Origin of the sequence: Marimonas arenosa (genome assembly GCF_030848945.1) — a bacterium.
GTDB lineage: Bacteria > Pseudomonadota > Alphaproteobacteria > Rhodobacterales > Rhodobacteraceae > Marimonas > Marimonas arenosa.
Map to the genome: position 1 here is coordinate 731998 of NZ_JANHAX010000002.1, position 55754 is coordinate 787751.

56 protein-coding genes, 1 tRNA gene and 1 pseudogene (2 of these 58 only partly in view) are annotated in these 55754 nt (G+C 64.1%); 41 read left to right on the forward strand and 17 right to left on the reverse strand.

What is annotated here, in order from left to right:
* Positions 1-55 carry the 5' portion of a manganese-dependent inorganic pyrophosphatase gene (locus tag NO357_RS09790; RefSeq protein WP_306735464.1) on the reverse strand. It extends 866 nt beyond the left edge of the window, so 55 of the gene's 921 nt are visible here — the first part of the coding sequence; its start codon is at positions 53-55; its stop codon lies off the left edge, out of view.
* A gap of 318 nt (positions 56-373) precedes the next feature.
* Between NO357_RS09790 and NO357_RS09795 the strand changes: the two genes are divergently transcribed.
* From NO357_RS09795 to NO357_RS09805, 3 genes are all read left to right on the forward strand, one after another.
* Complete coding sequence (locus NO357_RS09795) at positions 374-1039, forward strand: DUF2161 domain-containing phosphodiesterase (RefSeq protein ID WP_306735465.1); 666 nt, start codon at positions 374-376, stop codon at positions 1037-1039.
* 82 nt (positions 1040-1121) lie between these two features.
* Positions 1122-1595: a DUF411 domain-containing protein gene (locus NO357_RS09800; RefSeq protein WP_376744364.1), complete on the forward strand. Its 474-nt coding sequence runs from the start codon at positions 1122-1124 to the stop codon at positions 1593-1595.
* A gap of 192 nt (positions 1596-1787) precedes the next feature.
* Positions 1788-3065: a flavin-dependent oxidoreductase gene (locus NO357_RS09805; protein WP_306735466.1), complete on the forward strand. Its 1278-nt coding sequence runs from the start codon at positions 1788-1790 to the stop codon at positions 3063-3065.
* A 157-nt stretch (positions 3066-3222) separates the two neighbouring features.
* Here NO357_RS09805 and NO357_RS09810 read toward each other — a convergent pair whose 3' ends face one another.
* A complete protein-coding gene (locus NO357_RS09810) occupies positions 3223-4104 on the reverse strand; it encodes an alpha/beta fold hydrolase (RefSeq protein ID WP_306735467.1) in 882 nt (293 codons plus the stop codon).
* The gene (locus NO357_RS09815; protein ID WP_306735468.1) at positions 4104-5096 is read right to left on the reverse strand and encodes a TraB/GumN family protein; all 993 of its coding nucleotides are present in this window, start codon (positions 5094-5096) and stop codon (positions 4104-4106) included. Before NO357_RS09815 ends, NO357_RS09810 begins: the two co-directional genes overlap by 1 nt.
* 76 nt (positions 5097-5172) lie before the next feature.
* On the opposite strand from NO357_RS09815, the pseudogene NO357_RS09820 reads away from it, so the two are divergent.
* A pseudogene (locus tag NO357_RS09820) lies at positions 5173-5411 on the forward strand (6,7-dimethyl-8-ribityllumazine synthase); the annotation flags it as partial.
* A gap of 48 nt (positions 5412-5459) precedes the next feature.
* On the opposite strand, the gene NO357_RS09825 reads toward NO357_RS09820, so the two are convergent.
* Positions 5460-6251, reverse strand: a complete 792-nt coding sequence (locus tag NO357_RS09825) for an ankyrin repeat domain-containing protein (protein ID WP_306735556.1) — start codon at positions 6249-6251, stop codon at positions 5460-5462.
* A gap of 257 nt (positions 6252-6508) precedes the next feature.
* Here NO357_RS09825 and NO357_RS09830 point away from each other — a divergent pair, with 257 nt between their 5' ends.
* Together NO357_RS09830 and groL are read left to right on the forward strand one after the other, a co-directional pair.
* Positions 6509-6796, forward strand: coding sequence for a co-chaperone GroES (locus tag NO357_RS09830; protein WP_306735469.1), 288 nt, complete (start codon positions 6509-6511; stop codon positions 6794-6796).
* A 76-nt stretch (positions 6797-6872) separates the two neighbouring features.
* Positions 6873-8516, forward strand: a complete 1644-nt coding sequence (gene groL, locus NO357_RS09835) for a chaperonin GroEL (RefSeq protein WP_306735470.1) — start codon at positions 6873-6875, stop codon at positions 8514-8516.
* Positions 8517-8585: 69 nt separating this feature from the next.
* Here the strand turns inward: groL and NO357_RS09840 are convergent, their stop codons facing one another.
* Complete coding sequence (locus NO357_RS09840; protein ID WP_306735471.1) at positions 8586-8846, reverse strand: hypothetical protein; 261 nt, start codon at positions 8844-8846, stop codon at positions 8586-8588.
* A gap of 164 nt (positions 8847-9010) precedes the next feature.
* Between NO357_RS09840 and NO357_RS09845 the strand changes: the two genes are divergently transcribed.
* The 6 genes from NO357_RS09845 to NO357_RS09870 all read left to right on the forward strand — a co-directional run bounded on the left by NO357_RS09845 (position 9011) and on the right by NO357_RS09870 (position 12804).
* Positions 9011-9748 (forward strand): winged helix-turn-helix transcriptional regulator, encoded by a 738-nt coding sequence (locus tag NO357_RS09845; RefSeq protein ID WP_306735472.1) that lies wholly within the window; start codon positions 9011-9013, stop codon positions 9746-9748.
* A 1-nt stretch (position 9749) separates the two neighbouring features.
* On the forward strand, positions 9750-10319 hold the full coding sequence (locus tag NO357_RS09850; protein WP_306735473.1) for a GNAT family N-acetyltransferase: 570 nt from the start codon (positions 9750-9752) through the stop codon (positions 10317-10319).
* Positions 10320-10398: 79 nt separating this feature from the next.
* Positions 10399-10983, forward strand: a complete 585-nt coding sequence (locus NO357_RS09855) for a VOC family protein (RefSeq protein ID WP_306735474.1) — start codon at positions 10399-10401, stop codon at positions 10981-10983.
* Complete coding sequence (locus NO357_RS09860; RefSeq protein ID WP_306735475.1) at positions 10980-11801, forward strand: DMT family transporter; 822 nt, start codon at positions 10980-10982, stop codon at positions 11799-11801. The genes NO357_RS09855 and NO357_RS09860 overlap by 4 nt, the downstream gene beginning before the upstream one ends.
* Before the next feature lie 99 nt (positions 11802-11900).
* Positions 11901-12290 carry a VOC family protein gene (locus NO357_RS09865; protein WP_306735476.1) on the forward strand — a complete coding sequence of 130 codons (390 nt, stop codon included), beginning with the start codon at positions 11901-11903 and terminating at the stop codon, positions 12288-12290.
* 118 nt (positions 12291-12408) lie between these two features.
* Complete coding sequence (locus NO357_RS09870) at positions 12409-12804, forward strand: hypothetical protein (protein ID WP_306735477.1); 396 nt, start codon at positions 12409-12411, stop codon at positions 12802-12804.
* A 12-nt stretch (positions 12805-12816) separates the two neighbouring features.
* Here NO357_RS09870 and NO357_RS09875 read toward each other — a convergent pair whose 3' ends face one another.
* Positions 12817-13269 carry an NUDIX domain-containing protein gene (locus NO357_RS09875; protein WP_306735478.1) on the reverse strand — a complete coding sequence of 151 codons (453 nt, stop codon included), beginning with the start codon at positions 13267-13269 and terminating at the stop codon, positions 12817-12819.
* Positions 13270-13311: 42 nt separating this feature from the next.
* Here NO357_RS09875 and NO357_RS09880 point away from each other — a divergent pair, with 42 nt between their 5' ends.
* Genes NO357_RS09880 through NO357_RS09890 form a run of 3 tightly spaced genes read left to right on the forward strand, consistent with a single transcriptional unit; the run spans position 13312 to position 15603 of the window.
* The gene (locus NO357_RS09880; protein WP_306735479.1) at positions 13312-14031 is read left to right on the forward strand and encodes an alpha/beta hydrolase; all 720 of its coding nucleotides are present in this window, start codon (positions 13312-13314) and stop codon (positions 14029-14031) included.
* Complete coding sequence (locus tag NO357_RS09885) at positions 14028-15176, forward strand: alpha-D-ribose 1-methylphosphonate 5-triphosphate diphosphatase (RefSeq protein ID WP_306735480.1); 1149 nt, start codon at positions 14028-14030, stop codon at positions 15174-15176. The genes NO357_RS09880 and NO357_RS09885 overlap by 4 nt, the downstream gene beginning before the upstream one ends.
* 40 nt (positions 15177-15216) lie before the next feature.
* Positions 15217-15603: an ectoine synthase gene (locus NO357_RS09890; protein WP_306735481.1), complete on the forward strand. Its 387-nt coding sequence runs from the start codon at positions 15217-15219 to the stop codon at positions 15601-15603.
* A gap of 133 nt (positions 15604-15736) precedes the next feature.
* Here the strand turns inward: NO357_RS09890 and NO357_RS09895 are convergent, their stop codons facing one another.
* The 3 genes from NO357_RS09895 to putA all read right to left on the reverse strand — a co-directional run bounded on the left by NO357_RS09895 (position 15737) and on the right by putA (position 20537).
* Complete coding sequence (locus NO357_RS09895) at positions 15737-16093, reverse strand: GFA family protein (protein ID WP_376744365.1); 357 nt, start codon at positions 16091-16093, stop codon at positions 15737-15739.
* Positions 16094-16098: 5 nt separating this feature from the next.
* Complete coding sequence (locus NO357_RS09900) at positions 16099-16845, reverse strand: rhomboid family intramembrane serine protease (RefSeq protein ID WP_306735483.1); 747 nt, start codon at positions 16843-16845, stop codon at positions 16099-16101.
* Between the two features lie 257 nt (positions 16846-17102).
* On the reverse strand, positions 17103-20537 hold the full coding sequence (gene putA / locus NO357_RS09905; RefSeq protein ID WP_306735484.1) for a bifunctional proline dehydrogenase/L-glutamate gamma-semialdehyde dehydrogenase PutA: 3435 nt from the start codon (positions 20535-20537) through the stop codon (positions 17103-17105).
* A gap of 80 nt (positions 20538-20617) precedes the next feature.
* Here putA and NO357_RS09910 point away from each other — a divergent pair, with 80 nt between their 5' ends.
* Together NO357_RS09910 and NO357_RS09915 are read left to right on the forward strand one after the other, a co-directional pair.
* The gene (locus NO357_RS09910) at positions 20618-21109 is read left to right on the forward strand and encodes an Lrp/AsnC family transcriptional regulator (RefSeq protein ID WP_306735485.1); all 492 of its coding nucleotides are present in this window, start codon (positions 20618-20620) and stop codon (positions 21107-21109) included.
* Positions 21110-21141: 32 nt separating this feature from the next.
* Complete coding sequence (locus NO357_RS09915; RefSeq protein WP_306735486.1) at positions 21142-21702, forward strand: tetratricopeptide repeat protein; 561 nt, start codon at positions 21142-21144, stop codon at positions 21700-21702.
* 12 nt (positions 21703-21714) lie between these two features.
* Here NO357_RS09915 and NO357_RS09920 read toward each other — a convergent pair whose 3' ends face one another.
* A complete protein-coding gene (locus NO357_RS09920) occupies positions 21715-22251 on the reverse strand; it encodes a hypothetical protein (protein ID WP_306735487.1) in 537 nt (178 codons plus the stop codon).
* Positions 22252-22381: 130 nt separating this feature from the next.
* Between NO357_RS09920 and NO357_RS09925 the strand changes: the two genes are divergently transcribed.
* Positions 22382-22467, forward strand: a tRNA-Leu gene (locus NO357_RS09925).
* 134 nt (positions 22468-22601) lie between these two features.
* Here the strand turns inward: NO357_RS09925 and NO357_RS09930 are convergent.
* Positions 22602-23462 (reverse strand): LysR family transcriptional regulator, encoded by an 861-nt coding sequence (locus tag NO357_RS09930; protein ID WP_306735488.1) that lies wholly within the window; start codon positions 23460-23462, stop codon positions 22602-22604.
* Between the two features lie 101 nt (positions 23463-23563).
* On the opposite strand from NO357_RS09930, the gene NO357_RS09935 reads away from it, so the two are divergent.
* From NO357_RS09935 to NO357_RS09960, 6 genes are all read left to right on the forward strand, one after another.
* A complete protein-coding gene (locus tag NO357_RS09935; RefSeq protein WP_306735490.1) occupies positions 23564-24745 on the forward strand; it encodes a CaiB/BaiF CoA transferase family protein in 1182 nt (393 codons plus the stop codon).
* A 3-nt stretch (positions 24746-24748) separates the two neighbouring features.
* Entirely contained in the window at positions 24749-25945 is a 1197-nt protein-coding gene (acdA, locus tag NO357_RS09940) for a 3-sulfinopropanoyl-CoA desulfinase (protein WP_306735491.1), read from the forward strand.
* Positions 25945-27546: a thiamine pyrophosphate-binding protein gene (locus tag NO357_RS09945; RefSeq protein WP_306735493.1), complete on the forward strand. Its 1602-nt coding sequence runs from the start codon at positions 25945-25947 to the stop codon at positions 27544-27546. The genes acdA and NO357_RS09945 overlap by 1 nt, the downstream gene beginning before the upstream one ends.
* Before the next feature lie 185 nt (positions 27547-27731).
* On the forward strand, positions 27732-28697 hold the full coding sequence (locus tag NO357_RS09950) for a TAXI family TRAP transporter solute-binding subunit (RefSeq protein ID WP_306735494.1): 966 nt from the start codon (positions 27732-27734) through the stop codon (positions 28695-28697).
* A gap of 118 nt (positions 28698-28815) precedes the next feature.
* A complete protein-coding gene (locus NO357_RS09955; RefSeq protein WP_306735495.1) occupies positions 28816-31443 on the forward strand; it encodes a TRAP transporter permease in 2628 nt (875 codons plus the stop codon).
* 12 nt (positions 31444-31455) lie between these two features.
* Positions 31456-31878 (forward strand): universal stress protein, encoded by a 423-nt coding sequence (locus NO357_RS09960; RefSeq protein WP_306735496.1) that lies wholly within the window; start codon positions 31456-31458, stop codon positions 31876-31878.
* Between the two features lie 48 nt (positions 31879-31926).
* Here the strand turns inward: NO357_RS09960 and NO357_RS09965 are convergent, their stop codons facing one another.
* Positions 31927-32814, reverse strand: a complete 888-nt coding sequence (locus NO357_RS09965) for a MurR/RpiR family transcriptional regulator (protein ID WP_306735497.1) — start codon at positions 32812-32814, stop codon at positions 31927-31929.
* 120 nt (positions 32815-32934) lie between these two features.
* On the opposite strand from NO357_RS09965, the gene NO357_RS09970 reads away from it, so the two are divergent.
* Positions 32935-33699 carry a beta-keto acid cleavage family enzyme gene (locus NO357_RS09970; protein ID WP_306735498.1) on the forward strand — a complete coding sequence of 255 codons (765 nt, stop codon included), beginning with the start codon at positions 32935-32937 and terminating at the stop codon, positions 33697-33699.
* Between the two features lie 5 nt (positions 33700-33704).
* Positions 33705-35027, forward strand: a complete 1323-nt coding sequence (locus tag NO357_RS09975; protein ID WP_306735499.1) for an aspartate aminotransferase family protein — start codon at positions 33705-33707, stop codon at positions 35025-35027.
* A 92-nt stretch (positions 35028-35119) separates the two neighbouring features.
* On the opposite strand, the gene NO357_RS09980 is transcribed toward NO357_RS09975, so the two are convergent.
* The gene (locus NO357_RS09980) at positions 35120-36058 is read right to left on the reverse strand and encodes a LysR family transcriptional regulator (RefSeq protein WP_306735500.1); all 939 of its coding nucleotides are present in this window, start codon (positions 36056-36058) and stop codon (positions 35120-35122) included.
* Between the two features lie 220 nt (positions 36059-36278).
* On the opposite strand from NO357_RS09980, the gene NO357_RS09985 reads away from it, so the two are divergent.
* The 4 genes from NO357_RS09985 to NO357_RS10000 all read left to right on the forward strand — a co-directional run bounded on the left by NO357_RS09985 (position 36279) and on the right by NO357_RS10000 (position 41405).
* On the forward strand, positions 36279-37697 hold the full coding sequence (locus NO357_RS09985) for a form I ribulose bisphosphate carboxylase large subunit (RefSeq protein ID WP_306735501.1): 1419 nt from the start codon (positions 36279-36281) through the stop codon (positions 37695-37697).
* A 73-nt stretch (positions 37698-37770) separates the two neighbouring features.
* Complete coding sequence (locus NO357_RS09990) at positions 37771-38127, forward strand: ribulose bisphosphate carboxylase small subunit (RefSeq protein WP_306735503.1); 357 nt, start codon at positions 37771-37773, stop codon at positions 38125-38127.
* A 109-nt stretch (positions 38128-38236) separates the two neighbouring features.
* Complete coding sequence (locus NO357_RS09995; RefSeq protein WP_306735504.1) at positions 38237-39049, forward strand: CbbQ/NirQ/NorQ/GpvN family protein; 813 nt, start codon at positions 38237-38239, stop codon at positions 39047-39049.
* Positions 39050-39065: 16 nt separating this feature from the next.
* A complete protein-coding gene (locus NO357_RS10000; RefSeq protein WP_306735505.1) occupies positions 39066-41405 on the forward strand; it encodes a nitric oxide reductase activation protein NorD in 2340 nt (779 codons plus the stop codon).
* A 243-nt stretch (positions 41406-41648) separates the two neighbouring features.
* Here the strand turns inward: NO357_RS10000 and NO357_RS10005 are convergent, their stop codons facing one another.
* Entirely contained in the window at positions 41649-42329 is a 681-nt protein-coding gene (locus tag NO357_RS10005) for a THxN family PEP-CTERM protein (RefSeq protein ID WP_306735506.1), read from the reverse strand.
* A 518-nt stretch (positions 42330-42847) separates the two neighbouring features.
* Here NO357_RS10005 and NO357_RS10010 point away from each other — a divergent pair.
* Complete coding sequence (locus tag NO357_RS10010; protein ID WP_306735507.1) at positions 42848-43159, forward strand: hypothetical protein; 312 nt, start codon at positions 42848-42850, stop codon at positions 43157-43159.
* A 96-nt stretch (positions 43160-43255) separates the two neighbouring features.
* Entirely contained in the window at positions 43256-43666 is a 411-nt protein-coding gene (locus NO357_RS10015; RefSeq protein WP_306735508.1) for a hypothetical protein, read from the forward strand.
* Positions 43667-43702: 36 nt separating this feature from the next.
* Here the strand turns inward: NO357_RS10015 and NO357_RS10020 are convergent, their stop codons facing one another.
* On the reverse strand, positions 43703-44173 hold the full coding sequence (locus NO357_RS10020) for a MarR family winged helix-turn-helix transcriptional regulator (RefSeq protein ID WP_306735509.1): 471 nt from the start codon (positions 44171-44173) through the stop codon (positions 43703-43705).
* Between the two features lie 123 nt (positions 44174-44296).
* Between NO357_RS10020 and NO357_RS10025 the strand changes: the two genes are divergently transcribed.
* The 9 genes from NO357_RS10025 (at position 44297) to NO357_RS10065 (ending at position 54403) form a co-directional block, all read left to right on the forward strand.
* On the forward strand, positions 44297-45334 hold the full coding sequence (locus NO357_RS10025) for a cupin domain-containing protein (protein ID WP_306735510.1): 1038 nt from the start codon (positions 44297-44299) through the stop codon (positions 45332-45334).
* A complete protein-coding gene (locus NO357_RS10030) occupies positions 45331-46026 on the forward strand; it encodes a fumarylacetoacetate hydrolase family protein (protein ID WP_306735511.1) in 696 nt (231 codons plus the stop codon). The genes NO357_RS10025 and NO357_RS10030 overlap by 4 nt, the downstream gene beginning before the upstream one ends.
* Positions 46027-46309: 283 nt before the next feature.
* Positions 46310-48235 carry an FAD-dependent monooxygenase gene (locus NO357_RS10035; protein ID WP_306735512.1) on the forward strand — a complete coding sequence of 642 codons (1926 nt, stop codon included), beginning with the start codon at positions 46310-46312 and terminating at the stop codon, positions 48233-48235.
* 168 nt (positions 48236-48403) lie between these two features.
* A complete protein-coding gene (locus tag NO357_RS10040) occupies positions 48404-49174 on the forward strand; it encodes a crotonase/enoyl-CoA hydratase family protein (RefSeq protein WP_306735513.1) in 771 nt (256 codons plus the stop codon).
* 2 nt (positions 49175-49176) lie between these two features.
* Entirely contained in the window at positions 49177-49656 is a 480-nt protein-coding gene (locus tag NO357_RS10045) for a MarR family winged helix-turn-helix transcriptional regulator (protein WP_306735514.1), read from the forward strand.
* A complete protein-coding gene (locus tag NO357_RS10050; RefSeq protein ID WP_306735515.1) occupies positions 49653-51470 on the forward strand; it encodes a feruloyl-CoA synthase in 1818 nt (605 codons plus the stop codon). The genes NO357_RS10045 and NO357_RS10050 overlap by 4 nt, the downstream gene beginning before the upstream one ends.
* Positions 51471-51482: 12 nt before the next feature.
* Complete coding sequence (locus tag NO357_RS10055) at positions 51483-52358, forward strand: amidohydrolase family protein (RefSeq protein ID WP_306735516.1); 876 nt, start codon at positions 51483-51485, stop codon at positions 52356-52358.
* Positions 52355-52816 (forward strand): DUF3237 domain-containing protein, encoded by a 462-nt coding sequence (locus tag NO357_RS10060; protein ID WP_306735517.1) that lies wholly within the window; start codon positions 52355-52357, stop codon positions 52814-52816. The genes NO357_RS10055 and NO357_RS10060 overlap by 4 nt, the downstream gene beginning before the upstream one ends.
* A 3-nt stretch (positions 52817-52819) precedes the next feature.
* A complete protein-coding gene (locus NO357_RS10065; protein WP_306735518.1) occupies positions 52820-54403 on the forward strand; it encodes an acyl-CoA dehydrogenase family protein in 1584 nt (527 codons plus the stop codon).
* Positions 54404-54409: 6 nt separating this feature from the next.
* On the opposite strand, the gene NO357_RS10070 is transcribed toward NO357_RS10065, so the two are convergent.
* On the reverse strand, positions 54410-55204 hold the full coding sequence (locus NO357_RS10070) for an iron chelate uptake ABC transporter family permease subunit (RefSeq protein ID WP_306735519.1): 795 nt from the start codon (positions 55202-55204) through the stop codon (positions 54410-54412).
* Positions 55201-55754: the 3' portion of a zinc ABC transporter ATP-binding protein ZnuC gene (gene znuC, locus NO357_RS10075; RefSeq protein WP_306735520.1), read on the reverse strand. 202 nt of this gene lie beyond the right edge of the window; 554 of the gene's 756 nt are visible here — the last part of the coding sequence; its start codon lies off the right edge, out of view; its stop codon occupies positions 55201-55203. Before znuC ends, NO357_RS10070 begins: the two co-directional genes overlap by 4 nt.

Genomic DNA, 55754 nt, shown 5'->3' on the forward strand with positions numbered 1-55754 from the left:
GCGAGCCTGTGGAATCGGTGTCGGGTGATTTGTGGCCGAAAACGAGCGTGGTCATGGGGCAAATTCCTTCGCAATCAGAGCGTTTCGCGGCGCCTTATAAGGGCGCGGGCGCGGCTTGTCACGGGGGCGAAACGACGAACTTGCCGCGCCGCAGCAACGGGCGCGGTGATCGGCTGGAAAGGTAAATGAATGGCAGCGTGCGCCATCAGACGGGCGTCTGGCAGCCTGGCTGGCAACCTGTCTGGCAGGCAGGCTGGCCATATGTCGGTTAACCGGCGCCGCGCTGCAGCGTTAACGCGGCGTACGCAGGGGGGCGGCGATCCGGGCGGCAGAGTGGATTCCCAAGCCGTGGCGCGCGCGGTAGAGTGGCCGCATGACCCGCCGCTTGTCCGAGACCGATCTCTACGCTCCCGTGAAAGCCTATCTCGAGGCGCGGGGCTATGTCGTCAAAGGCGAAGTCGGCGCCGCCGACGTGGTGGCGCGGCGCGGCGACGAAGAGCCACTGATCGTCGAGTTGAAGACCGGGTTTTCGCTGACTCTGCTGCAACAGGCCGTGGCGCGGCAGGCGGTCAGTGATACGGTTTATGTCGCTGTACCGCGCTGGACGGGCAAAGTGGGCTGGCGCAGTTTCAAAGGCAATGTCGGTTTGTGCAAGCGACTTGGCGTCGGGGTGTTGTCGGTGCGGCTGAAGGACGGGCTTGTGCAGACGCATTGCGACCCGGTGCCGTTTCGGCCGCGCAAGTCGAAGCCGCGCAAGGCTGCGCTGCTGAAGGAGTTCACGGCGCGGGAGGGCGATCCGAACCCGGGCGGCATGGCGCGCGAAACCATTGTGACGGCCTATCGCCAGGGGGCGGTGAAATGCGCCCGCTACCTGGCGGAAAACGGCCCCAGCAAGGGGGCGGTCGTGGCGCGCGCCACGGGGGTGGTTCGGGCGACGACGGTGATGCGGGACAATCATTACGGCTGGTTCGAGAAGGTTGAGACCGGGATTTACCGACTGAGCCAATCGGGCCTTGCCGAGAACGTGATCGAAGCTTGACCGGGCGTGTCCACGGAACTGTGGCCGGTGACCGGGGATTTCGGTTAACCTGGTTCAGACGCATAGCAAGGGGAGACAAATCATGCGGCAATCGATGAACCGGCGCGACGTGCTGCGTGCGGCAATGGCCGTGACGGTTGCCGGAGCCGTGCCTGCCCGGGCGCAGGAGAAGCCGGCGATCCATATCGTGAAAGATCCGAATTGCGGCTGCTGTACGGCCTGGGCGCAGATCCTCAATGACGACGGGTTCGCGGTGACTTTCGAACACAGTTCGGAGCCGGCCTTGACCCGGTTCAAGCAGCGGGTAGGACTTCCAAAGAACATGGCGTCCTGCCATACTGCCATCGTTGAGGGGTATGCCATCGAAGGACATGTGCCAGCGGCTGAAATAAGGCGGCTTCTGGCGGAACGGCCCGATGCCGTCGGTCTGTCGGTTCCGGGCATGCCCTATGGCTCGCCCGGGATGGGGCCGGAAAGCGATCGCGATGCCTATTCGGTCTATCTCGTCCGCCGCGACGGATCCGTTGAGGTATTTTCCCACTATCCGGCGGGGTAGACTGGCCTAAACCAAGCGAAAATTCCGCAGTGGCGAGGTCAGGTCCGGGTGCAGACAGGCGCCTGTGTGTTAAGCCTTTGCCATTCATGAAGACAATGGCCGGCAGCGGTTCGGAAGGGTGTTGCGGGACGCGGGAAAGTGTTAGACCGCCCGCGCGTAAACCACGCTGTAGCAACGAAGGAACACGGGGCGATGAACGACAAGCGGGTGATGATTGCGGGTGGCGGGATCGCGGGGCTGTCGCTGGCGCTGACGCTGGCCGAAATCGGTGTGCCTTGCACCGTCTTTGAAGCGGTGCGCGAACTCAAGCCACTGGGGGTAGGCATCAACCTGCAGCCCAATGCGGTGCGCGAACTCTACGACATGGGTATCGGACCCGAAGATCTGGACCGGGTCGGGCTGCCGGCGCTGGAATGGGCGCTGGTGGGGCTGAACGGCAATGACATCTACGCCGAGCCGCGCGGGCTTGAGGCGGGCTATGACTGGCCGCAATACGCGGTGCATCGCGGCAAGTTCCACATGTTGCTCCACGACAAACTGGTGGAGCGCGCCGGGGCCGGGAGCGTTGTGACGGGCGCGCGGGTGGCGGCCTATGAGCAGAGTGCGGAGGGCGTGACCGCGGTGGTCGAAATGGCCGATGGCAGTGAGCGGCGCGAGCGCGGCGCGCTGCTGATCGGCGCCGATGGCATTCATTCGGCGATCCGGGCGCAGATCCATCCCGACCAGCCGCCGATTCACTGGGGCGGGGCGGTGATGTGGCGCGGCACGACGCGGGCAAAACCGATCCGCACCGGGTCGTCCTTCGTCGGGTTGGGGACGCACCGGCAGCGGATGGTGATCTATCCGATCAGCCATGTCGGCGAGGATGGGCTGGCCGATATCAACTGGATCGCCGAGGTGACCTATGATGATCCGGAGGCGCGCGACTCGGGCTGGTTCCGCCCGGTGGAGATCGACGCATTCGTGCATCATTTCGAGGGCTGGTCCTGGGACTGGCTGGATGTACCCGAGCTGATCCGGGGGGCGGATATCGCCTATGAAAACCCGATGATCGATCGTGATCCGGTGCCGACCTGGCGCGATGGCGCCGTGGCGCTGATGGGGGACGCGGCGCACGCGATGTACCCCACCGGGTCGAACGGGGCGAGCCAGGCGATTGTCGATGCCCGCGTCATGGGGGCGAAGATGCTGGAGCACGGGGTGTGCCGTGACGCGCTTGCCGCTTACGACGAAGCACTGTGCGGGCCGGTGTCGGAACTGATCCTGCGCAACCGGGGAGCGGGGCCCTTCGGTCTTTTGAATCTGGTCGACCAGCGTTGCGGCGGGGAGTTCGACGATATCGACGCGGTGATCCCGGCGGAGGAACGTGCAGCGTTCATGGCCGGTTACAAGACAGCGGCGGGGTTTGCCATCGAGAAGCTGAATGCCGCGCCGCGGACGATTGCGGAACGAGCGAGAGTCGGCGGTTGACGGGTCGGGTGAGTGCCAGGCGATGTCCGCTGCTGGCCAGGCGGGGATGTTGACGCTGTCGGGAGTTCCCGGCCCGGCTTGGGTCGTGAATGGCAGGTTCAGGCCAGAACGGGATATGCCCCGATCCGTCGCTCCGTGCCAACGCCCTATCCGGGGGCTATCGGTGCCGGCGGGTAAAATCGGCCACCAGTGACACGATTTGCGGCGCCAGAAGCGGGGTGATGATGTGCCCCATGCCCTTGATCGCGTGATATTCCGCCCCGGGGATGTGGTGGGCAATCTCTTCGCCCAGTTCCACCGGGATCAGCGTATCATCGACGCCGTGGATGACGCAGCAGGGCGTGGTCACCTGTTGCAGCAGCGGCCGGCGGTCGGGGGCGGCCATAGTGGCGAGAAGCTGGCGGTTGATGCCTTCGGCGTCGTGCCCGCGATCCCAGGCGCGGGCCGCCTCGGCGCGGATCTCGTTCTCGGCCATGGGAAAGCCGGGCGAGCCGAAGCTGGCATGGCCCGCGACCCAGTTGTCCTGGGCCTCTTCGCGAGTCTCCGGGCGGGCCAGCAGTCGTGGTAGGATCTCGGCGCGGTGACCGCGTTCCAGGATCGGGCGGCAGGCGGTCATCACGATGGTGTCGGTCAGCAGCCGGTCGGGATAGGACATGGCGAGGATCTGGGCGATGGCGCCGCCCATCGAGATGCCGAAGACATGCGCACGGGCGATGCCGAGCGCGTCCATCAGCCCGATCACATCACGCGCCATGTCGTCGAGCGTGTAGGCGGGCGCGATCTCGTCTCCGGCGGCGACATGGGCGGTGATCTCGTCCGGATCGCCGGGCACGCCGGGTGCCGGGCAGCGGCTTGACAGCCCGACATCGCGGTTGTCGAAAATGATGCAGCGGAAGCCGGCGCGGACGAAGCCCTGCACGAAATTCTCGGGCCAGTGGACGAGCTGGGTGCCGAGCCCGCGGATCAGGATCATGGCCGGGTCGGTGTTCTGCCCGTGATCCTCGACTTCAAGCGAAATACCGTTGGCCGCGATCTGCATCAGTCTGCCTTTGCGTCGAGAGTCAGGGGGGCGATGGTGTAACCGCGCTGTTCAAGCCGGCGCAACAGTCCGATTTCGCCGGGCAGGTGGCCGGCGCCGACGGCGACGAAGACCTTCTTGCCGGTGGCGTTGGCCTCGAGCTCCTCGACCCAGGCGCGGTTTCGTTTTGTCAGCAGCACGTCCTCGAATTTCGCGAAGTCCGCCTCGGCGGTGGGGCCGCCATACTGGATCGACAACGACCGGCCGAATTCCCACAGCAGCGAGACGCGGCCCGCGAGGTAGAGTTGCAGCATGGTCTCCTGCAGGTCGTCGGGGTCGATCGGCAGGTCGAGCGAAAGCTTGATCATCGCGATCTGCTCGGCCTCGCTGAAACTGTCGAGCACGTGCACGGTGGTCATCACGTCCTCGATCGAGCGGCCGGGCTGGCCGGTCTCGTGCAGGGCGCGCGACAGGCGTTCGTCGATGCCCTTTTCGCCCGATGTCTGGGCCTTGATCTGGCAGGGGCTGAGGCCCAGCATCATCGAGACGAAGATCGGCTTGAACTTGGCGGCCATGAAAGACGGGATGCCGCGTTCGGCCATGGCGGCGCGCAGGCGCTGCCAGTCGTCCTCGTCCAAGAGTTCGGGCAGCGTCGGGCCGTCGGTGATGAACATGATCGAGGCGTCGGTGGTGGCGCGGCGCTCGAAGGCCTGCAGGTCGGGATAGCTCATCTCGAAATAGCTGAGCTCGGCGGCCTGCGCATGAGGCAGCAGCGCGTCGAGCTGGTCGGCGGTGGCCTGGTGCGCGATGTGATAGGTGCCGAACAGGGTGAATTCGGTGTCGCCCCTGGTGGCGCGCCAGAACAGGCCCTCGGGGTAGGGCGCGATGCCGGCGCGGGCCTCGAGTTTGAGCCGCTCTTCGGTGGGCATCTGCGGCAGCAGGTCGGTGCCCGAGCAGTCGAAGGCATGAAGCGGCGTGGCGAGGAGGAAGAGGAAGGTGAGGAGAAATCGCAAAGGGCCTGGTCCGGTTCTTGTCAAAGCTTGTTCGCGCAGGCTAGCGCGTTCGGGACGGGGATAGAACGGGTATTTCGCTTGCGAAGCTTTCTTGGTCGATGGCGGGATGTACCTGAGTTCGTGGCCTAGGTCATAGTCGACGGGCTGATGCGCGCGGGGCTGGACACGGGCGTGCCGGCGCTGTCGGTGTCGCTGACGCCGCACCAGTACCAGGAGACTGCGCATCACGATGCGATCTTCGAGGCGCATTTCGTTGAAAAAGGGCGCGAGGCGGCGCGGGCGGCGCTGGGGGTTTTGAAGGCGAGGGAAGGGTTGTGGCATAGAGGCCCGAACCCCAGGCGGAGAAGAAGCCGCCCGGGGAGGTCAGTTTGGCCGCGAAAACCGGTTCAGAACAGCCACTGTTTCATCATGGCCTTCGGCAAAATCCATGCAACTGGCCCCGGAGAAGCATCCGCGCCCTGTGTCACCGGCGCGGATGTTGATATCGGCGCCGGCAAGCAGGAGCGCCTCTGTGGCCACCGGGTTCCATTCGGAAACAGCGTAGATCAGCGGGGTCCACTGAAGCTGCCCGGTGATTTGGTTGATATCCGCGCCGCCGTCAGCGCAGCGGCGAATGACCCGGGCCAGTTTGGCCGGGTCGATACCATCGAGCCGGGCAAAGCCGAGGCCGTGGAGGACGTTGGAGTCCGCCAGGCCTTTGCGCGGGTCGGCCCCTGCATCAAGGAGGAAGTCGACAAGTTCGATTGAAAAGCCGAACATGCAGGACATCGCGTGATAGAGCGCTGTTGCGTCGAATTCACCAAATCGTTGGTTGATGTCCCACGTTTTCAAGGCGTCTCGCACGGATGCAAGATTGCCGCCCTCAATCGCGTCTTCGATCGCGTCAAAAATCTCTGGCTGTGGTTCGACCGTTTCCGCAGGAGGTTGTGTGACTGACATCGCGAACTCTGGATCCGAAAGCATCTCTTTCATCATGTCCATGCCATTTGCGATATCCAGCAGGTTTTCGTTGTTCGGAGAGCCTTGAAGCGCGGTTTTGACATCTTGGTGCAGTTGCTCGAATGCAGGGGAAATGCGCGCGACGCCATCGTTCCGGATCTCGACCCTGTTATCAATCAATGCGGCAAACCTGCGTGCCAAGTCCGAAAAATCCATATTGTGGAGCCTCACAATGCTATCTTGGTCGTGTCATATCGCGTTAGTCAGGCGGAAATTGGGCGCAGTATAGCCATTCGTGGCCAGCGGCGCGTGGGTCCATAGAAATTTCGATGTCTGCCCGCTTGACTCGCCCAACCCATCTCCTTAACTACCCACCGTTAGCACTCGGGGAGCATGAGTGCTAACGGCCGCACCGTGCCAGAAGGGCGGGGCGGTTCTGGGAGAAAACTGAGATCATTCAGAGGAGCCAAAAGATGGCATTTACTCCGCTTCATGACCGCGTGGTGGTTCGCCGCGTCGAAGGCGAAGAGAAGACCGCGGGCGGGCTGATCATTCCCGACAGCGCCAAGGAAAAGCCGGCGGAAGGCGAAGTTGTGTCCGTGGGCGCAGGCGCACGCGACGACGACGGCGACCGCATCCCGATGGACGTGAAGGCCGGCGACCGCGTGCTGTTCGGCAAATGGTCGGGGACCGAGGTGCAGATCGGTGGCGAAGAGCTGCTGATCATGAAGGAATCCGACATCATGGGGATCATCGGCTGATCGGCCGGACCCCGTGACGTGAAGCGGTGGGGGTCCCCCACCCGACGAGACACCAAGACATTAAGGAGCGAACCCGATGTCTGCAAAAGACGTGAAGTTTGATACCGACGCCCGCAACAAGATGCTGAAGGGCGTGAACATCCTGGCCGACGCCGTGAAGGTGACGCTGGGCCCGAAAGGCCGCAACGTGGTTCTGGACAAGTCGTTCGGCGCACCGCGGATCACCAAGGACGGTGTGACCGTGGCCAAGGAAATCGAGCTGGAAGACAAGTTCGAGAACATGGGCGCGCAGATGGTGAAGGAAGTGGCTTCCCGCACCAATGACGAGGCCGGCGACGGCACCACCACCGCAACCGTTCTGGCCCAGGCGATCGTACGCGAAGGCATGAAGGCCGTAGCTGCCGGTATGAACCCGATGGACCTCAAGCGCGGCATCGACCTGGCCACCGCCAAGGTTGTCGACGCGATCAAGGCTGCTGCCCGCGAAGTCAAGGACAGCGACGAGGTTGCGCAGGTCGGCACCATTTCGGCCAACGGCGAGGCAGAGATCGGCCGCCAGATTGCCGACGCGATGCAGAAGGTCGGCAACGAGGGCGTGATCACCGTCGAGGAGAACAAGGGCCTGGAGACCGAAACCGAGGTCGTCGAAGGCATGCAGTTCGACCGCGGCTACCTGTCGCCCTATTTCGTCACCAACCCCGACAAGATGATCGCCGAGCTGGAAGACTGCATGATCCTGCTGCACGAGAAGAAGCTGGCGTCGCTGCAGGCGATGGTGCCGCTGCTCGAAAGCGTGATCCAGTCGCAGAAGCCGCTTCTGATCATCGCCGAGGACGTGGAAGGCGAAGCGCTGGCCACGCTGGTGGTGAACAAGCTGCGCGGCGGGCTGAAGATCGCCGCCGTCAAGGCACCGGGCTTCGGCGACCGCCGCAAGGCCATGCTGCAGGACATCGCGATCCTGACCGGTGGTCAGGTGATCAGCGAAGACCTGGGCATGAAGCTTGAAAACGTGACCATGGACATGCTGGGCACCGCCAAGAAGATCCAGATCACCAAAGACGAGACCACCATCGTCGACGGCGCCGGCGAGAAGGCCGAGATCGAAGCCCGCGTGGCCCAGATCCGCACCCAGATCGAGGAAACCACCAGCGATTACGACCGCGAGAAGCTGCAGGAGCGGGTTGCCAAACTCGCCGGCGGTGTCGCCGTGATCCGCGTCGGCGGCATGACCGAGGTCGAGGTGAAAGAGCGCAAGGACCGTGTCGATGACGCGCTGAACGCCACCCGCGCCGCGGTGCAGGAAGGCGTGATCGTCGGCGGTGGCGTGGCGCTGGTGCAGGCGGCCAAGTCGCTTGACGGCATGACCGGCGCCAATCCCGACCAGGAAGCCGGGATCGCCATCGTGCGCCGCGCCCTGGAAGCACCGCTGCGCCAGATCGCCGAAAACGCCGGCGTCGACGGCGCCGTGGTGGCCGGCAAGGTCCGCGAATCGACCGACCTGGCCTTCGGCTTCAACGCCCAGACCGAGGAATATGGCGACATGTTCAAGTTCGGCGTGATCGACCCGGCCAAGGTGACCCGCACCGCGCTGGAAGATGCGGCCTCGGTCGCCGGCCTGCTGATCACCACCGAAGCGATGGTGGCCGACAAGCCGCAGAAGGAAGGCGCAGCCGCCGGCGGCGGCATGCCCGACATGGGCGGCATGGGCGGTATGATGTAAGCTGTCTTTGCTAGGCAAAGGAAAAGGGGCCGCGATGTGCGGCCCCTTTTTTTGTTGTGCTTCGGCCGATCAGAAATTGCCTGCGCTGGCGCCGGATTTGATGACCAAGTGAACCGCGGCATCCTGGCCCGGCGAGAGGCTGGCAGGTGTGCCGGGGCCGGCAATACGGTCGAGGCGGCGGGTGCGGTGGGGTGCCGTGCTTTCAAGAACCAGGTAGCGCGTCCCCAGATACAGACCGGCGAGGATGTCGCCGAGAACCTTGCGCAGCTTGGACGCGGCGTTTTCGGGCCGGGTGTATTGAGTGGGGATGTTTGCGGTAAAGAGAGCCATGTTTGTACCTTTTCGTGGCGTGCTGATCGCGTTTTCGATTTGCCAAGCGTGCCGCAAAGGTTCGTTTTGCGGGTAGTGCAGGATGTGAACTGCTTCCGCTACACAAAGTGGACTGGATTGGCCCGGCGACCAGCGGCTAGTCTGATCCCGGAAGGAGGCCCGCGATGCAAAAAAGTCCCTATGGCATGATTTGTCCGATCACCCATGCCTGTCAGGTTCTGGAGCCGAAATGGACGATTCCGATCCTGACCGAACTTTGGGCAGGCTCTACCAAGTTCAATGAGCTGCGCCGGGGGATCGGGAACATTTCGCCGACGCTGTTGACGCGGCGGCTGAAAGAGCTTGAGGCTTTTGGGCTGATCGAACGGATCGAAGACCCGGCGACGGGGGCGGTGGATTATGTCAGAACGCAATCGGCCATCGACCTTGAGCCGGCACTCAACGCCCTGGCGATGTGGGCGCAGAAACATGTCGAGGCCGAGGCGGCGTTGTGCGACTTGGATGTTTCGGGCCTGATGTGGCAGATGCGGAAGCGGATCGCGGCGGACGAGCTGCCGAAGCGGCGGGTCGTCATCCAGTTCAGGTTTGCCGATGAAGGCTTGGACTATGACACCTACTGGGCGCTGTGCCAGCCTGGAGCCGAGGTCGAAATATGCACGGCGATTCCCGGCTTCGATGTCGATCTGTATGTCGAGACGGACTCGATTTCGCTGGCGGCCGTTCTGACCGGGCGGTCCTCGGCCGCGCGCGAGATCGATGCGGGAGCGCTGTATCTGAGCGGTGAAGCGCTCCTGATACGAACGGTTGACCGGTGGCTGAAGAAATTTCCCTATCATCCGGACGGCGGCCCGGCGCAATTGGCCCGAGAGCGGAGAGCGGACCGTCGTTCCGTGGCGTGCTGAGATGCAGCCGGAGGCGACGGAGCGGGTCGAGCCGCAGGATCATGACGAGATCGACACGCTGCTGAGAGCGGCTTTTCCGACCGACGAAGAGGCGCGGCTGGTGCACAAGCTTCGCGCCGATGGCGACATGTGGCTGGAGATGAAGAAATCCGTCGGCGGGCGGATTGCAGGGTATTACGCGATCAGCCGGATGCGGGCGCCCGAGGGGTGGGGCTGCCTCGCGCCGGTGGCGGTGCTGCCGGCGTTTCAGGGCGGAAAGCTGGTCGAGCAAAACCCTAACTGGGAGGCGGCGGCGGGGGACGAGGAGTGCCTGCGCGGGCCGCTGCGGATAGGGTCGCGGATGATGCGCGAGCTGGCTGCCTGGCACGCCATGCCGGGGATGGCCGCGTATTTGCCGGAGACGATCGTGGTGCTGGGCGAGCCGTCATTCTACGAGCGCGCCGGGTTCAGCCGGGCCCGGGCGGCGCGACTGACATCGCCCTATCCGATAGACTTCACGTTGATCCTGCGGCGCGGGACCGACGTGCCGGAGGGTGAACTGGTCTATCCTGCGGCCTTTTCTGCGCTGTGACGCGCAGCGGGTTTGCGCCGGCGTGGGAAGACAGGCCGCAGGCGCGCATCTATTTTGCTGTTCAAAGGAGACCCGAGACATGCGCAAACTTCAGGTTCAGGGCGTGCATCACATCACGCTGACCGGCGCCGACCGGCAGACCAGCATCGATTTCTGGGAAGGCGTGCTGGGCATGCCTTTCGTGTTCGATCAACCCAATCTTGATGACCCGGATGAGGGGCATCTCTATTTCGATCCCGGCGACGGGCGGCTGATCACCGTGTTTACCAATGAAAACCGCAAAGGTGACAACCGGCGCACCCCGACCGAGCCGGGCTGCGTGCACCATCTGGCGTTCAATGTCAGCCGTGCGGTGTTTTCGCAGTGTATCGAGCGGCTGGAGGAGCGCGGTATCGGCCATTCCGGCGTGCGCGACCGCGGCTTCATGGATTCGATCTATTTCAAGGACCCGTTGGGGCTGCTCATTGAACTGGCGACCTACAAGTTCGAACCGCCGGAAGGCTTCACCCACGCCCAAGTGATGCTTGAGGCCCACAAGATCAGGGTCGAACGGGGCGACTACAACATCCAGGAGATCCATCTGGCCGATGCCATCGAGGCGATGGTGGTGCGGCGCAACGGCTCGCTTTCCGAGGAACGGGGGGCTAAGAACCCCTATAGATGAGACTGTTTGCCCTGACCGCGCTGACTCTGGTGGCCTTTGCCGCGAATTCGCTTCTGAACCGGCTGGCGCTTGAGGGCGGTGCGGCCGGGCCGGCGAGTTTCGCCGCTGTCCGGCTGATCGCGGGCGCGGTCATGTTGTCGTTGCTGGTGATGTGGCGCAACGGCCGACCGGCCTGGCGGACCGGCCGCCTCGGCCCGGTGGCGCTCGCCCTCTACATGCTAGGCTTTTCCTTCGCCTATGTCAGCCTGCCGGCCGGGGTCGGCGCGCTGATCCTGTTCGGCGGCGTGCAGGTCACGATGTTCGCCGGCGCCCTGATCGGCGGCGACCGGGTGCCGCTCGGTCGCTGGCTGGGGGCGGGGCTGAGCTTTGCCGGTCTGTGCTCTTTGATGTGGCCCGCGGGTCATGCGGCGCCCGATGCGGCGGGCACGGCGCTGATGGTCGTGGCGGCGCTGGGCTGGGGTATCTATTCGCTGATCGGCCGCGGCGCCCGGGACCCGCTCGGCGCGACAGCGGCGAATTTCATCTGGGCCGTACCGGCGGGGGTACTGATCTGGCTGGTCCTGCCGGACGCGATGAGCCGGGAAGGCCTCGGTCTGGCGGTGCTCTCGGGGGCAGTGACCTCGGGGTTGGGTTATGCGTTGTGGTATCACGTGTTGCCCGGGCTCGGGGCCACACGCGCGGCGGTGGCGCAGTCGACGGTGCCGGTCCTCGCCGTTGCCGGCGGGGTGCTGCTGCTGGGCGAGGCACTGACGCTGCGGGTGGTGCTGGCCTCGGTTCTGGTGCTGGGCGGCGTGGTCTGGTCGGTGCGGGCGCGTTGACGGCGGATTCGAGCCGGGATCGGGCCGGTCGCGGCAGTCTTGTATCGCCGGGCGCGGCTGTGTCGTAACTTCGGCTTATCGGCGGCAAGGGAGGGCGCGATGAGCGACAATCCGGTGGTGCATTTCGAGATGCCCTATGACGACAGCGGTCGGATGCGGGAGTTCTACGAGACGGCGTTCGGCTGGACGACGATCCCGCTGGGGCCGGAGATGGGAGACTATGTGGTCGCGCAAGCGGCCGAGACCGACACGGAAAACATGGTCACCCAGAAAGGCGCGATCAACGGCGGCTTCGCGCCGCGGTCGGTGGACAATGACCGCACCAACCTGGTGATCGCGGTGGCGGACATCGCCAGGGCGATGGCGGATGTGGAGGCCGCCGGCGGCACGGTTCTGGGGGCGCCGGTCGAGATTGCGGGGGTGGGCCTGTATGTCCATTTCACCGACACCGAGGGCAACCGGCTGAGCCTGCTGGAACCGACGCAGTGAGGGCGGTGCCGGTGTTCGCGGCAAGCCGGCGCAAATCCGCGAAAGCGTCCGGTCTTTGCCAGAAAACCGACGCATTGCCTTCCTAGGTCTGATGCCGGGGCGCTGATCAGTGAAGAGCATGGAACATACCAGTTTTCGGGAACGTCTGGCGAAGATCGAAGAGCAAGCGGGGCGCGATCTGGTCGAACGCAGTTTTGACGTCAAGGCCGAGCGCCAGGCGCCGCACGAGCGCAAGCCGGTCCGGTCCGGTCGCGCGCAAGACGAATATGATGATGGCGCGGCGGTTTTCTGGACCTTCTACGGGATGGGTGCCATTTTGATGAGTACGGCCTATGTCCTCCAACCCGAGCGCGCTCCGACGATCCTGGTGATCGGCTTGCCGGTATTCGGCATCGTCGGCATCGTGAAGGTCACAGCCACCATCCGCCGGCGCGGGTTTTCGCTGGGCCGCGATGGCGACGGTTTCTTGAACGTGATCGAAACGGTTTCGGACATGTTCAAGATGGTCAAGTGACCCGTTGCGCCGTCAGGCCTTGACCAGCCGTTCCAGCGGGTCGTAGGCGCAGGCGGCCTGATCCCAGGCGGCGGCCGGCAGGCTGTCGGGTTTGAAGCGGATCCCGGCCATCTCGGCGCGGGTGAACCAGCGCCGGCGGTGGACGATGCCTTCGGGATCGGTCCAGCTATCCGAAAGCGCGCCGTTGGTCACGTTGCAGCGGAAGAACACCTCGATCTGGTGGAAGCCGGTGTCAGGGTTGTGGAACTCGTTGATCAGGGCGGGCGCGCCGACGGCAATGGTGAGGCCGGTTTCCTCGTGCACCTCGCGGGCGAGGTTGTCGGGCAGGGACTGGTGTTTTTCGACGCCGCCCCCCGGGGCACACCAGAGCGTCGCTTCGGGGCCAGGGAAGGCGTTGACCAACAGGAGCCGGTTGTCGTGCAAAATGAGCGCGCGGGTGGCGAGGCGGAGGGGGCGTGACGTCATGCGGTCTTTCATAGGCGTTTATTTCGGCCTATCTCAAGCGCCATGAGATGGTTGGCCCTCCTCCTGATGCTCCTGCCCGCCGCGTTGCGGGCCGATTGCGTCGTGCTGCTGCACGGGCTGGCGCGGACCGAGATCTCGTTCCTGGTGCTGGAGGAGGTGCTGGAGGCCGAAGGATATCAGGTGGTGCGGCCGGGCTATCCCTCGACCGAGGAGCCGATCCTGTCGCTGGTGGTCAAGACCCTGCCGCGGGCGGTGGACAGCTGCGTGGCCGGCAAGGTGCATTTCGTGACCCATTCGATGGGCGGCATCCTGGTGCGGACCTGGCTGGAAACCTATCGCCCGCCCAATCTGGGCCGGGTGGTGATGCTGGCGCCGCCCAACCACGGCTCGGAACTGGTCGACCGGTTTGGCGACTGGGAGGTGTTCGGCTGGTTCAACGGCCCGGCGGGTTTGCAGCTGGGCACCGGGCCGGACGCCCTGCCGCAGCATCTCGGGCCGGTGAAATTCGAGCTGGGGGTGATCGCCGGCAACCGCTCGCTGAGCCCGGCCTATTCGGTGATCCTCCCGGGACCGGATGATGGCAAGGTGTCGGTCGCCTCGACCAAGGTCGAGGGGATGAAGGACCACCTGGTGCTGCCGGTCACCCACACCTTTATGATGAACAACCCGCTGGTGATCGCGCAGGTGCTGACGTTTCTGAAGACCGGTCGGTTCGACCACGATCTGAAGATGGGGGATCTGGTCTGGGGGGGTGACCAGTGAGCCTGGCGCTGACGCTGGAGGGGGCTGAAATCCTGGCGCCGGCAGGTCTGGCGCCGGGGCGCCTGGGATTTGCCGAGGGGGTGATCGCCGATGGTCCGGTCGGGCGGGCGGTGGACCTGTCCGGTTACATCGTTCTGCCGGGGATCGTCGACATCCACGGTGACGGGTTCGAGCGCCATCTCGCGCCGCGCCGTGGCGCGATGAAGGACATGGCGGGCGGGCTGGTGGCCTGCGAGGCGGAGTTGGCGGCCAACGGCGTCACGACGGCGGTGCTGGCGCAGTTCTGGAGCTGGGAAGGCGGGATGCGCAGCCCCGCGTTCGCCCGCGCTATGCTGGAGGCGCTGGCTGAAGCGCGGCCCCGGGTGGTGACTGATCTGCACGCGCAGCTGCGGTTCGAGACACATATGCTGCAAGACTACGACGCTTTTGAAGACGCGGTGGCGGAGTTCGGGGTGGGCTACGTGGTGTTCAACGACCACTTGCCGCATGACCGGCTGGCCAAGGGGCAACGGCCGAAGCGGCTCAACGGCACGGCGCTGAAATCGGGGCGGTCACCCGAGGTGTTGCTGGCGCTGATGCAGGCGCTGCACGCGCGTTCGGGCGACGTGCCGGCGGCGGTGGCGGGGCTGGCGGCGCGGCTGGGCCGGCGCGGGGTGCGGCTGGGCAGCCATGACGATCGGACCACGGCGACGCGCGTTGGCTGGCGCGGGCGTGGAGTGACGATTGCCGAGTTTCCCGAGACGGCGGAGGCGGCCGAGGCGGCGCGCGCCGGCGGTGATGGGATCGTTCTGGGCGCGCCCAACGTGATGCGCGGTGGGTCGCATAACGGCAATGCCTCGGCGCTCGACCTGATCGCGATGGGGCTCTGCGATGCGCTGGCCTCGGATTACCACTACCCGTCGCTGTGGCGGGCGGCGCTGTTCCTGGAGGAGGCGGGGGCTTGTGACCTTGCTTCGGCCTGGGCGCTGGTGTCGGAGGGGCCGGCGCGGCTTCTGGGGCTGGAGGACCGCGGGCGGCTGGCGCCGGGACAACGGGCGGATCTCGTGGTGCTGGATGCGGCCACGCGCAGGATCGCCGCGACGATGAGCGGCGGGCGTGTGAGCTACCTGTCGGGCGATCTGGCGGAGCGGTTTCTTTCGGCTTAACCTGCGCCTGTCAGGGGCACAGCAGTGAAGGGCGCGCGTCATGATCGTAAAACAACTCGATGACCTGCTGGGGACCGAGGCGGAGGTGCGGGGCGCGGCGTTCGAGAGCCGCCGCATCCTGCTGGCCGCCGACGGGCTGGGGTATTCGTTGCATGATACGGTGGTGAAACCCGGCAGCGTGCAGGAGCTGGAGTACCGCAACCATGTCGAAAGCAATTACTGTATTGCCGGCTCGGGCACGGTGGAGAACGTGGCGACGGGCGAGGTGTTCGACCTGCGGCCCGGCACGCTCTACACGCTCGACCGGCACGAGCGGCACATCATCCGGGCGGGCGACGAGGGGCTGCGTTTCGTCTGCATCTTCACACCCGCGCTGACGGGCCGCGAGGTGCATGACGAGAACGGCAGCTACGGGCTGCCGGACTGAGGCTGCGCCGGCCGGAGGCAGTCCCGACCCTTTCTCCCAACGCCGAGGACGGGCGTTGCACCTGGACGGACCGGGACGGGGTCGAGGGGCGAGGCAGAGGTTTCCCGCCGTCGGAGCCGGGAGGCGGGGTGATTCAGCGATCCGAGGGGTGGTTGACGCCGTCATGCCACGGCAGGGGTTCGTAATCTGCCGGGTTGACGCCCTCGAGCGCGCCGAGGTTGACGCCATAGAAATTCGGGTCGGACCGGCGGCGGTGATGGGTGTAGATGCCGCAGGTCTTGCAGAAGTAATGCTGCGCCGTGTGGGTGCCCCAGCTGTAGAGCGTAAGGTTGTCTTTGCCCCGCAACACCTCCAGCGCGTCGAGCGGCACCGTGACCGTCGCGGCGGCGCGGCGGCGGCAGAACGAACAGTCGCAATGCCGGGCCTGGCTCAGCGGGATCGAGGGGGTGACGCGGAGTTCGACCGCGCCGCAATGGCAGGTGAGTTTCATGGCGGTCATCTCCGGCGGCGTCTGTGGATGGTGGGAATGCGGGAGGGATCGTATTTGGCTTCCGGGTGCGGCGGATGGAACTCGTTTTCCTGCCAGTAGCTCTTGCCACCGCGGCGCAGCAGGACCGGCAGGGCAAACACGATCCCCACCAAGAAGCCACCGGCATGAGCCCAGTAGGCCACTCCGCCCATATTGGCATCCGCTGAAAGCCCGCCGAAAAATTGCAGCGCGAACCAGACGGCGAGCATGATCCAGGCCGGGATGGTGAAGATGCGGAAGAAGATGATGATGATCAGCAGGATATCGATCTTGGCCTTCGGGAAAAGCAACAGGTAGCCGCCCATCACCCCGGCGATCGCGCCGGACGCCCCGACGGTGGGCACCAGCGAGCCGGGCGAGAGCATCACGTGCACCAGCCCGGCCCCGATGCCGGCGGCGAGGTAGAACAGCAGGAAGCCGAGATGTCCCATCGCGTCTTCGAGGTTGTCGCCAAATATCCACAGGAACAGCATGTTGCCGGCGATGTGCAGAAAGCCGGCGTGCAGGAACATCGAGGTCAGCAGCGTCTCGTAGCCGTCGCCCTGTTCGATCCGGGCCGGCAGGATGCCCCATTCCCAGAAGAAAATGTTGAGGGCGCGGGGGTCGCCGAACAGGTTCACGTAGGACAGGAAGGCGATCACGTTGAGCGCGATCAGCGCGTAGGTGACATAGGGCGTGCGCCCCGAGGGGTTGTGATCGCGGATCGGGAACATGGCGCGAGGCTAGCGACTTTCAAAGGGCGGGGGAAGTCGGAAAGGGCGGGATCACGCCCCCCGGAGACGGCGCCCGCCCACCCTCCCCGCCGCCTCCGGGGGGCGTGGCGCCGACGACCGGGAGCCGGTCGCCGGCGGTTGACGGTGAGGTTGCATATTTCCAGAACGATGACGCCGCGAGCGGGGTCGATGTTCACCCGGCCGGTGCAGGATTGCAGAGGCAAGGTGCCCTGACTATGCCGGAAGCTGTGCGCTCGTCAGGCCGCGCCGCCGAGCAGGGCGGTGTTGCCGCCCGAAGCGGTGGTGTCGACGCAAACATGGCGCTCGTGCATCGTGTGGCCGATATCCGGCGTACCGGTGATCAGCGGCAGGATCGGTCCGGACCGGGTGGCAAGCGCCCGGGCAATGGCCTGTGCCTGGTCGGGCGGTCCCCAGTACAGCACACCGGAGAAGCCCGTGAGCGTGGCCAACGCGTCGGGCGGTAGGGCGCCGGTGGCAGTGACCGCGCTGCCACCCAGGGCCCGCACCAGGCGGGCCTGTTCGGCGGCTGCATCCCTGCCGGGGCCGAGGCAGATCAGCGGCGGCCTTGGAAACGTGGTGAGCCTGTTCGATTCCCCGGTCGGACCGGGCAGCACCTGGGTGTGGCCGCCGCCGGCGGTGGCTGTGCCGGCGATCCGCTGCTGCATCTCGTCGGCCGGCATCGGCACCGACCAATCGGTCGCTGCTGCGCGGGCCGGGTTGGCGGCAAACCGCGCCAGGTAATGCGGCCCGCCGGCCTTGGGACCGGTGCCCGAGAGACCTTCGCCACCGAACGGTTGCGAGCCCACGATGGCGCCGATCTGGTTGCGGTTGACATAGATGTTGCCGGCATGGACCGCATCCGAGACATGCTGGACGCGGTCGTCGATCCGGGTTTGCAGGCCGAAGGTGAGGCCGTAGCCGGTGGCGTTGATGGCAGCGATCACGTCGTCGAGGTCGTCGGCCCGGAAAGTGGCGAGATGCAGGACCGGGCCGAAAATTTCGCGCTCGAGTGCCGCGATACCGGTCACCTTGATGAGTGTGGGGGCGATGAAATTGCCGGCATTGGGGGTGCGCAACTCGTGCAGCAAGTTGCCGTCGGCGCGCGCAGCGGCGATATGGGCGGCGATACCGTCGCGCGCCTCGGCGTCGATCACCGGGCCGACGTCGGTCGAGAGCTGCCAGGGATCGCCGATGGCCAGTTCCGACATCGCGCCCGTGAGCATCTCGGTGAAGGGACCCGCGATATCCTCCTGCACGTAGAGGCAGCGCAGCGCCGAGCAGCGCTGGCCGGCGGACTGAAAGGCGCCTTCGACGATCGCCTGCACCGCCTGTTCGGGCAGCGCGGTCGAGTCGACGATCATCGCGTTGAGCCCGCCGGTTTCGGCGATCAGCGGCGCGCCTGGGGCGAGATTCTCGGCCATGGCGCGGCGGATGATCTGGGCGGTCTCGGTCGAACCGGTGAAGGCGACGCCATCGACGCGCGGGTCGGAGGTGAGTGCGGCACCGACCGCGCCCGCGCCGGGCAGCAGTTGCAAGGCGCTGCGAGGAACCCCGGCCTCGTGCAGCAATTCGATGGCGCGGTGGGCGATCAGCGGCGTCTGCTCGGCCGGTTTGGCCAGCACGGCGTTGCCGGCGGCAAGGGCGGCGGCGATCTGGCCGGTGAAGATGGCAAGCGGAAAGTTCCAGGGGCTGATGCAGGTGAAGGTGCCTGCGGGCGGGTCTTCCGGGGCATTGGCGGCGTAGTAGCGCAGGAAATCCACCGCTTCGCGAAGCTCGGCCACGGCGTCGGGTAGGGTTTTACCGGCCTCGCGGGCGAGCAGCGCGAAGATTTCGCCGAAGTTTTCCTCATAGAGGTCGGCGGCGCGGGTCAGGATCGTGGCGCGCTGCGCCGCCGTGGTCGCCCAGGAGGCGGCGGCAGCCAACGCGGTTTCGATGTCGGCCGGGCTGGCGAAGGCGACGCTGCCGGGCTGGTCGGCGGGATCGGCGGGGTTCTGCACCGGTTGCGGGGTCTCGGGGGCGGCATCGCCGGCCAGCAGCGGAACCGCGTTCCAGGCGACCTGGAAGTACGGCGCCCGGGCACTGTCGATCGTGTCGAGCGTGGGAGTGTGGGTGAGGTCGAAGCCGCGGGAATTGACCCGCTCCGGAGCGAAGAGTACGGGGCCTGTCGGCAGGTCAGGCTTCGGGGCGGTGAGCGCATCGAACGGGTCGCGGGCGACCTCTTCCGGTGGCACGGTTTCGTCGACGATCTGGTTGACGAAGCTGGAATTTGCGCCGTTTTCCAGCAGCCGACGGACGAGATAGGCCAGAAGATCGCGATGCGCGCCAACCGGGGCATAGATGCGGCAGCGGGTGTTTTCGCTGGTCATGATGATATCGTGCAGCGCCTCGCCCATGCCATGCAGGCGTTGGAATTCGAAAGCGCTCGTGGCGATGTCCATCTGGTGCGCCATGTCGAGCACGGCGGCGGTGGTATGGGCGTTGTGAGTGGCGAATTGCGGGTAGATCCGGTCGGTCATGCCGAGCAGTTTGCGGGCGTTGGCGATGTAACTGACATCGGTAGCGGATTTGCGGGTGAAGACCGGGAAGGCGGGCAGGCCTTCGACCTGGGCGCGCTTGATTTCGGTATCCCAGTAGGCGCCCTTGACGAGGCGCACCATCAGGCGGCGGTCGGTTTTCTCGGCCAGTTCAAGGAGGTGGTCGAGCACCGCACCGGCGCGCTGGCCATAGGCTTGTACCACGACGCCGAACCCGTCCCACCCGGCCAGCGCCGGTTCGCGCAGCACGGTTTCGATGACGTCGAGCGAAAGGGTCAGCCGGTCGGCCTCTTCGGCGTCGATGTTGAGGCCCATGCGGGCGGATTTCGCGAGGATGGCCAGCGAGCGCAAGCGCGGGACGAGTTCGTCCATCACCCGGGCGTGCTGGGCCAGTTCGTAGCGAGGATGCAACGCCGAGAGCTTGACCGAGATGCCGGGATTGGCGCGGATATCGGTTGAGGTGCAGGCGGTGGCGATGGCGGTGATGGCGCGGGAATAGGCGAGGTGGTAGCGGGCGGCGTCGGCCTCGGTGCGGGCGGCTTCGCCCAGCATGTCGTAGGAATAGGTGTAGCCCTTGGCCTCCATCTTGGCGGCGCGATCCATGGCTGCGGCGATGTTTTCACCCAGCACGAACTGGCGGCCCATTTCCTTCATCGCGCGGGAGACGGCGGTGCGGATCACCGGTTCACCCAGCCGCTTGACCGCGCCGCGCAGCGTGCCGATGAGGCCCGGTTCGGGGTCGTCGAGCACCTTGCCGGTGAGCATCAGCGCCCAGGTCGAAGCGTTGACCAGCGGTGAGGTCGACTGGCCCATGTGCCGGGCCCAGTCGGAGGGCGCGATCTTGTCTTCGATCAGCGCGTCGATCGTGTCGGCGTCGGGCACCCGCAGCAGTGCCTCGGCCAGGCACATCAGCGCGATGCCTTCGTCGGTCGAGAGGCCGTATTCGGCGAGAAACACCTCCATCAGCCCCGGGTGCGATCGGGCACGGATGTCGCGAACCAGGTTCGCCGCACGGGTCGAGATACGAGCACGTGCGCCGGCGTCGACCGCGGCGGTTTCGGTCAGGCGGGCGATCACGTCGGTCTCGTCAGCGTAGGTCAGGACGTCGAGCGCGGCCAGATTGGCAGAAAGCGGCATGGGCAACTCCTTGCGTTTGGTCTAGAGTAACATGCTGTGAGACGGCAAACCGCCTTAATGAAGGCATTTTCAAGGGACAAATGGCTGGAAATGACATCAATGACGGGTTTACGGTGCTAGACCTGTTCGACCGCAGGATCCTTTCGGTTCTGGCCGGCGAAGGGCGGATCAGCGTCACCGATCTGGCGCGGCGGATCGGGCTGTCGAAATCACCCACTCAGGCGCGACTGAAACGGCTGGAGGAAAGTGGCATCATTCTTGGCTATCGTGCGATGTTCGACGCGGTGCGGTTGGGGCTCGATCACGTGGCTTTTGTCGAGGTCCGGCTTTCAGACACGCGCGAGGCAGCGCTCCGGGCCTTCAATGCGGCGGTGGCGAAGATTCCGGAGGTGGAACAGGCGCATATGATGGCCGCGGGGTTCGATTACCTGCTGAAGGTGCGGACGCGGGACATGCAGCAATTTCGCCGGGTCCTGGGCGAGGACATCTCGGCGCTGCCGCATGTCGCCAGCACTTCGACCTATGTGGCGATGCAGGCGGTGAAGGAGGAAGGGCTCGCGGATGTGATTTGACCAGCGTGCCGCGCGTTGCGCATGATCGGGACATGAAAGAGAGTTTGATTGGACTGGTGATGCTGGCGAGCGCGGCGACGGCCGGTGAGTGCCCGCCAGTGCCGGATCATTCGGTGGACCTGGCGCGGTTGGTCGAGGAGGTGCGGCAAGCGCGCGATGCCGGCGCCGCGCAGGCCGTCGTGGGCGAGATGTGGACGTTGTGGACCGATGCGCCCGACGATCTGGCGCAGGCGGCGCTGGATCATGGAATATACATGCGCGACCGGCGCGATTTCGCCGGGGCGCTGGCCGAGTTCGACTGGCTGGTCGGCTACTGCCCGGACTACGCCGAGGGGTACAACCAACGCGCCTTCGCGCATTTCCTGCGGCGCGATTTCGAGGCGGCACTTCCCGATCTGACCCGGGCGCTTGAACTGAACCCGACACATCTGGGGGCGCTCAGCGGGCGGGCGATGACGTTGATCGCGCTGGGCCGCGAGGCAGAGGCGCAGGCGGATTTGCGGGTGGCGGTCGGGCTGAACCCTTGGCTGCCCGAGCGGCGGCTGCTGCAGGACACGGACGGGGCGCCCCTGGCGGGGGAATCCGATCTCTAGGCCCGGTGCGGGTCAGTCGTGTCCGGGCACGAGGCGTTTGAACATTCTGCCGATCCCGGCGCCGCGGGCAATGCGTTTCGACGGCGCGATACGGGTTTCCCGGCGCGCGCGGGCAATCCGGCGCGAACGGCTGGTGGCCTTATAGAGCAGGTAGAGGCCGCCGAGGATCGACAACATCAGACCGAAGCCCTTGATCCATTCCGCCATGAGCACGGTGCGCGCCATCGCCGGGTCGAGCCGCATCGTGGCTAGCAAGGCCGAGAAGGCAATGACAGTGATGACCTCGCCCGTGTTGACCATGCGCAGCACCGGGATTCGCAACCAGAGCTTGAGCCCGGCAATACGATCGGCGGTGAAAACGTAGACCAGCCAGAGCACGATCAGGCCGTAGCGCAGGCCGGTGTCGTACTCGCCTGGTTGCTTGCCCGATATCAGCATGCCGACGAAAAGAATGGCTAGCGGAGCAAAGGCGATTGCGAGCGCCATCAGCATGCCTTGCTGAAATGCACGCTTCGAGTCGTCCTTGCTATACTGCGTATCCTCGCTCATGACCTGACAGGTACCGTGACATTTAGGCGAGATTTTGGCACGAAGGGTGTATTCCCGTGCTTTACATGTGGTCCGCGTCGGCTATTTTCCGCCGGTGGGTTGCGCGCTGTGAGCGGTGGCGCGGCCTCGTGCGGGCGTGATGGAATGGTAGACATATCGGACTTAAAATCCGAAGGCCTTTGTGCCGTGTGGGTTCGAGTCCCACCGCCCGCACCATATCCCGTCGACCGAATGTCCGAGGCCGGTTGAGGACAGTTCGGTATCGGGGTGGTCGTCTGACGCGCACTCTTGTGCGCAAGCGCGGCTTGGGTTTCTGAACGTGAGCGCCGGACGTGGTCCCACGACTGAGGTCAACCGGTTGACGTCCCCCTGGCGAAGGCCGCCAGCGCGGTGCGCACGGTGGTGCGATCGTCGCTGACATGCGCGGCGAGCGCCAGCCTGCGCGTGGCCCGGGGCAGGGGAGCGCAGGACATGGAATCTGACAGGGGTCGGGCATAGACGCGCTGTGGCACGACCGAGGCGCCGAAACCACGGGCGACGAGGTTTTCCACCGCGTCGATGCTATCGAACTCGATGGCGGCGGTGATGGCATGAGGCGCCAGCAGCGCAGCGATCTGGGCACCGAGCCAGGTGGCGCGGGAAAAGCCGATAAACGGCAGATCGGGCAGCGCGGCGAGCGGGTCGGGCGGCAATGCGGTGTCCTTGGGGGCCACCACATAGAGCGGCTCGTGCCCGATGTCGGTGAGCGTCAGCCCGGGTGGCGGCGCGGCGGGCGCGGTGAGAACGGCATAGGTGAGCCGACCGGTTTCGACCTGCTCGGCCAAGTCGCCGGATAATCCAGAGGAAATGCGGATCGACAGTCCCGGGAATCGTGTCTGCATCCGTTCCAGCACCACTGGCAGCAGGGTCTGCAGGGTGGTGGGCACGAAGCCGATGCGAATGTCGCCGGTCGTGCTGTCGGGCGCGGCGAGGCGCATCAGCGCGTCGAAATCGGCCAGCACCTGCTCGGCCCGGGTGGCGAGGGTCAGGCCGAAGGGGGTCAGTCGGGCCGGTCGGCGGCCCTTGATCATAACGGCGCGGCCAAGGGAGTCCTCAAGCCGTTTCATCTGCAGCGAGATCGCGGAATGCGACAGGTGGACAGCCGCCGCCGCCGCCGACAGACTGCCGGTATCGCGGATGGCCAGGAGGGTTCGGAGCTGGTCGGGCTGCATCGCTATTGTCTATTTTGCCAACATAGTAATTTCAATAATGTCGTTTCTGCTAACAAGCGGAATCGCGTTAAGCTGGTCGGGTGACAGCAAGGACGATGGACATGCCCGGGCCTCTGGACGGTATCCGCATTCTCGATCTCAGCCGTATCCTAGCGGGGCCGTTTGCCACGCAGCTGCTGGGTGACATGGGCGCGGACGTGATCAAGATAGAACGTCCGGGACGCGGCGACGATACCCGCGCCTGGGGGCCACCCTTCGTGACCGGAGCCGACGGCACGGACCTGCCCGAGAGCGCCTATTACCTGTCTGCCAATCGCAACAAACGGTCGGTGGCGGTGGACATGGCCACGGAAGAGGGGGCGCGGCTGATCCGGCGGTTGGCGGGCGAATGCGACGTGGTGATCGAGAATTTCAAGCCCGGAGGTCTGCGGAAATACGGGCTCGATCACGACAGCCTGAGGGCGCTTTACCCTGGATTGATCTATTGCTCGATTTCGGGGTTCGGACAGACCGGGCCGAATGCGCATCGCCCCGGGTATGATCTGCTGGCGCAGGCGATGTCTGGGATCATGGCGATTACCGGAGATCCCGAGGGCGAGCCGATGAAGGTCGGGGTCGGAATCGCAGATGTCATGTGCGGCATGTATGCGGCCAATGCCATTCAAGCGGCGCTGATCCACAAGATGAAGACCGGTGAGGGCCAGCATATCGACATAGCCCTGGCCGATACCACGGTGAGCTGGCTGGTCAATGCCGGGACGAATTACCTGCTGGGTGGGGGCGCGGAACGGCTTGGCAATGCGCACCCCAATATCGTGCCCTATCAGGTGTTCCGGGTGGCCGATGGCCACGTCATCTTGGCGGCGGGCAATGACACGCAGTTCGCGCGGTTCTGCGGCATCATCGGGCGGCCCGAACTGGCCGGGGACGCACGATTTGCCACCAACCCGGCGCGGCTGGAAAACCGCGAGATGCTGATTGCGGAGTTGCAGAGCGAGCTGGCGGGATGGGAAAAGGCGGTGCTGATCGCACGGATGGAGGAAGCCGGCGTGCCGGGCGGGCCGATCAACACCCTGTCGGAGGTTTTCAGCGGCGACCAGGTCAAGGCCCGGGACATGCGGATCGCAATGGAGTTTCCCGGTGCGGCGCGGGGGCAAGTGGACCTGATCGGCAACCCGGTGAAGTTTTCCGCTACGCCGGTCACGTATCGCCGTCCGCCGCCGCAATGCGGGGCGCATACCGACGAGGTTCTGGAAGAATTGCTGGGCGAGGCAGGGGAGTAGAGCATGTACTATCTGACCGACGATCACCGCGCGTTGCAGGCGGCCGCGCGCAAGCTGGCGCAGGGCGTGATTGCCGAGCGCGCGGCCGAGGTGGACCGGACCGAGTCCTATCCCTGGCACAATGTCGAAGCGCTGACACAGGCCGGGTTCATGGGAATGACGATTCCTAAGGCCTATGGCGGTTTGGGGCTGAGCTATATGGACGCGGTGCTGGTGATCGAGGAGATGGCCAAGGTCTGCGGTGTCACCGGCCGGATCGTGGTGGAGGCCAACATGGGCGCGATCGGGGCGGTGATGAAATATGGCTCGGAGGCGCAGAAGCGACTGGCGGCAAAGCTGGTGCTGGCCGGCGATAAGCCGGCGATCTGCATCACCGAGCCGGGGGCCGGTTCGGCGGCGACCGAGATGAGCACGACCGCCGAAAAGGTGCAGGGGGGCTATGTGCTGAACGGCACCAAGCACTGGATTACCGGCGGAGGAGTGTCAAAGTTCCATCTGATCTTTGCGCGGGTGGTGGAAGACGGGGCGTTCAAGGGAATCGGTGGCTTCATTGCCATCCGGGACGAGACCGGGGGGCTGAAAATCGGGCGGCGCGAGCCGGCGATGGGACTGCGCGGGATTCCCGAGACAGAAGTGATTTTCGAAGATATGGAGATCGCCGACGACATGGTGGTGATCCCGCCCGAAGGCGTGAAGCGCGGCTTTGCCGGGCTGATGAATGCCTATAACGGGCAGAGGATCGGGGCGGCGACCGTGGCGCTCGGCGTAGCGCAGGGGGCCTATGAGCTGGCTCTGGACTATGCCAAGACGCGGCAGCAGTTCGGCCGGCCGATTGCCGAGTTTCAGGGTTTGCAGTGGATGCTGGCCGATATGTCGATCGGGCTGTCGGCGGCGCGCGGTCTGATCCATAACGCGGCGATGAATGCTGGTCGGGGTTTCCCGGACATGCGCGAGGCGGCGCAAGCCAAGGTGCTGGCCAGCGAGACGGCGATCAAGGTCACGAACGATGCGTTGCAGATCCACGGCAGCGCCGGGTATTCGCGCAACCTGCCGCTGGAGCGGATGGCGCGGGATGCGCGGATGTTCACCATCGGCGGCGGAACGGCGCAGGTGTTGCGTACCCAGGTCGCGGGCAGCCTTCTCGGTATGAAGGTACCGCAGACGCGGGATGGGTATGCGCGGCTGGCAGGAGACAGATGATGGCAAGCCATGCGGAGATCATTGCCGGGCACCTCGCCAAGGCCGGGTGCCGCCATGCGTTCGGAATGCCCGGGGGCGAGGTTCTGGTGCTCTTGGAAGCGCTGCGCGCGGCGGGCATCGCCTTTCACCTGGTCAAGCACGAGAACGCGGGTGGGTTCATGGCGGAGGGATCGTGGCATGCCACCGGCGCACCCGGACTCCTGTTGACCACGGTCGGGCCGGGGCTGGCCAATGCGGTCAACTCGGTCGCGAACGCGTTTCAGGAACAGGTGCCGCTGATCGTTCTGTCGGGTTGCATCGATCCGGGCGAGGCGGCGCAGTTCACCCATCAGGTCATCGATCAGCAGGCGTTGATGGCGCCCGTCACCAAGGCCAGCATCCGGGTGGCGCCGGGGACGGCGGCGCAGGCGGTGCAGAAGGCGCTGTCGATTGCGACCAGCGATCCGATGGGGCCGGTGCATCTCGACCTGCCGGTAGGGATTGCCGGGGCGGAGGCGCCGGATTTGGCGCTGGCGCTCGCGCCGGTCCGCGCAGGCTGGGCCGATGCGGCCAGTCTGGAGCGCGCGGCGGACATGCTGCAGGGAGCGGAGCAGCCGGTGATCCTGGCGGGCATGGGAGCGGTGCAGCATTGCGCTGGAGCGGCGATTGCGCGGCTGGCGCGCGACAACGGCATACCTGTGCTGACGACTTACAAGGCCAAGGGCGTGATCGACGAAGCCGATCCGTTGTGTCTCGGCGGGCACGGGCTGTCGCCGCTGTCGGATGGCCATGTGCTGCCGCTCCTGGCGGCGAGCGATTGCGTGATCCTGGCCGGCTATGATCCGATCGAGATGCGGGCGGGCTGGATCCGCCCATTTGCGGCGGAGGCGGCGATTGATCTGTGTCACGCCCGGATCGAGCACGGCATGCACGGCGCGGCGATCCGGGTTGTGGGCGATGTGGCGCAGATGATCGAGGCGCTGCATGGCGCACTGGACGTACCGTTGCAGGAGGTCTGGCCGGGTGGTGAACCGGCGACAGCGCGGGCGGCGCTGAAAGCAGTCTTTGCCGACCGGGGAGACTGGGGCGTGCATGCGGTCTTCGCCACCTTGCAGCAGGGTCTGCCTGAAGGCGCGGTGGTGACGGTGGACAGCGGAGCGCACCGCATCCTGATGAGCCAGATGTGGCAATGCGCGCAGCCCGGCGCGCTGCTGCAATCAACCGCGTTCTGCACCATGGGCGTGGCGGTGCCGCTGGCGGCGGGCGTGGCGGCGGCCTCGGACGCGCCGGTGGTGGCGGTGGTCGGCGATGCGGGTTTCGACATGACCGCCGGCGAGTTGGCCACGTTGCGAGACTTGGGACGGCAACTCACGGTGGTGGTGCTGGCCGATGACAGCCTGGCGCTGATCGAGAAAAAACAGTCGGCGATGCAGCTGCCGGGTCATGGCGTGGATTTCGCGCCAACCGACATCGCCGCGGTGGCGCGTGCCTATGGCGGCATCGGGATCGACGTGGCGAATCGCGAGGCCTTTGCGGCTGCCCTGGCCGACAGTTGGAAAAACGAACGTTTTTCCATAATTTCATGTAAAGTAGACAAAAAAGATTACGTTGGCGCGTTTTGACCATGCGTTGGCATAACATATGTTCTGCTCTAGCGTCGCCAAGGTGGACAAAGAGGGGGAAGCGGTCGCATTCTGGCAGAACCAAACTCACCCGTCAAAACGGGGAGGCGGCCTGACCCGCGCCTGGGAGCACCATGTGCGCGGCTTGCCTTTAACAAGATCTTAACCAGGGAGAAAGTGAACACATGAAACTCAAGCTTTTTGCAGCAGCTGCCGCTGGCTTCGTCGCCGCGGGATCGGTGCAGGCCGCAGACCAGCAGTTCATCTCGATCGGGACCGGTGGGGTCACCGGTGTCTATTATCCGACCGGCGGGGCGATCTGCCGCCTGGTGAACAAGGACCGCAAGGAACATGGCATCCGCTGCTCGGTGGAATCCACCGGCGGCTCGATCTACAACATCAACACCATCCGCGCCGGCGAGCTGGAGTTTGGCGTGGCGCAGTCGGACTGGCAGTACCATGCCTACAACGGCACCTCGAAATTCGAAGAGGCCGGCGCCTTCGAGGATCTGCGCGCCGTGTTCTCGGTGCATCCCGAGCCGGTGACGATCCTGGCGCGGGCTGACAGCGGCATCAACAACATTACCGACATTCCCGGGAAGCGTTTCAACATCGGTAACCCGGGTTCGGGCACGCTGGGCACCTGGGAGGTGATCGAGGCGGCAATGGGCTGGTCGCGGGACGACCTGGCACTGGCGGCTCAGATGAAATCGTCGGAAACACCCGGCGCGCTGTGCGACAACAAGATCGACGGTTACTTCTGGCTGGTCGGCCATCCGTCTGCCGTGACGCAGGAAACCGTGGCAAGCTGTGACGCCAAGCTGGTCCCGGCCGTGGCGCCGGAGATCGACAAACTGGTGGCCGACCGTCCCTATTACCGGATGGCCACCATTCCGGGTGGCATGTATCCTGGCAATCCCGATGACATTCAGACCTTCGGCGTGGGCGCGACCTTCGTGACCTCGGCCAAGGTGTCGGACGAGGCGGTGTACCAGGTGGCCAAGGCGGTGCTGGGCAATCTCGATGATTTCCGCAAGCTGCACCCGGCCTTCGCCAACCTCAAGGCCGAGGAGATGATCAAGGACAGCCTGTCGGCGCCGCTGCACCCCGGTGCAGTCCGCGCCTACAAAGAACTGGGCCTGATGGACTGAGACACGGATAGCGGGGGCCGCAGCCCCCGCTTTTCGTTTGTGTGACAAGTGCCAAGCCGCCCGCGTGAGACGGCAGAAAAACCGTGATATCCGGACCAACCGGAACAGGGGGTATGACATGAACAGCGACGACCAGAAGGGCCCGCAGAGCGTGGCCGATGCCGAAGCCTTTGCCGCCGATCTCGACGTCGGCGCGCGCAACCCGGTGATCGGCTGGCAGGCCGGGCTGATTGCCGCCGTGGCGCTGACATGGGCTTTTGCGCAGGTATTCAACGCCTCGCCGATGCCGGCGCTTCTGGCCGGTTGGACCGGATGGAACTGGATCTATGTCAACTCGGATGTCGAGCGGGTGTTGCACCTGGCGTTTGGTCTGACGCTGGCGACGCTGGCTTTCCCGATGTTCAAGTCTTCGCCGCGCGATCGCATCCCCATCTATGACTGGGTGTTGATCGCGGCCGGGCTGTACGCGACACTCTACCTGTTGTGGAACCAGAGCGCGATTGCCGACCGTCCAGGGCTGTGGACCACCGGCGACGTCGTCGCCTCGGGCATCGGTCTGGTGGTCGTGCTGCTGGCGACCTATCGCGCGCTGGGCCTGCCGATGGTGATCGTGGCCTTCTTCTTCCTGATGTACGTGTTCTTCGGCGATGCCGAATTCTTTCCCGATGCAATGCAGTGGAAGGGCGCCTCGTTCTCGAAGGCGATGGGGCATTTCTGGATGCAGACCGAAGGGGTTTTCGGGCTGGCGCTGGGGGTGTCGGCCTCGATGGTGTTCCTGTTCGTGCTGTTCGGTTCCCTGTTGGAGAAAGCTGGCGCGGGCAACTATTTCATCAAGCTGGCCTTCGCCCTGATGGGGCACCTCAAGGGCGGCCCGGCCAAGGCGGCGGTGGTGGCCTCGGCCGCGACCGGCCTGATCTCGGGGTCGTCGATCGCCAACACGGTGACGACGGGGACGTTTACTATTCCGCTGATGAAACGGGTCGGCTTTCCGGCCGAGAAGGCCGGCGCGGTCGAGGTGGCGAGTTCCACCAACGGCCAGCTGACCCCGCCGGTGATGGGGGCCGCGGCCTTCCTGATGGTGGAATATGTCGGCATCTCCTACCTCGAGGTGGTCAAGCACGCCTTCCTGCCGGCGATCATTTCCTACATCGCACTGGTCTATATCGTGCACCTGGAGGCTGCGAAGATGGGCCTGGAAGGCCTGCCGCGGTCCGGGCCGGTGCGGGCGCTGACGCAGAAGCTGATGAACTTCATGTTGGGCGTGGCGGTATTCTGCGCCTTGTGCCTGGGCATCTACTACGGGCTGGGCTGGCTGAAACCGCTTCTGGGGAAGTATTCGCTGCCGGGAATGATGGTGCTGTTCTTTGCGGCCTATCTGGTGCTGCTGAAATGGGCGGCGGGCTATCCCGATCTCGAGATTGATGACCCGAATGCGCCGTTCAAGGAACTGCCCGAGCCGGGGCCGGTGGCCAAGACCGGGTATTACTATATCCTGCCGGTGGTGGTGCTGATCTGGAACCTGATGATCGAACGCCTGTCGCCCGGCTTGTCGGCCTTCTGGGCGACGCTGGCGATGATCTTCGTGATGCTGACCCAGCACCCGCTGAAGGCGATGTTCCGCGGTGAGGGGCTGAGCGATTGGGCCCGCGGTTGGAGAGAGTTCCTCGACGGGATGATCTCGGGGTCGCGCAACATGATCGGGATCGCGGTGGCGACCGGCACGGCCGGCATCATCGTCGGCACGGTGAGCCTGACCGGGGCGCACCAGGTGATCGGCGAGTTCATCGAGGTGATCTCGGGTGGCAATCTGCTCTTGATGCTGATCTTCGTGGCGCTGTTCAGCCTGGTGCTGGGCATGGGCCTGCCGACCACGGCGACCTATATCGTGATCACCTCGCTGATGGCGCCGGTGATCATCGCGGTGGGCGCCAAATCGGGGCTGATCGTGCCGCTGATCGCGGTGCATATGTTCGTCTTCTACTTCGGCATCCTTGCGGATGACACGCCGCCAGTGGGTCTGGCGGCCTTTGCCGCGGCGGCGATTTCGAAAGGCGATCCGATCAAGACGGGGATTATCGGCTTTTCCTATGACGTGCGCACGGCGATCCTGCCGTTCCTGTTCATCTTCAACACCGAGCTGTTGCTGATTGACGTGACCTGGCAGAAGGCGATTTTCGTCTTCATTGTCGCGGTCGTGGCGATGATGCTGTTCGCGGCGGCGACACAAAGCTGGTTCCTGACCCGCTCCAAGATGTGGGAAAACTTGGCGCTGTTGTTAATTGCCTTCACATTGTTCCGGCCGGGGTTCTGGCTCGACATGGTCGAGGAGCCCTATGTCCTGGTCGATGCGGCGCAAGTCAATGAACTGGCGACGGCGGCCGAAGACGGCGCCAGCCTGCGCGCGGTTCTGCAGGGTGAAAATTTCGCTACCGGCGAGATCGACACCACCACGGTGTCGCTGGCGCTGGGCAACAAGGCCGATGGCGACGGCGAGGCGCGGCTCGACCGGCATGCGGGCATTGCCTTCCGCACCGAGGATGACGGCAAGGTCTATGTCGACAACCTCGCCTTCGGCGGTGACTTGCAGAAACAGGGAATCGATTTCGACTGGGAACTGCTGCGGATCGAGCAGGAGGCCCGGCGGATGCCCAAGGAAGTGTTCTATCTCCCGGCGCTGGCGCTTTTGGGGCTGATCGTCTTCCTGCAACTGGGCCGGGCGAGGCGCGCCGCGGCGCAGCCGGCCTGAGAGGAGAAAGCGATGAAAACGATACTGGTGCCGATCGACCTGGCCCATGAAAGCGGATTGCAGAAGACCGTGGATCACGCCGTGGCGCTGGCCCGGATGGACGGGGCGGAGTTGCATGCCCTGACGGTCATTCCCGACTACGGCATGTCGCTGGTCGGCAGTTTCTTTCCCAAGAACTTCTCGGAAAACGCGGTGAAGGAGACCACGGCGGCGCTCGAGGCTTTCGTGGCGGCGCATTTCCCGGCGGATATGGACGTGACGGAGCATGTCCGCCACGGCACGATTTATGAACAGATCATCGAAGTGGCAAACGGCCTCAAGGCCGACATGATCGTCATGGCCTCGCATCGGCCGGAGATGAGCGACTACCTGCTCGGCCCCAACGCGGCCCGGGTGGTGCGCCATGCCCGACAGTCGGTGACGGTGATTCGCTGATCGGAAGGCGGTTTGCGGCGATCGGGCGGGTGCGCGCCGGCGAGAAAACTATCGTTTTGCCTGAGCGCTCCAGTAGACGTTGTGTTCGCGGCGCAGCGCCTCATACGAAGCGATGCGTTTCGCCGCCGCGTCACCGCCCTGTTTCACCAGAATCGCCAGCAAGGTTTCCAGCACCGCCATGACGCCGGCGAAGCTGCCGAAATGGTGGGTCGAGATGGTCGACGCCACGAGCGTGACCTCGGGCGAGAAATTCGACGCCATCACCTCACTGTCGGTGATCAGGATCAGCTTGACGCCGCGGCTCTGGGCAAACTCGCAGGCCTCGATAGTTTCGCGAGAATAGGGTGTGACCGTGATCGCGATCAGCGCGTCGTCGGGACCGGAGGCGTTGAGATCGTCGATCGCCGAGTTCATGTGGTGCGGAATCAATTCGAGCGAGGTCAGTGCCATGCGGCCGATATAATGGAAATGGTAGGCCAGCCCCCAGCTCGACCGCATCGCGGTGAGATAGACCTTGCGCGCGCCCAGAGCCATGGAAACGGCGCGTTCCATCGCCTCGGGGCTTTGCCGCTCGAGCGAGGTCTGGACCACCGACAGCGTATTGTGCGCCGCGTCAGCCAGTACCTGGCCGGTGGCACCGCTGCGGCGCAGCTCTTCGATCCAGCCTGGCACATGCGCCAGCGTCCCGGTCGTGGCCAAGGCATGGCGGAAGGGCGCGCGCAGGTCATCGAAGCCGGAAAAACCGAGCCGTTCGGCAAGACGGATCAGTGAATAGGTCGAAACCCCGGCGTTTTTCGCCGTGGCGCGGATCGAGTCGATGCCGAACGGACCCTGGTGATCGACGATATATTTTGCAGCCGTCCGCATCTGCGGCGACAACTCAGGGAGCGCGGCTTTCAGCCGCGCGATGGTGCGGGATTTGAGTGTCGGGTCCATACGGCGATTCCTGCGGCCATGATGGAAATAACATATGATATTTTTGAAATCGAAAAGCAATGATTGTAATGTTCCTGTTGTGAAATACTGGGGGCTTTGGCAGTGAGGCGAGGATTGGACATGCGCGACAGACTCATGGTGTCGCCGACAGGCGCACGCTGGCAAAAGGCCGATCATCCGCGCTTGCCGGTGACGGTGACTGAGATTGCGCAAGAGGCGCGCGCCTGCTTCGATGCGGGTGCCGGGGCGCTGCATCTGCATATCCGTGACGCGGATGGACGGCACAGCCTCGATCCGGGTCGTTATGGCGAAGCGATGGCGGCGGTGGCCGAGGCGGTGCCGGAGATGGCGATCCAGATCACCACCGAAAGCGCAGGCGTCTACGGCATCAACGCCCAGGCGGCCTGTCTGCGCGAGGTCGCGCCAGGCTGGGCCAGCGTCGCGCTGCGCGAGATGGCCGTTGACCTGAAGATCGCCGCGCGGGTCTATGGCGAGGCGGCTGAGCGCGGCACCCGGGTTCAGCATATCCTCTATGCGCCCGGTGACGTCGACCGGTTGTTCGCCTGGCAACGGGCGGGCGTGGTCCCGCCGGGGCGACTGGAGGCGATCTTCGTGCTGGGTGCCTATGGCGGTCCGCCGGCGCGGTCGGCAGATCTCGACGCATTTCTCGTCCGTGCCGCGACCGTGGCACTCGACTGGATGGTCTGCGCGTTCGGGCGGCAGGAACAGGATTGCCTGGTAGCCGGTCTGGCCCGCGGGGGCCGCGCCCGGGTGGGGTTCGAAAACAATCTCTGGCAGCCGGATGGACGGCTGCTCGAGAGCAATGCGCAATCTGTGGCGATGCTGGTGCAAGGGGCATGGGCAGAGCCGGCAATGGAAGGATGACAAACGTGTCTCATGTATTCCCGCGGCACATGAAGACCCACCCGCCAAAGGCGGTGGCAGGCGACGGCTGCTATCTGATCGACGCGGCCGGCAAACGCTATTTCGACGGCTCGGGAGGGGCGGCGGTGTCGTGCCTGGGCCATTCCGACGCCGGCGTGCGTAAGGCGGTGAAGGATCAGATCGACAAGCTGGCCTTTGCCCATACCGGGTTTTTCACCTCCGACCCGGCCGAGGAACTGGCCGATATGCTGGCCGCGCGCGCGCCCGGGGGGCTCGGCAGGGTCTATTTCGTCTCGGGCGGCTCCGAAGCGGTCGAGGCGGCGCTGAAACTGGCGCGGCAGTATTACCTCGAAATCGGCCAGCCGGACCGCAGGCACATCATCGCCCGCAAACAGAGCTATCACGGCAACACGCTGGGCGCGCTGGCGGCAGGCGGCAACGAATGGCGCCGCGAGCCGTTTGCGCCGCTCTTGATCGAGACCACGCTGGTGCCGGCCTGCTACGCCTACCGAGGTCAGGCCGAGGGCGAGAGCTTGGAGGAATACGGGCGGCGCACGGCCGATGAACTGGAGGCGGCAATCCTCAAGCTGGGCCCGGAAACGGTGATGTGCTTCATCGCCGAAACCGTGGGCGGCGCGACGGCGGGGGCGATCACTCCCGCGCCCGGGTATTTCGCACGCATCCGCGAAATTTGCGACAAGTATGGCGTGCTGCTGATCCTCGACGAGGTGATGTGCGGCATGGGCCGGACCGGCAGCCTGTTCGCCTGCGAACAGGAGGGCATCAGCCCCGATATCGTGACCATCGCCAAGGGGCTGGGCGCGGGCTATCAGCCGATCGGTGCGATGCTGTGTTCCAACGAGATATACGGGGCGATCGAGCATGGTACGGGATTCTTCCAGCATGGCCACACCTATCTCGGTCATGCCGCGGCGGCGGCCTGCGGGGTGGCAGTGCTAAAAGCCTTCGAGGAGCGCGACCTGATCGCCAATGTGCGCGACAAGGGCGCGAAACTGCGCGTGGCGCTGGAATCGGAGGTCGGCCAGCACCCGCATGTTGGCGATATCCGCGGCCGCGGGCTGTTTCTTGGCGTCGAGTTCGTTGTGGACCGCGCCACCAAGGCGCCTTTTGACCCGAGCCTGGGGATCGCCGGAAAGCTCAAGAAAGCCGCGTTCGAGGCCGGGCTGATCTGTTACCCGATGTCGGGCACGATCGACGGGCGCCGCGGCGATCACGTGCTGTTGGCGCCGCCTTTCATCATGGACGACACGCATGTCGATGAGATCGTGACCAAGCTGTCCACGGCGATGGCACAGGTCCTGCCCTGATCTTCTTCTGTTCGAAAATACCTTGGGGTTTGGGGGTGAAACCCCCAAGGCCTGCGCGGCCCGAGCGCTAAATGACCTGTGTGCGCCAGCACTCACTTGAGCAGCGGGTCACCATCGAGATGCAGGAGGTGGGCGATTTCGGCCTCGCCCTCGTCCAGCAGGTAATCGAGAAAGGCGCGAGCGGCGTTGGAGAGGTGCTTGCCGGTGCGGTGCACCGCATACCAGCGCCGCCGCAGCGGGAAATGTTCGACATCAAGCGTGACCAGCTCGCCCGCGGCCAGCTCCAGCCTGAGCGAGTGCAGCGACAGGAACGCCACGCCCAATCCCGAGATCACGCCCTGCTTGATCGCCTCGTTGTCGTCTAGCTCCATGTGGTGCGAGATCGTGACGCCGTGTTCGTCGAACAGCCGCTGCACCGCCTTGCGGGTGCCCGAGCCGGGTTCGCGGCGGATGAAATCCTGATCCGCCAGCCGGGTAAGGGGGATGGATTTTTCGCGGGCCAGCGGGTTCGCGGGATGCGCCACCACGACGATGACGTTTTCCAGGAAGCGGTGGCTTTCGACGGCATATTCCTGCGGCACCTGGCCGGTGACATAGAGGTCGTCTTCGTTGTTCGACAGCCGCTTGAGCAGGGTTTCGCGGTTGGTGATCTGCAGCCGCGGTTCGACTGCCGGGAAGCGCCGGGTGAAACTGCCCAGAAGATGCGGCAGGAAATACTTGGCAGTGGAGACGACGCAAACATTGAGTGGCCCCGAGATGCCGCCCTTGAGATCGGTGAGCGAGGTCTGCATCTGCTCCAGCCGGGCCAGGATGTCGGTGCAGGCGGCAAAGACCTCTTCGCCGGCGGCGGTGAGATGCAACTGCTTGCCGATCTGCTCGGTGAGTTTCTGGCCGATCTTTTCTTCCAGGCGTTTGACCTGCATTGACACCGACGGCTGGGTCAGGTGCACCTCTTCCGCCGCGCGGGTGATGCTGCGATGGCGGGCAACCGCGGCAAACAGGCGCATCTGCTGCAGGGTGGGGTGGTACATGCGTGCGGCCCTCCGGGGTGGATTCCTTATATATTCAAGGGGTTTGATATGAGGCCCTTCATTGCATAAGCATTAGTCTATGGAAAGTATAAAAACTATTTAGTGTTCATTATTCCACCCTCGGCCTACCCGTTACCCCGACCGAACGGTCATCGCTTCGACAAGGAGCGGACCACGCGAGACGACAGACGTGCGAGATTAACGGAGGAGCACTAAAGCCATGGCAAAGACCTATAGCGCCGGGGTGAAGGAATACCGGGAAACCTACTGGATGCCCGACTACACCCCCAAAGACACCGACTTCCTGGCCTGTTTCAAGGTCATTCCCCAAGAGGGCGTGCCGCGCGAGGAAGCCGCCGCCGCCGTGGCCGCGGAATCGTCCACCGGCACCTGGACCACGGTCTGGACCGACCTGCTGACCGATCTGGACTACTACAAGGGCCGCGCCTACGCGATCGAAGACGTGCCGGGCAATGACGAGGCGTTCTATGCCTTCATCGCCTACCCGATCGACCTGTTCGAAGAAGGCTCGGTGGTCAACATCCTGACCTCGCTGGTCGGCAACGTGTTCGGTTTCAAGGCCGTGCGCGCCCTGCGTCTGGAAGACGTGCGCGTGCCGCATGCCTATGTGATGACCTGCGGCGGCCCGCCGAACGGCATCCAGGTCGAGCGCGACGTGATGAACAAGTATGGCCGTCCGCTTCTGGGGTGTACCATCAAGCCGAAGCTGGGCCTGTCGGCCAAGAACTATGGCCGGGCCTGCTATGAAGGCCTGCGTGGTGGTCTCGACTTCACCAAGGACGACGAGAACGTCAACTCCCAGCCCTTCATGCGCTGGCGCCAGCGGTTCGACTTTGTGATGGAGGCGATCCAGAAGGCTGAAGCCGAAACCGGCGAGCGCAAGGGTCACTATCTGAATGTGACCGCGCCGACCCCGGAAGAGATGTACAAGCGGGCCGAATACGCCAAGGAAATCGGCGCGCCGATCATCATGCACGACTACCTGACCGGCGGCTTTACCGCCAACACCGGCCTGGCCAACTGGTGCCGCGACAACGGCATGCTGCTGCACATCCACCGCGCCATGCACGCCGTTCTGGACCGCAACCCCAACCACGGTATCCACTTCCGGGTGCTGACCAAGATGCTGCGCCTCAGCGGTGGTGACCACCTGCATTCGGGCACCGTGGTGGGCAAGCTGGAAGGCGACCGCGAGGCGACACTGGGCTGGATCGACCTGATGCGTGACAGTTACGTCAAGGAAGACCGCAGCCGCGGCATCATGTTCGACCAGGACTGGGGCGCGATGCCGGGCGTCATGCCGGTGGCCTCGGGCGGGATCCATGTCTGGCACATGCCGGCGCTGGTGTCGATCTTCGGCGACGATTCGGTGCTGCAGTTCGGCGGCGGCACACTAGGCCACCCGTGGGGCAATGCGGCCGGTGCCGCGGCTAACCGCGTGGCGGTCGAAGCCTGTACCGAAGCGCGCAACCAGGGCCGCGAGTTGGAACGCGAAGGCAAGGACATCCTGACCAACGCCGCCAAGCATTCGCCGGAACTCGCCATGGCGATGGAAACCTGGAAAGAGATCAAGTTCGAGTTCGACACCGTCGACAAGCTCGACGTGCAGCACCGCTGATCTTTGTGACGACAACGTGGCCCCCGGGCAATGCCCGGGGCCGAAGAGACACCAGATGACAAGGAGCACTGCCATGAGTGACGTGCAGGACTATAAATCGAGCTTGAGCGATACCTCGAGCCGCAAATTCGAAACCTTTTCCTATCTGCCCGAGATGGACGACAAGCAAATCCGCCAGCAAGTGGAATATATCGTCTCGAAAGGCTGGAACCCGGCGATCGAACACAGCGAGCCGGAAAACGCCACCTCGAACTACTGGTATATGTGGAAGCTGCCGATGTTCGGGGAAACCGATGTCGACCGCATCCTGGCCGAGGCCGAGGCCTGCCACAAGGCGCACCCGGCAAACCACGTGAAGCTGATCGGGTTCGACAATTATGCCCAGTCGAAGGGCACCGAGATGATTGTCTATCGCGGCAAGGCCGTGTGAGGAAAAGTTGCGACCGGTCACCCGGTCGCGACGGGCGGGGGGCCAGCCCCCCGCACCCCCCGGAGTATTTTCAGCAAGATGAAGCAGGGGAGCCTGAAGGAGAGCGCCGATGACCGTGCATGATGCCAGCCAGTTCGAAGTGAAATCCGAACCGTTTTACAAGACGGTGGCCAATGAAGAGGCGCTTTACGAGGCAGCTTACAGGCGGCGGATGCCGGTGATGCTGAAAGGGCCGACCGGCTGCGGCAAGTCGCGTTTTGTCGAATATATGGCCTGGAAGCTGGGCCGGCCGCTGATCACGGTGGCCTGCAACGAGGACATGACCGCGAGCGATCTTGTCGGCCGGTTTCTTTTGGACAAGGACGGCACCAAGTGGCAGGACGGGCCGCTGACAATGGCCGCGCGGATCGGCGCGATCTGTTATCTCGACGAGGTGGTCGAGGCGCGCCAGGACACCACCGTGGTGATCCACCCGCTGACCGACCACCGGCGCACACTGCCGCTGGACAAGAAGGGTGAGCTGATCGAGGCGCACCCGGATTTCCAGTTGGTGATCTCGTATAACCCTGGCTATCAGTCGCTGATGAAGGATCTCAAGCAATCGACCAAGCAGCGGTTCGCGGCGCTGGATTTCGATTACCCGGAAGCGGAGATCGAGGCGGAGATCGTGGCGAAAGAGGCCGGTGTGGATGCGGATATCGCGCAGAAGCTGGTTCAGGTGGCGCACCGGACGCGGAACCTGAAAGGTCACGGGCTGGACGAAGGTATTTCCACGCGGCTGATGGTTTATGCTGGGCAGATGATCGCCGAGGGCGTCGACCCGGTGGCGGCCTGCCAGATGACGCTGGTGACGCCGCTGACCGACGATCCGGACATGCGACAGACCTTGCAGGCGGCGGTGGAGACGTTCTTCGTCTCGTAAGCCGGAGGGCGCCCTGATGTCGGTAAATCTGGAAGACTATCGCGATTGTTTCGAGAAGGCACCGGACGAGGTGTTCGACACGCTCGAGGCGACTTTTCACGAGGCGGCGCGGGTCATGTCGCCGGCAGGGCTGTCCGATTACATGGAAGGCGCGAAAGGCCTGTGCTCGCTCGGGCGCGGCTATGACGTGGTTCTGTCCTTCCTGGAAAACATGCCAATGGTCGTCAAGGAGGTCGGCGAGGACGTGACCCGCGACTGCATTGCTGCTGCGATGAAACTGAGCTCGATGACGAGCGGAGAGGTGATTGCCCTGCTGTTTTCGTCGCTGCCGACGGCGGCGCGGCGGCTGGGCGACCCGGAGCTGGTGCGCGGGTACCTCACGCTCGTGCACCAGCTTTCGGCCAAGGCATCACGCGGGTTGCGGCCGATGCTTTCCAACATCGACGAACTGTTGAGCAAGCTGACGCTGTCGGGGCTGCGGCGCTGGGCGAATTTCGGCGCCGAAGCCTATCGCCGCGATCTCAAGAACCTGGCGGCGTATTTCGCCCTGGAGAGCGCAGATTCGAAGAAGATGCTGCTGAAAGAGCGCAAGGGGACGCTCTTTATCGACACCCAGCGCAAGCTGAATTTCTATCTGCGCGCGCTGTGGGGGCGGGATTTTTTCCTGCGGCCGACGGCGGCAGACTACGAGGGGTTCCGGCCGTATATCGAGCATCATGTGATGCATCTGCCGGATGCGGTGGACGATCTGGAAGGCGTGACGGGGCTGGAGCTGTATCGGGCGATGGTGGCGCACCAGGCGGCGCATCTGGTTTACACCACGCAGCCGATTTCGGCAGAGCAGCTGAGCCCGGCGCAGATGTTCTTCATCGCGCTGGTGGAAGATGCGCGGGTTGAGTGGTTGGCGGTGCGGGATTTTCCAGGGTTGGGCAAGCTCTGGGGCCGACTTTTGCAGCGAGCGCACGAGGGCCAGCTGGAGCACGAGACCGTCGAGTGGCTGGAAAAGTTCGCGACCCTTCTGAACGATCCGGCGGCGGTGACGGGGCACGCGGCGTTGGATGCGCTGGGGGCGAAATTCCACGCCGAGATCGCTGAGTGCGTCGAGGACGCCATGTTCAGCTGGCACCTGGGGATGGAGCTGTTTCATGTCTTTGCCAGCACGCGCGATGTACCGTCCTTGCGGATTCTGAATTCGATCCGCATTCCCTATCGTTGTGACAATCGGTTCGTCTGGGAGTTCGAGGAGTTCGATTGGGACACGGGCGTCGAATACATTCCGGCGTCGCAGCGGCAGGTGCGCAAATACGTCTCGGTCATGGAAATGGCGCATGAGGTGGATGCGGAACTGGCCGGAGACGATGCGCAGGAAATCTGGGTCTGCAAGGACGAGTTCCGCCCTTACGAGGATGCCGGCGAGGCGACGACATCTTTCAACGAGATGTGGGGCAAGGAGCCGATTTCGGCACCGTATCACTATCAGGAATGGGACTACCAGGTGCAGCTCTACCGGCCTGACTGGGCGACGGTGTACGAGCGGCGGCCGAAGAAGGGCGATCCGGAGGATGTGGATCGGATTCTGTTGGATCACAAGCCGGTGGCGCACCGGATCCGGCAAATCGTCGATATGCTGACACCCGCTGGGGTCGAGCGGCAGCGCGGACTGGAAGACGGCGACGAGATCGACATCAATGCCGCCGTCGACGCGATGATCTCGATCCGCATGGGTGAGCAACCAAATCCGCGGATCACCATGCGAAACGTGATCAAGACCCGCGACCTGGCGGTGACGGTTCTGCTGGACCTGAGCGAGAGCACCAACGAGTCCATGGATGGCTCTGACAAGACGGTGCTGGAGCTGACCCGCGAAGCGGCGGCGCTGGTGGCCACGGCGATCAACGGTATCGGCGATCCGTTCGCGGTGCACGGCTTTGCCAGCGACGGGCGGCACGACGTGCATTACTGGCGCTTCAAGGATTTCAACGAACGTTTCGATGCCGACGCGAAAGGCCGGCTTCAGGGGATGCAGGGCGGGCTGTCGACCCGGATGGGGGCGGCGATGCGGCATGCCGGGGCGCAGCTGTTGAAACAGCCCGAGCGGCGCAAGCTGATCATCCTGGTGACCGATGGCGAACCGGCGGATATCGACGAGCGCGATCCGCAGCACCTGCGGCATGACACGAAGAAGGCGGTGGAAGAGCTCTATGCCAAGGGCGTGCTGACCTATTGCCTGACGCTGGACCCGAATGCCGATGCCTACGTGAAGCGGATTTTCGGGCAGAACAACTATACCATCGTCGACAATGTGGAGCGGCTGCCGGAGAAGCTGCCGCAGCTGTTTGCCAGTCTGACCAACTGACCTTGAACAGATCGGCCCGGGAAAAAATTTTCGGCCGAAAAAAACCATCCGAATCCGATCGATCGCGCAAGGCATTATGCGGCGCGAAAGTCAGATGCGGTATGCTCAGTTTTGCAACCCGGCGGCAGAACAGGCCGGCTTGGGCGAAGCAGGGGCTTTTGCGTCCCGTTGACACCAAGACAAAAGAAACGGGCGACCGCGCCGCCCGTTTCCTTGACTCATGCAGATCGAAAAGCGCCCGTCTCAGGCCGTTTTTTTGCGGCGGCGCATCGCGGCGAGACCTCCCAGCCCGCCGAGCAGCATCCAGCCAGCTGCCGGAAGTGGAACCGGCGAAATTTCGAAGGACGCATAGATCCCCGCCGTGTTGGATTGGTTTTCATCCGTGTAGAAGACGAGGTCCGAGGTCGCGAACCCGTCGATGACGAGCGAGACCAGTTGGGACCCGGTGCTCACGACCGCGCCGGTTCCGGTCGCGCTGACCAGCGTCACGATATCACAGCCCGTCCCGGCAGAGGCGTCCGGGCACGGATCGGAGTTGGGCGTCTCATTGTGATTGAACACGAAGGATTCCGTGATCAAGAACGCGAGTCCGTCAACCGTCCCAGTGACGGTGATATCGAGCGTCGCCTGCGTGATGCTCGAACCCGAAGGAATGGGGAAGTTGTTGTGCACAAAGTCGCCAATCAGAAACGGCGATGTGACGTCCGTCAGCGGCGTGCCGACAGCATTGAAATCGTATCCGCTGTCCGGTGCAGTGCCGTCACCCCAGGTAATCGAGCTCGTACCGACACCGGTGATATTACTCCCCCCGGTCACGCCCGACCAATTGCCGCTGATCGAGCTGACGTTCACTGTGGCCGCAGACGCGGCTGCAGCGCTTATCGTCACAGCCACCGCAGCGCCAGTTATTGCCTTGAAGAACATTTTTCCCCCCTTTCACTGAAGATAAATAAAAAAGTATCTTTGCGCTCACGTAGCGCGCCACTAGAAAATAATACTTTCTTACCTTTTAATGCTGCCACATTGTTGACACAATTGCTACGCTGTGTAGCCGGAAAGCCTGTAAGATTGGCTAGACACTTGTCCCTATGGCTGAATCCGCGACCGGCGATAACCCCTTGATTGATTTTCAGAGTTAAACTTGACCGCTGAACCGCTTTTCGTTTCCGGAACGGAAACAGTTTGTTTGGCTTTACTATGCTAAAAACATGCGGACTTCGGTGATTCGCCCGAAGAATACGGCTCCGGAAAAATCTGTGTCGCTTTGGTAGAATTCGCTGTCATTTGACGGCATTTGACATCGGTTCCCCGCCGCATCCGCCGCGCACAGCACTTTGTCGTGGTTCTTCCAGCGGCTTCACGGTGCCGCTGCGGCCTACCTTTTGTTTGAACTCTTTCAAACGCTCCGTATTGTCTTTGTGAAACAAATACGGCGACACGACATGCAGAACTCAAAACGCTATGTGGGTATCTATAACGACCTACACGGCGGTATGACCGATACCGGCAAGATCATCCGCGATGCGTGGGTGTTCGGACTCATCCCTGAAAGCGAGACCTGCGAGGGCTGGCTGGCCGCCGGGATCGAGGATCTGTGGCGCAAGGTGAATGCCGAATGGGAGAAATACGGGTTTCTCGTCGGCAACCTGCCCGAGGACACGCGGGCGCGGTTCATGGAGATTCACAACGCGGCGCTGGACCGAGCGCGGGCGGCTGGCTGGGACGGCGAATATGAACTCGCTGGCGACCATTGAGCGGCCGGCGCGGCGGGTGGCTTTCAATTCTCGGCCGGAGCGGGTTAAGTTCAATCCATGGCCCGGGATACCCGGGCGCAGTCAGGGAACGATATCTTGACGATGTACTGGCGGCACGAGCATATCGTGAGGCTTTCGGCCTGGCCCACCAAGGTTGAGGCACGGCTCTACAACCTGTCGAAACGGGCGATGGCCCGGTTGGGCGGTGAGTTGCGGTTCAGCATGCGGGGACTGAAGACGCTGGACCTGATCGTCCAGGATGGTGCCTGGATTATCGTCGATCGAGCGCTGAACGATGTGCCGATCGCTGCCTGGACCGATTTTCAGGACAGCGAGAACCGTGCGCTGCACAAACCGGTGATCTGCGAGTTGCGTTATTACCACGGCCACGCCGGGCTGGTGATCAAGAAGGCGTTGCGGCGTATGGAAGAGGAACTGAGCGCGCTTCTGGATTCCGGCGAAGAAGACAGTGGCCAGGTGATCGCCTTCCGGCCCAAGGACGGTTAGCACTCGACCTTACGGCCGGGTGTGCGGCATGCAGGGTCAGACCTGTTCCCTGCGCTGCGTGAGCGGCGCGCGCGAGCGGGTGTTCCCGGCCGCGGTGGTCTTGGTGAGCAGCGTCAGAAGCTGGGATTTCTCGGCCGGGTCGAGCCCGGCAAGGATGTCGTCCTGCAATGCCAGAACCACCGGGCGAACGCGGTCGAGCAAGGCCTCACCCTCGGGTGTGATGGTCAGCGCCCGCGCCCGGCGATCGGTTTTCGACTGCGCGCGCAGGATGAGGTCTTTGGCCGCCAGCCGGTCCACGACGCCACCGATCGTTGCCTTGTCATAGGCGATGGTGCCGGCGAGGCTGGCCTGATCGATGCCGGGGTTTTCGCGAATCGTTGTGAGCGCCGCAAATTGTACCGGTGTCAGTTCCACCCCCAAGTCGCCCATCCGGTCGGCGAAGATTGCCGCCGAAATCTGGTTGAGCCGCCGGATCAGATGCCCGGCCATGGTATAGATTTCGCTCACCCGGTTTCCTCCCAAACGCATTGCGGGCAGAATAGCAATTGGTAAGTATGCACGCAAATTTGACAGACTGCCCCGGAATGTGATCGCTTGGCGGCGAGGTCGGGCTGCAACAGGGAGGGTGACATGGCTGTCGAACTGGGCACGCTGGAAGAGCTGCCGCAACAGTATCGCGATGACATGAGTGCGGCGGGCGTGGCGCCGCTGTGGCCGATGATGCGCAACGTGCTGCCGCACGGGAGCCCGAAGCCGCAGACGGCGGCGGGATATTGGAACTATGAAAAAATCCGTCCGTTGCTGATACGCGCCGGACAGTTGACGCCGGTCGAGAAGGCCGAGCGGCGGGTTCTGGTGCTGAGCGACCCGGGGCGTGGCGTGGGCGCGATGCAGGCCACCGCCTCGATCTATCTGGGTTTGCAGTTGCTTTTGCCGGGCGAGGCGGCGCCGGCGCATGTCCATACGCCGAGCGCGGTGCGGATCGTGGTCGAGGGCAAGGGTGGCTATACCGTGGTCGACGGGGAAAAACTGCCAATGGACGAGGGCGACCTGGTGCTGACGCCGGGTGGCGAATGGCATGACCATGGTCACGAAGGGAATGAACCGGTTGTCTGGCTGGATGCGTTGGACCTGCCCTTGTTTGTCTATCTCGAAGGCTCTTATGCCACCGAAGGACCGCTTCAGGCGCAACGCAACCGACCGGATGCAAGCCAGGTTGAGTACCTCGCCGCCGGGTTGGCGCCGACGCGGCGGCCGGGGGTGGGGCTGCGGCGCTATCCGATGATGCGTTATCCCTGGGCACGGACCGAAGATGCGCTGCGCGCGATGCTGGCCCACGGCGGGGAAGAGATTGCCGAGCTTGACTATGTCAATCCGGAAACCGGCGCGGATGTGCTGCCCACCATGGGCTTCACCGCGATGATGCTGCCGGCGGGTGTCCGGCATGCCCCGAACTTGCGGTCGTCCTCGGCGGCGTTTCACGTCGTTCGAGGGCGCGGTCGGACCCGGATCAACGGCGAGGTGTTCGACTGGGGTCCGAAGGACACATTTTCGGCGCCGGTCTTTGCAGAGGTCGAACATGAGCCGGAGGAGGAGGCATTCCTGGTGCGCATCCATGATCGGCCGTTGCAGGAAAGACTTGGATATTACGAGGAGCGCACGCGATGAGCGACTTTCTGTTCGAGGCCCCCGAGGTGAAAAGCATTCCGGTGCATGGAGAGGACAAACCCTATCCGATTCACCGGATTTTCTGCGTCGGGCGCAACTATGCGGCTCATGCCGCCGAGATGGGTGCAGAAGTCGACCGCGAAGCACCGTGGTATTTTACCAAGGCCGCGGCACATGCGGTGGCGAGCGGCACCACGCAGCCTTATCCGCCGGGAACCGAGAATTATCATTACGAGATGGAACTCGCCTTCGCCATCGGCCAGCCGGTATTCCGGGCCAGCCGGGACGAGGCGGCAGCGGCGATCTATGCTTATGGCTGTGCCCTCGACATGACCCGGCGCGACCGTCAACAGGACGGCAAGGACCACCGCCGGCCCTGGGACCTGGGCAAGGATGTCGAAGGCGCGGCCGTCTTCGCGCCGATGACGAAGGCGGGAACCTTCGCGGTCGCCGGACAGAGGATACATCTCGAGGTCAATGGCGTTGTGAAGCAGGACGCGACACTGTCCGAGATGGTGTGGAGCTGCGAGGAGGTGGTCGAGCATCTGTCGCGCTACTACCACCTACGGCCCGGAGATGTGATCATGACCGGCACGCCAGCGGGCGTTGGGCCGGTGGTGGCCGGCGATGAGATCACCGGCGGGATCGACGGGCTGGCGCCGATTTCGGTGACTATAGGTGCGGCGGACTAGGCCGCGCTGAGGGCCGCAAATTTTTCGGTTTGCTGGCCGGTGCCCTTGCCCTTCTTTGCGGGGCGTTGGTCCCACATGCGCCGTCGAATCGTGTTTTTTGCGATGTCCGTGCTATTCTCGTTGAGGTGCATTTGGGGTGGCAATGCAGGGAAGTAAATAATTTCAAATATTTAAGTGAATTTAATATGCATACATATTTATGTTGACCTGAAATGGTAAGTATAGTTACTAAATAATTGAACGGCTGGGAGGTCTGCGGGCCAGGGCGACAGGAGGAACAGCTATGCAGTATTACGTAGACGGTTTTCGCGGTGGCGACCCGGACGTCAGGAATGCAGCCCCAAACCGCCGTGAGCGCGGGCCGCACGCGCCGCTGCCCGAGAAGGTCGACGTCCTGATCGTCGGCACCGGCCCGGCAGGTCTGTGCCTGGCGGCGCAACTTGCCCAGTTCCCCGAGATCGACACGATGATCGTCGAATCGAGCCCCTGCAACATCGAGAAGGGCAAGGCCGACGGCATCAACACCCGCACGATGGAGATGTTCCAGGCCTTCGGTTTCGCCGACAAGGTCAAGCGCGAGAGCTATTGGGTGAACCAGACCGCGTTCTGGCGGCCTGACCCGGCGAACCCCGCGCATATCAAGCGCATCGGGCGGGTGCAGGACGTGGCCGACGACAGCTCGGAAATGCCGCATATCCTGATCAACCAGGCGCGGTTGCACCAGCTCTTTCTCGACGTGATGAAGAACGCCCCCGCACGTTTGGAAGTGGACTACAACCTCGCGCTCAAGGACCTGACCATTGACCCCTCGACCGAGGATCACCCGGTAGCCGTGGTGCTGGAGGATACCGGCGTGAACTGGGGCGAGACCACGACGATCCGGGCCAACTACGTGGTCGGCTGCGAAGGCGCGCGCTCGAAGGTGCGCAAGGCCATCGGCGGCAAGCTGCATGGCGACGCGGCGCATCAGGCATGGGGGGTGATGGACATCCTGGCCAACACCGATTTTCCGGATGTACGGCAGAAATGCCTGATCACCTCGGCGCATGAGGGCAATATCCTGATCCTGCCACGCGAGGGCGGCTATCTCTTCCGGATGTATGTCGAGCTCGACAAGCTCAACGAAGACGAACGGGTGGCCGAGCGCGGCTTTACCCAGGACGACATGATCGCGGCGGCGAACCGGATCATGCAGCCCTACACGATCGACGTGAAAGAGGTCGTGTGGTGGTCGATCTATGAAATCGGCCACCGGCTGACCGACAAGTTCGACGATGTGCCGGAGGGTGAGCAGGCCACGCGGATGCCGCGTGTATTCACCGCCGGCGACGCCTGCCACACCCACAGCCCGAAGGCCGGGCAGGGAATGAACGTGTCGATGCAGGACACGTTCAACCTCGGCTGGAAACTGGCGCACGTGTTCCAGGGCCGCGCCGATGCGAGTCTGTTGCACAGCTATTCGGCCGAGCGCTGGCTCGAGGCCAAGCGTCTGGTCGACACCGACCACGAATGGGCGCGGATCATGTCCGCCCCCCCGGGGGGCAGCGACCTCGATGGCGGCGACGAACCGCGTTTCGTGCGCCAGTTCAAGGAAAACCTGGAATTCACCGGTGGTCTGGCGGTGAAATACGACCGGTCGACGCTGATCGGTGCACCCACTCACCAGGCGTTGGCCGCCGGCGAGGAGATCGGGCGGCGTTTCCACTCTGCACCCGTGGTGCGGCTGGCGGATGCCAAGCAGATGCAGCTGGGCCACGCGGCCGAGGCTGATGGGCGCTGGCGGATCTATGCCTTTGCCGGGGCCGGTGACAATGGTGCTGAAGGCGGCGCGATTGCCAGCCTGGCCAACTGGCTGGAGAACGACGCGGCCTCGCCGGTGGTGAAATACACCCGTAAAGACGAGGATATCGACGGGCTGATCGACCTGCGTGCCGTTTTCCAGCAGACATTTGACCAACTGGCTTATGAGAACATGCCGCGGCTTTTGAAACCTGCCAAGGGTAAGCTCGGGCTGCAGGACCATGAGAAGGTGTTCTGCGTCGATCACAAGGGACTGGGTGACATCTTCGAGATACGCGGGATCGACCGTGACAGGGGGTGCATGATCGTGGTGCGTCCGGACCAGTACATTGCCCATGTTCTGCCGCTGGACGGTTACGCCGAACTGGCGGGGCTCTTTGACGGGTTCCTGTTGCCGGCGGGCCGCTGAATCCTGCTGGAGCGTTTTGCTGAAAGCTGCAAGTGGGGGCCAGCCCACACGCCCCCGAGATATTTGGGGTCAGATGAAGGCGCGGACATCGAGCAAAAAGAATCGTTGTGCTCACATAGATATGAAGTATAACTATTATTAAGACTATCTATAGCTAGGAATTCAGGTATGACCAGCGACATCCTTCTCGTCGAAATCACGGACGGGATCGCGACGGTGACAATGAACCGTCCGGGCAAGCGCAACGCGATGTGCGATGAGTTGCTGGACGCGATCGATGCCTTTTTCTCGAACCCGCCGGAAGAGGTGAAGGCGGTGGTGCTGACCGGAACAGAGGGACATTTTTGTTCGGGTCTCGATCTAAGCGAGCATCAGGCGCGGGACGCGGAGGGCACGATGCGCCATTCGCGATCCTGGCATGCGGTGATGGACAAGATCCAATATGGCGGGCTGCCGGTGGTGTCGGCGATGTTCGGGGCGGTGATCGGTGGTGGGCTCGAACTGGCGACCTCGACCCATGTGCGGATTGCCGAACCTTCGACCATCTTCCAGTTGCCCGAGGGGCGGCGTGGCATTTACGTCGGCGGTGGCGCGTCGGTCCGGGTCGGGCGTATCCTCGGCGCCGACCGGATGACCGAGATGATGCTGACGGGCCGGAAATACAATGCCGACGAAGGCTTCATGCTGGGGCTGACGCACTACGCGGCCGGAGAAGGCGAGGCGCTGGCGATGGCTCAGGATCTAGCGGGGAAAATCGCCCGCAACGCACCGCTGTCGAACTATGTCATGATCCACGCCTTGAGCCGGATCGAGGATATGGACAAGGCTGGCGGGCTGTTCACCGAAAGCCTCTGCGCGGCGCTGACGCAGACCAGCCCCGACGCGTTGGAAGGGCTGGCGGCGTTTCTCGAGAAGCGCACGCCGAAATTCGGGGGATGAGCATGGGCGACGCGGCGCGCAAGGCGAGGGAGGTCGGTGTCGTCGGCGATGCCACCCTGCGCGGCTTTCTCGGCTATCACATCAAGCGGGCGATGGCCGTTCTGCAGGCCGATCTGAACAAGGTGCTGAAGCCTTTCGGCTTGCGCATGGTGACCTATTCGGCACTTGTGACAATCGTTGACAACCCAGGGCTGAGGCAGGCGCAGCTGGCCGATGCGCTGGCAATCGAGCGCCCGAACCTCGTGGTGATTCTGGACGAGTTGGAAGGCGCCGGGCTGATCACCCGCGACAAGGTGCCGAGCGACCGGCGCGCCTATGCCCTTAACCCGACCCTGAAGGGGCGCCGTCTGGCAGAACAGGCAACGGCGGCCAACCGGGCTGACGAGGCGCGGCTGCTTCAGGGGCTTGCTCCGGCCGACCGCAACCGGGTGATCGAGGTGATGAATCAGATCGAGCACGGGCCGGGAGGTGCCCAGTCATGAAAAGAACGACACGGTTTGAGCCGCATGACACCGCCTTGATTGACCGCGATGACGGCACGTTGATCTACCGCTCCAGGAAATCGCTGGGCCCAACGGTACCGCGCACGGGTGACTGGCTGCATCGCTGGGCCTCGGACGCGCCCGAGCGTGTTTTCCTGGCTGAACGCTACGGGGCCGGATGGCGCGAAGAAACCTACGCGTCCGTATTGCAGCAGGTCCGCAACCTTGCGCAAACGCTGCTGGCACGGGGGCTGGGGAACGACACGCCGATCCTGATCATGTCGGGCAATGGCGTCGATCACGGGCTTCTGGCGCTGGCGGCGCAATATGTCGGCATTCCGGTTGTGCCGATTGCCGAGCAGTATTCGCTGATCCACGGAGCGCATGGCCGGCTCAGACACGCTGTCGACCTGGTGCAGCCGAAACTGGCCTACGTGGTGGATGCCGATCAATATGCCGAGGCGCTGGCGCTCGATGCGCTCGACGGCATCGAACTGGTGGCGTCTCGGCCAGGATCGAACCCGCGGGTGACTCCTTTTGCCGATCTTTTGAAAGGCGATTCGAGCGTCGATGTGGACGCGGCCTTTGCCGCAGTCACGCCCGACACGATGGTCAAGATCCTGCTGACCTCGGGTTCAACCTCGGCCCCCAAGGGAGTGATCACCACCCACAAGATGATGTGCGTGAACCAAGCGCAGATCCTCGACAGCCTGCCGCTTCTCAAGGACCGGGTGCCGCGGATCGTCGATTGGCTGCCGTGGAATCATGTCTTCGGCGGGTCGCACAATTTCAACATGATGCTGGCCAATGGCGGGTCGCTCTATGTCGATGACGGCAAGCCGGTGAAGGGGCTTATCGATCGGACGCTGGAGAACCTTTCGATGGTAACCGGCACGCTCGCCTTTAACGTGCCGGTGGGCTATGGCCTGCTGATCGACGCGTTTCGCAAGGATGCGGGCCTCAAGCAGCGGTTCTTCGACGATCTGGATATGGTGTTCTATGCAGGGGCATCGTTACCGCAAGAGATGTGGCAGGCGCTGGAGCGGATGGCGATGGAGGTCAAGGGCGAGGTGCCGCTGATGACCTCAAGCTGGGGGCTGACCGAAACGGCGCCGGCGGCGATGTTCCAGCAAGAGCCGACCGACAGCGCCGGCCGCATCGGGGTGCCGATGACCGGGATCGAGCTGAAGCTGATCCCTGACGAGGACATGCGCTGTGAAGTGCGGGTCAAGGGGCCGAGCATCATGCCGGGCTATTTCAACAATCCCGAAAAAACGGCAGAGGCCTTTGACGAAGAGGGGTTTTTCATCACCGGTGACGCGATGCAATTCGTCGAGCCGGGCAACCCCAACAAGGGCATGAAATTCGACGGCCGGATTTCCGAGGATTTCAAGCTGAACACCGGCACATGGGTGCGGGCGGCGCAATTGCGGCTCGATCTGCTGGCGATCCTGGCGCCGCTTGCCGCCGACCTGGTGGTGACCGGGGCGGACCGTCAGGAGATAGGGCTGATGATTTTCCCCAACATGGCGGAGTTGGAGAAGGAAGGTTTCGACACCGAGGATCAGGCCGGCGCGATGACCAACCGGTTGTTGCTGGGCGAGGTGCACCGGCGGCTTGCCGAGCGCGCGCGCGAGGTCTCGGGCAGTTCGGTGCATGTCGGCCGCGCCATGGTGCTGGCCGAGCCGCCCAACATGGGCGAAGGCGAGATGACCGCCAAGGGCAATCTGAACTACCGCAAGTTGCTTGACCGCCGCAAGGCGCTTCTCGAGCGGCTTTACCAAGATGACGACCCGGCGGTGACAACCGTCTAAGGAGGAAAAGACATGGTGGACATTTCCAAGGTCCGTGCGATCGACATACACACCCATGCAGAAGAACCATGCGGCTGCCATGCCGATGACGGTTATGACGATCTGCAGTCAACCATGGCCAAGTACTTCGGTGCGCCATGGAGCCACCCGCCGACCGTTCCCGAAACCGCGCATCACTACCGGGAACAGAACATCGCCGCGGTGATCTTCCCGGTCGATGCCGAGCGCGAAACGGGCTATCGCCGCTACAAGAACGAAGAAGTGGCGGAACTGGCCGCCGAAAACGCTGACGTCCTGATCCCGTTCGCCAGTATCGACCCGTGGAAGGGCAAGATGGGCGTACGCGAGGCGCGCCGCCTGATCCGCGATTTTGGTATCAAGGGGTTCAAGTTCCATCCCACGATGCAGGGGTTTTGGCCGAATGATCGCATGGCCTATCCGCTCTACGAGGTGCTGGAGGAGGAAGGCTGTATCGCGCTGTTCCATACGGGGCAGACTGGTGTGGGCTCCGGCATGCCCGGCGGTAATGGTATGCGGCTGAAATACTCGAACCCGATGGTGATCGACGATGTGGCGGTGGATTTCCCCGGCCTCAAGATCATCCTCGCCCACCCGTCCTTCCCCTGGCAGGAGGAGGCGCTGTCGGTGGCGCAGCATAAGCCCAATGTCTATATCGACCTGAGCGGCTGGAGCCCGAAATATTTCCCGCCGATCCTGGTGAAATACTGCAATTCGATCCTCAAGAAGAAAGTTCTGTTCGGCTCCGACTGGCCGATGATCACCCCCGAGCGCTGGCTGAACGATTTCGAGAAGATCGATATCAAGGACGAGATCCGCCCCGATATCATCAAGAACAATGCCGCGCGTCTCTTAGGGTTGATGGATTGATCCCCGAACCGAAACTGCGGCACAGTTTCACCCTGCGGGTGGAGCTGGACGCGCCGATCGAGATGGGGATGGGTCGCGCGGGCATGCGGCGGATCATCCCAATCATCGGTGGTGCGGCCCTGGGGCCGGACGTCAAGGGCGAGGTCATGAATCTTGGCGCCGATTGGCAGACGCTCTTTGCCGATGGCGCTTCGCATCTCGATACGCGCTATGCAGTGCGGACCGGGGACGGTGCAGTGATCGAGATCGTCAACGTCGGCGAGCGGCATGGACCCGACGAGGTGATCGCAAGGCTGGCGCGGGGCGAGGATGTCGATCCGTCCGAGTATTACATGCGTACCGCGGCGCGGCTGGAAACCGGCGACGCGAGGTACGCGTGGGTCAATCACATGATCTTCGTCTGCGCCGGGCTGCGGAAGGCCAGCGCGGTCGAGATCGCCTACTACGCCGTGGAGTAGGACATGAAACCGTTTCGGGCGCCCTTGGGCGATATCCTGTTCACTTTGAACCATGTCGCGGGCGCCGCGGCGCTGCCGGATTGGGACGCCGAGTTCGCTGGCGAGATCGGGGCGCATTTCGCCGCCTTCGCCGAAGGCGAAATCGCGCCGCTCGATGAGCCGGGCGACCGTCAGGGCTGCCGGCTGGAGAACGGCCGGGTGCGGATGCCAGACGGGTTCGTCGATCTCTATCGCAGCTATGCCGAACAGGGCTGGCCGGGGCTGACCGCGCCCGAGGAATTCGGCGGGCAGGGGCTGGGTGCGATGATGCTGGCCATCGTGTCGGAAATCTTTTCCGGCGCCAATCATAGCCTGCAGATGGTCACCGGGTTGGTGCCTGGCGCGATCCGGGTTTTGACGCGCTTCGGTACCGAGGCGCAGAAGGCGCGCCACATCCCCGGGCTGGCCAGTGGTGAATTGCTGGCGACGATGTGCCTGACCGAGCCGGGTGCGGGCTCGGACCTGGCGCGGGTGCGGTGCCGGGCCGCGCCGGACGGTGACGTATGGATAATCAGTGGCGAGAAGATCTTCATCTCGGGTGGCGACCAGGACATGTCGGACGGCATCTTCCACCTGGTGCTGGCGCGTACCTCGGACGAAGGCGTCAAGGGGCTGTCGCTGTTCGCAACGCGCGATACGCTGGCGGATGGGTCGCGCAACGCCATTTCGGTGGCCCGGATCGAGGAGAAGATGGGTCTGCACGCCTCGCCCACCTGCCAACTGGTCTTCGACGGGGCCGAGGCCGAGCTGATCGGGGAGGAGGGCAAGGGCCTTCTGGCGATGTTCACGATGATGAACCATGCACGCTCGGACGTGGCGTTGCAGGGCGTCGCCCATGCGGCGCGGGCGCATGACGTGGCCGCGTCCTATGCCGCGGAGCGGGTGCAGGGGCGCAAGTCGGACGGGTCGCCGGCGATGCTGTCGGATCATGCTGACGTGCGGCGGATGCTGGACGAGATCGACGCGCTGGCCATGGGCGGGCGGGCGATGGCACATCTGGCCTGTGTGACCATGGAGCAGGGCGATGACCCGGCTCTGGTCGAGGTCCTGACGCCGGTGGCGAAATGCTGGTGCACCGAGGCCGGCATGCGCGCCGCCGAGTTGGGGATGCAGGTGCTCGGCGGGTATGGTTATCTGGCCGAATACCGGCTTGAGCAGAGCTATCGCGACGCGCGGATCACGGCGATTTACGAAGGCGCCAACGGAATCCATGCACGGATGCTGGCAATGCGGCTGGCCCGTGGCGCGGAGGCCGACGCCTTTGCGGCTTTTCTTGAAGCCGAAGGTGGGGATGTGGCTTCGCTGTGGCAGGCGGCCTGGGAAATGGTCAAGGCCAGTGCAGCACCGGAGCGTCTGGCGCATGATTTCATGGCGCTGACCTGCCATGCGCTGCTTGAAGCCCTGTGGGGCCGCGCGGAGGCCGTTTCCGAACAGCATCCCGAGCCGGACCGGATCAGGCGGCTCGCCGCCGTGGCGCGGCGTGACGCCCGGGCCTTCGCTCCGAGCTACCTTGAACGTCTGCGCGAACTGGCGAAGGAGGTCGCCTGACGCGCGTCAGCGATGCTTCCGGCCCGACAGGCTGGAGACCGCGAACAGCCCCGTAGCGACGCAAACAATGGTCGGGCCGGTGGGCGTGTCAAAAGTGTAAGCAAGCTGCAGCCCGCCCAACACCGAAGCCATACCGATCAGGACGGCGATGCCGGCCATACGCTCTGGTGTGGAGGCAAAGGGTCGGGCCGCGGCGGCCGGGATGATCAGCATCGCGCCGATCAAGAGGACACCCACCACTTTGATCGCCACGGCCACCACAAGCGCGAGCGCCAGCGTGAGCACCAGTTGTTCGCGCCTAGGGTCGATCCCCGAGGCATAAGCGAGATCGGCGTTGAGCGTGGCGGTGAGCAGGGCATTCCAGCGCCACCAGAGAAGACCCAAAACCAAGACCGTGCCGATCCAGATCGTGGCGAGATCCGCCCGGCCGACCGCGAGGATGTCGCCGAACAACCAGGCGGCAAGGTCGAACTGGACACCGCGCAGGAAGGCGACAGCGACGAGTCCGAAAGCCAGGGCGGCATGGGCGATCACGCCAAGAAGCGTGTCCATCGCGTGGGTGCGTCCCGCAAGCATCGAGACGGTGCCGGCCATGGCCAGCGCCGCGACCAGCACGGTGGCGAAGACCGAGATGTCGAGCGCCAGTGCCAGCGCCACGCCGAGGATGGCGGCATGGGCGGTGGCGTCGCCGAAATAGGCCATCCGTCGCCAGACTACGAAGCTGCCCAACGGGGCGGCGGCCAGCGCCACGCCGATGCCGGCGAGTCCGGCGCGGATGAGGAAATCGTCAAACAGGCTCATTGGGCGGGCTCGTGGCTGTGGTCGTGGTCATGGCCGCAGGTCTCGTCATGCACGTGGTCGTGCTCGTGCCGATAGAGCGCCAGTGCGCCGTGGGTGCCGCTGCCGAACAGGGCGCGGTATTCCGGGGCCGAGGCGACATGCTCGGGTGCGCCGTGACAGCAGACATGGGTGTTCAGGCAAATCACCCGGTCGGAGGCAGCCATGACGACGTGCAGTTCGTGGCTGACCATCAGCACCGCGCAGTCGAGCTCGTGGCGGACCGTCTCGAGGGTTGCGTAGAAGGCGGCCGAGCCCGGCTGGTCGAGCCCCTGGGTGGCCTCGTCGAGGATCAGCAGTTGCGGGTCTCCCAGCAACGCGCGGGCCAGAAGCACCCGCTGGAATTGTCCGCCCGAGAGCCCGGTCATCGGCCGGGTCATGAGATCGCCTGCCCCGGCGCGGGTCAGAGCTGCTTGGGCTGCGGGCTCCGGGACCGGGGTCGGCAGGCCAAGAAAGCGCCGCACCGTCAACGGCAGGGTCGGGTCGATATGCAGCTTCTGCGGCACGTAGCCGA

Bases quoted from the DNA above. Each gene is read 5' to 3' on its own strand.
- NO357_RS09965 (WP_306735497.1), bottom strand. From the start codon at position 32,814: ATGGACCCGACACTCAAATCCCGCACCATCGCGCGGCTGAAAGCCGCG.
- NO357_RS09990 (WP_306735503.1), top strand. From the start codon at position 37,771: ATGAGTGACGTGCAGGACTATAAATCGAGCTTGAGCGATACCTCGAGC.
- NO357_RS09970 (WP_306735498.1), top strand. From the start codon at position 32,935: ATGCGCGACAGACTCATGGTGTCGCCGACAGGCGCACGCTGGCAAAAG.
- NO357_RS09875 (WP_306735478.1), bottom strand. From the start codon at position 13,269: ATGACGTCACGCCCCCTCCGCCTCGCCACCCGCGCGCTCATTTTGCAC.
- NO357_RS10025 (WP_306735510.1), top strand. From the start codon at position 44,297: ATGGCTGTCGAACTGGGCACGCTGGAAGAGCTGCCGCAACAGTATCGC.
- acdA (WP_306735491.1), top strand. From the start codon at position 24,749: ATGTACTATCTGACCGACGATCACCGCGCGTTGCAGGCGGCCGCGCGC.
- NO357_RS10045 (WP_306735514.1), top strand. From the start codon at position 49,177: ATGGGCGACGCGGCGCGCAAGGCGAGGGAGGTCGGTGTCGTCGGCGAT.
- NO357_RS09840 (WP_306735471.1), bottom strand. From the start codon at position 8,846: ATGGCTCTCTTTACCGCAAACATCCCCACTCAATACACCCGGCCCGAA.
- NO357_RS09850 (WP_306735473.1), top strand. From the start codon at position 9,750: ATGCAGCCGGAGGCGACGGAGCGGGTCGAGCCGCAGGATCATGACGAG.
- NO357_RS09865 (WP_306735476.1), top strand. From the start codon at position 11,901: ATGAGCGACAATCCGGTGGTGCATTTCGAGATGCCCTATGACGACAGC.
- NO357_RS09860 (WP_306735475.1), top strand. From the start codon at position 10,980: ATGAGACTGTTTGCCCTGACCGCGCTGACTCTGGTGGCCTTTGCCGCG.
- NO357_RS09870 (WP_306735477.1), top strand. From the start codon at position 12,409: ATGGAACATACCAGTTTTCGGGAACGTCTGGCGAAGATCGAAGAGCAA.
- NO357_RS09895 (WP_376744365.1), bottom strand. From the start codon at position 16,093: ATGAAACTCACCTGCCATTGCGGCGCGGTCGAACTCCGCGTCACCCCC.
- NO357_RS10005 (WP_306735506.1), bottom strand. From the start codon at position 42,329: ATGTTCTTCAAGGCAATAACTGGCGCTGCGGTGGCTGTGACGATAAGC.
- NO357_RS10065 (WP_306735518.1), top strand. From the start codon at position 52,820: ATGAAACCGTTTCGGGCGCCCTTGGGCGATATCCTGTTCACTTTGAAC.
- NO357_RS09980 (WP_306735500.1), bottom strand. From the start codon at position 36,058: ATGTACCACCCCACCCTGCAGCAGATGCGCCTGTTTGCCGCGGTTGCC.
- NO357_RS09855 (WP_306735474.1), top strand. From the start codon at position 10,399: ATGCGCAAACTTCAGGTTCAGGGCGTGCATCACATCACGCTGACCGGC.
- NO357_RS09810 (WP_306735467.1), bottom strand. From the start codon at position 4,104: ATGCAGATCGCGGCCAACGGTATTTCGCTTGAAGTCGAGGATCACGGG.
- NO357_RS09795 (WP_306735465.1), top strand. From the start codon at position 374: ATGACCCGCCGCTTGTCCGAGACCGATCTCTACGCTCCCGTGAAAGCC.
- NO357_RS09910 (WP_306735485.1), top strand. From the start codon at position 20,618: ATGGCTGGAAATGACATCAATGACGGGTTTACGGTGCTAGACCTGTTC.
- NO357_RS09805 (WP_306735466.1), top strand. From the start codon at position 1,788: ATGAACGACAAGCGGGTGATGATTGCGGGTGGCGGGATCGCGGGGCTG.
- NO357_RS09915 (WP_306735486.1), top strand. From the start codon at position 21,142: ATGAAAGAGAGTTTGATTGGACTGGTGATGCTGGCGAGCGCGGCGACG.
- NO357_RS09825 (WP_306735556.1), bottom strand. From the start codon at position 6,251: ATGGATTTTTCGGACTTGGCACGCAGGTTTGCCGCATTGATTGATAAC.
- NO357_RS09830 (WP_306735469.1), top strand. From the start codon at position 6,509: ATGGCATTTACTCCGCTTCATGACCGCGTGGTGGTTCGCCGCGTCGAA.
- NO357_RS09800 (WP_376744364.1), top strand. From the start codon at position 1,122: ATGCGGCAATCGATGAACCGGCGCGACGTGCTGCGTGCGGCAATGGCC.
- NO357_RS09935 (WP_306735490.1), top strand. From the start codon at position 23,564: ATGCCCGGGCCTCTGGACGGTATCCGCATTCTCGATCTCAGCCGTATC.
- groL (WP_306735470.1), top strand. From the start codon at position 6,873: ATGTCTGCAAAAGACGTGAAGTTTGATACCGACGCCCGCAACAAGATG.
- NO357_RS09955 (WP_306735495.1), top strand. From the start codon at position 28,816: ATGAACAGCGACGACCAGAAGGGCCCGCAGAGCGTGGCCGATGCCGAA.
- NO357_RS10010 (WP_306735507.1), top strand. From the start codon at position 42,848: ATGCAGAACTCAAAACGCTATGTGGGTATCTATAACGACCTACACGGC.
- NO357_RS09920 (WP_306735487.1), bottom strand. From the start codon at position 22,251: ATGAGCGAGGATACGCAGTATAGCAAGGACGACTCGAAGCGTGCATTT.
- NO357_RS10035 (WP_306735512.1), top strand. From the start codon at position 46,310: ATGCAGTATTACGTAGACGGTTTTCGCGGTGGCGACCCGGACGTCAGG.
- NO357_RS09845 (WP_306735472.1), top strand. From the start codon at position 9,011: ATGCAAAAAAGTCCCTATGGCATGATTTGTCCGATCACCCATGCCTGT.
- NO357_RS10000 (WP_306735505.1), top strand. From the start codon at position 39,066: ATGTCGGTAAATCTGGAAGACTATCGCGATTGTTTCGAGAAGGCACCG.
- NO357_RS10040 (WP_306735513.1), top strand. From the start codon at position 48,404: ATGACCAGCGACATCCTTCTCGTCGAAATCACGGACGGGATCGCGACG.
- NO357_RS10070 (WP_306735519.1), bottom strand. From the start codon at position 55,204: ATGAGCCTGTTTGACGATTTCCTCATCCGCGCCGGACTCGCCGGCATC.
- NO357_RS10050 (WP_306735515.1), top strand. From the start codon at position 49,653: ATGAAAAGAACGACACGGTTTGAGCCGCATGACACCGCCTTGATTGAC.
- NO357_RS09985 (WP_306735501.1), top strand. From the start codon at position 36,279: ATGGCAAAGACCTATAGCGCCGGGGTGAAGGAATACCGGGAAACCTAC.
- NO357_RS10030 (WP_306735511.1), top strand. From the start codon at position 45,331: ATGAGCGACTTTCTGTTCGAGGCCCCCGAGGTGAAAAGCATTCCGGTG.
- NO357_RS10055 (WP_306735516.1), top strand. From the start codon at position 51,483: ATGGTGGACATTTCCAAGGTCCGTGCGATCGACATACACACCCATGCA.
- NO357_RS09900 (WP_306735483.1), bottom strand. From the start codon at position 16,845: ATGTTCCCGATCCGCGATCACAACCCCTCGGGGCGCACGCCCTATGTC.
- NO357_RS09950 (WP_306735494.1), top strand. From the start codon at position 27,732: ATGAAACTCAAGCTTTTTGCAGCAGCTGCCGCTGGCTTCGTCGCCGCG.
- NO357_RS09960 (WP_306735496.1), top strand. From the start codon at position 31,456: ATGAAAACGATACTGGTGCCGATCGACCTGGCCCATGAAAGCGGATTG.
- putA (WP_306735484.1), bottom strand. From the start codon at position 20,537: ATGCCGCTTTCTGCCAATCTGGCCGCGCTCGACGTCCTGACCTACGCT.
- NO357_RS09945 (WP_306735493.1), top strand. From the start codon at position 25,945: ATGGCAAGCCATGCGGAGATCATTGCCGGGCACCTCGCCAAGGCCGGG.
- NO357_RS09995 (WP_306735504.1), top strand. From the start codon at position 38,237: ATGACCGTGCATGATGCCAGCCAGTTCGAAGTGAAATCCGAACCGTTT.
- NO357_RS09890 (WP_306735481.1), top strand. From the start codon at position 15,217: ATGATCGTAAAACAACTCGATGACCTGCTGGGGACCGAGGCGGAGGTG.
- NO357_RS09930 (WP_306735488.1), bottom strand. From the start codon at position 23,462: ATGCAGCCCGACCAGCTCCGAACCCTCCTGGCCATCCGCGATACCGGC.
- NO357_RS09880 (WP_306735479.1), top strand. From the start codon at position 13,312: ATGAGATGGTTGGCCCTCCTCCTGATGCTCCTGCCCGCCGCGTTGCGG.